The organism is Paraburkholderia sp. RL18-085-BIA-A, assembly GCF_046027075.1.
In the GTDB taxonomy this organism is placed as follows: domain Bacteria; phylum Pseudomonadota; class Gammaproteobacteria; order Burkholderiales; family Burkholderiaceae; genus Paraburkholderia.
This window is the reverse complement of sequence record NZ_JARESU010000051.1, coordinates 1-56,354: the sequence shown is the minus strand read 5'-3', so window position 1 is coordinate 56,354 and position 56,354 is coordinate 1. Positions and strand designations below refer to the sequence as shown.

The following is a 56,354-nucleotide window of genomic DNA, read 5'->3' as shown; positions in this document are numbered from 1 at the left end:
TCGGGCCGCTCGTCGGGCTGATCCTGCTGTGCATCGTCGGCACGCTGCTGAACCGCGATTTCGCGACGCTCGACAACCTGATGAACGTGCTCACGCGTACATCGTTCATCGGCATCATCGCGGTCGGCATGACCTTCGTGATCATTTCGGGCGGCATCGATCTGTCGGTCGGCTCGATGGCGGCGCTGATCGCGGGCAGCATGATCTGGCTGATGAACGGGCTCGCGGCGGGCGCGGCCGGCCATGCGTTCGCGCCGCTCGTGATCGTGACGATCGGCATCGTCGCGGCGCTCCTGCTCGGCGGCCTGTTCGGCTGCGCGCATGGCTTGCTGATCACCAAAGGACGCATCGAGCCGTTCATCGTCACGCTGGGCACGCTGGGGATCTTCCGCGCGGTGCTCACGTGGCTCGCCGACGGCGGCGCGCTAACGCTAGATAATTCGTTATCCGATCTTTATGGACCCGTGTACTACGCGAGCCTGTTCGGCGTGCCGGTGCCGATCTGGGTGTTCCTCGTGGTGGCGGCGGGCGGCGCGCTGATCCTCAATCGCACCACCTTCGGGCGGCACGTGCAGGCGATCGGTTCGAACGAACAGGTCGCGCGCTATGCGGCGATTCGCGTCGACACGGTGAAGATCGTAACGTATGTGCTGCTCGGCATCTGCGTCGGCGTCGCCACCGTGCTGTACGTGCCGCGGCTCGGCTCGGCCACGCCGACCACCGGCCTGTTGTGGGAGCTGGAGGCGATCGCGTCGGTGGTGGTCGGCGGCACCGCGCTCAAGGGCGGCGAAGGGCGCGTGGTCGGCACGGTGATCGGCGCGATCCTGCTGTCGGTGATCGCCAACATTCTGAATCTGACCAGCATCATCAGCGTGTATCTGAACGCGGCGGTGCAGGGCGTGGTGATCATCTTCGTCGCGTTCGTGCAGCGCGGACGGCGATAGGTTCAGCGCTTCAAGTTGCAGCAACCAGCAGCATCAGGCAAGACCAGGCAACAACGAGCAGCACCAGGCAACACCGGCAGGACCAACAATCGGGGCGCCCGAACGCCTCACTTTAGCAACCATCTTGCATGGGATCGAAGTAAGCGCTAAAGCGCCAACTCCGATCGACATACAAGTGCATGGGATTGGAGACACAACTATGAAGCAGGTCATTCGAGCGGTCGGCGCCGGCATGCTGGCGTTGGGGATACTGGGCACGGCAGGGCTCGCGCGTGCCGACGACAAGGTCACGCTGGGCGTCGCGATTCCGACAGCCGATCACGGCTTCACGGGCGGCATCGTCTGGTGGGCGAACAAGGCGAAAGCCGATCTGGAGAAAGCGCATCCCGACCTGAAGGTGATCGTCAAGACCGCCGCCGGCGCGCCCGAACAGGCGAACCAGTTGCAGGACCTGGTGACGGTCAACAAGATCAACGCGCTGGTGATCTTCCCGTTCGAATCGGCTTCGCTCACGCAGCCGGTCGCGCAGGTGAAGAAGAAGGGCGTGTACGTGACGGTGGTCGACCGCGGCCTGACCGACACGAGCGCGCAGGATGCGTACGTGGCGGGCGACAACACCGCGTTCGGCAAGATTCCCGCCGAGTATCTGGCCAAGGCGCTCGACGGCAAGGGCGACATCGTCGCGCTGCGCGGCATTCCGACCACGCTCGACAACGAACGCTGGGCCGCCTTCACCGGCGTGCTGAAGAATTATCCCGGCATCAAGATTCTTGACGCGAAGTACGCGAACTGGAATCGCGACGACGCGTTCAAGGTGATGCAGGACTACCTGACGCGCTTCAAGCACATCGACGCCGTGTGGGCCGCCGACGACGACATGGCGGTCGGCGTGATCAAGGCGATCGACCAGGCCAAGCGCAACGACATCAAGATCGTGTTCGGCGGCGCCGGCTCGAAGGGCATGGTGAAAAACGTAATGGACGGCGCGCCGATGATCAAGGCCGACGTGTCGTACTCGCCGAAATTCATCTACGACGCGATCAAGCTGACCGCCGAGGCGCGTCTGAAGGGCGAGAAGCTGCCGCCGACCACGATCATTCCGTCGGTGCTGATCACGAAGGAAAACGCGCAGCAGTTCTATTTTCCGGACTCGCCGTTCTGAGCGGCGTGTGGAGCGCGCGGGCGGCGTCCTCGCTGCATGGACGTGGCCCGCGCGCGATCGTTCGAGGAACCGTACGATGAAAACCATCAAAGGGCCGGCCATCTTTCTCGCGCAGTTCATGGGCGACGAGGTGCCGTTCGACAATCTGGCGCATCTGGCGCATTGGGCCGCGAGTCTCGGCTTCAAGGGGATTCAGGTGCCGTGCGACGCGCGCCTGATCGATCTGGAACAGGCGGCGGACAGTCAAACCTATTGCGACGAATTGCGCGAGACCGCGGACCACGCGGGCGTGACGATCACCGAACTGTCGACGCATCTGCAAGGCCAGCTGGTCGCCGTGCATCCCGCGTATGACACGCTGTTCGACGGCTTCGCCGCGCCGCAGGTGCGAGGCGACCCCGCCGCGCGCACGCAGTGGGCGGTCGAGCAGATGAAGTTCGCGGCCAAGGCGTCGCGACGTTTGGGCTTGAGCACGCACGTGTCGTTTTCCGGCGCGCTGGCGTGGCCGTATCTGTACCCGTGGCCGCAACGTCCGGCGGGACTCGTCGAAACGGCGTTCGACGAACTCGCGCGCCGCTGGACGCCGATTCTCGATGCGTTCGACGAGGCCGGCGTGGACGTGTGCTACGAATTGCATCCGGGCGAAGACCTGCACGACGGCGTGACCTTCGAGCGCTTTCTGGATGCGGTGAAGCAGCATGCGCGCGCGAACATCCTGTACGACCCGAGCCATTTCGTGTTGCAGCAGCTCGACTATCTTGCGTTCATCGACATCTATCACGAGCGCATCAAGGCGTTTCATGTGAAGGACGCGGAGTTTCGGCCGAGCGGCAAGCAAGGCGTGTATGGCGGGTATAGCGGCTGGGTCGAACGCGCGGGACGCTTCAGATCGCTCGGCGACGGACAGATCGACTTCGGCGCGATCTTCTCGAAGATGGCGCAGTTCGATTTTCCGGGCTGGGCCGTGCTCGAATGGGAGTGTGCGCTCAAGCATCCACACGACGGCGCGCGCGAAGGCGCGGAGTTCATTCGGCGGCACATCATTCGCGTCGCCGAACATGCGTTCGATGATTTCGCGGGCAGCGGTGTCGACGATGCGCAGTTGAAGCGCGTGCTAGGTCTCTGACGACAGTTTTGCGGCGCGGATTGCACGGCAGAGAGGCAGCAGCGATGCGAAGTAGCACGCGACCTGGCAGCGCGGCCTGCCCACGCGAGCTGCGCGGCGGTCAAACGCAAAAGGAGTGAAGGCGATGCGACAAAGAAGGCTCAGGTTGGGCATGGTCGGCGGCGGCCAGGGCGCGTTCATTGGCGCGGTGCACCGGATCGCCGCGCGGCTCGATGATCGTTTCGAAGTGGTGGCGGGCGCGTTGTCGTCCGACCCGCAGCGTGCGCAGGCGAGCGCCGCCGAGGCCGGCATCGCGCGCAGCTACGCGGACTGGCGCGAGATGGCGCGCGCCGAAGCCGCCCGCGACGACGGCATCGACGCGGTCGCGATCGTCACGCCGAATCATCTGCATGCGCCGGTGGCGACGGCGTTTCTCGAAGCGGGCATCCACGTGGTGTGCGACAAACCGCTGGCGATTTCGCTAGCCGAAGGCGAAGCGCTCGCGAAGCTCGCTCGCGAGAAGGGCAAGCTGTTTGCCCTCACGCATACGTATTCCGGCTACCCGCTGGTGCGTCATGCGCGCGAGCTGGTCGAGCGCGGCGAGCTGGGCGAGATCCGCGTGGTGCAGGTCGAATACGCGCAGGACTGGCTGGCCGAACCGGTCGAGACAGGTGGCGCGAACAAGCAGGCCGGCTGGCGCACGGACCCTGCGCTGGCGGGCCCGGCGGGCTGTCTCGGCGATATCGGCACGCACGCGTATCAGCTTGCGGCCTTCGTCACAGGGATGACGCCTCGGGCGCTGTCGGCGGAGCTGCATACCTTCGTACCCGGACGGCGTATCGACGATCACGTGCAGGCGATGCTGCGCTATGCGAACGGCGCGCGCGGCATGTTATGGGCGAGCCAGGTGGCGAGCGGCGCGGAGAATGCGCTGCGGCTGCGGGTCTATGGAACGAAGGCGAGCCTCGCTTTCGATCAGGAGCAGCCGAACGAATTGTGGTTCACGCCGTTGGGCGGGTTGACCGAGCGGCTGACGCGAGGGCGGGTGAAAAGCGCGCTCGCCGCGCACGCGACGCGTGTGCCGCCAGGGCATCCCGAAGGGTATCTGGAAGCGTTCGCGCAGTTGTACAAGGACGCGGCGTTGCAGATCGAAGCATTGAACGAAGGTCACGCGTTGCCGGCGGAAAGTCTTCTGCTTACGACAGTGGACGACGGTGTGGCCGGCCTGCGCTTCATTGATGCGGTGCTCGCGAGCAGCGCGGCGGACGGGCAGTGGCGTGAGGTTGACGGGGCTTGAAGCAATACAACGTTCAAGCCCGCGTCACCCGCCCTTGCTCTTCTTGATCTGCTCTTCGAACGCGATATCGAGCTTGCTCGCCTTGCGGGGTTTTTGCGGACCGAACGCATCGACGAACTTGACGAAGTCGTCGAGCGTCAATGGATCGGAGACTTTCTTGTCGGTGCCGCTCGATTTGTCGACCAGATAGAACAGGCCGCCGGACAGGCTGATTGCGGCGAACTGCGGGTTGCCGCTGCGCGTTTTCAGCCGTTCGACAGCGTGGATGGCTCGGGTGGTGCGCATGGTGTGGGACTGCTGATCGGGAGAGACTGCTACTTTAACAATTTCGCCGCCGCCACGTCGCGCCCGGTGCGCGGCGTGGCGGCCTTCGGCCTCGGCGGCTTATTGACTCAGATAGACGAACTTGCCATTCCTGATCGTGCCCATCACGCTCGCGCGCTGGTCCAGACCGACGTGGTCCTTCGGGCTCGTGGTGACCACGCCGTTCGGCACGACCAGTTCGTGCGCGTGCTCCAGTTCGTCGCGTAACGCGACGCGGAACGCCAGCGTGCCCGGCTGCGCAGTCTTCAATGCGCGCGCCACTGCGTCCTGCAAACGCGGATACACGCCCGCCGCATCGCCCGCGAACTGCGTCACGCTGCCCGCGCCGTACTTCGCCTCATACTCGTTGGTGAACGCGAGCGCCGCCTTCTTCGCCGGATGATCGGCCGGCAGCGTGCGCGCGACCACGACCGGCTGGGTCGGGAACAGCGTGCCTTCCACGTCCTTGCCGCCCAGCTTGATGAACTCCGGCGTGGCGATGCCGTGGGTCTGATAGATCGGCCCTTTGTAGCCGCGTTCGATCAGCGTGCGCTGCGGCAGCACGGTCGGCGTGCCGGCGCCGGCGATCAGGATCGCGTCGGGCCTGGCGGCCATCAGCTTCAGGATCTGACCGGTCACGCTCGCATCCGTGCGGTTATAGCGCTCAGTCGCGACCAGCTGGATATGGCGCAGCGCCGCGAACTTGCTGAACTCGTTGAGCCAGCTCTCGCCGTAGCCGTCCGCGAAACCGATGAAGCCCACCGTCTTCACGTTGTGGTTCGACATGTAGCGCGTCATCACATCGGCCATCGCGCTGTCGGTTTGCGCCATCTTGTAGGCCCACACCTTCTTGCCTTCCTGCGGCTCCACCACGCTGGCCGAGCCGATCAGCGTGATCATCGGCGTCTGGCTTTCGGCGACGGCGTCGAGCGCGGCCATCGCGGCCGGCGTGATGTTCGGGCCGACGATCACGTCGACGTGGTCCTCGTTGATCAGCTTGCGGATGTTGCGCACGGCCGCGCCGGGGTCGGACGCGTCGTCGAGGAAGATGTAGTCGGCTTTCTGGCCGGCGATCGTCGCGGGCCACATCAGCATCGCGTTCTTGCTGGTGATGCCAATCACGGCCGCCGGGCCGGTGCTCGACAGATCGATGCCGACCTTCAGGTCGGCATGGGCAGCGGTGGCGAGCAACAGCGCGCCGAGAGCGGCGACGCCGCGAAGTTTGTTTTTATGCGACTTCATCGAGGAGGGTCTCCGTAGCAGGAAGCGTGGTGATGTCAAAGTTCGTAGGTTTCGTGTTCGCCCTTGAGCGCCTGTTCGATCAGCTTGCGGTTCATGCTCGGCGACAGCAGTTCGACGAGCGTATACACATAGCTGCGCAGATAGGCGCCCTGTTTCAGCGCGACGCGCGTCACGTTGCTGCCGAACAGGTGGCCGACCGGCATCGCGCGCAAATGGCGGTCGCGCTCGGCGTTGAACGCGATATCCGCCATGATGCCCACCCCGAGCCCCAGCTCCACATAGGTCTTGATCACGTCGGCGTCGATTGCTTCCAGCACGATGTCCGGATGCAGCGCGCGCAGGCGGAACGCCTCATTGATCTTGGTGCGGCCCGCGAACGCATTGTCATACGTAATCAGCGGATACTGGGTCAGATCATCCAGCGACAAAAGTTTGCGCTCGAGCAGCGGATGGTCCGGTTGCATCACCGCGATGTGGTGCCACTGGAAGCAGGGCAGCGACACCAGTTCCTTATAGTTGGCGATTGCTTCGGTGGCGATCGCGAGATCGGCCTGGTCGTGCAATACCATTTCGGCGACTTGGGTCGGGCTGCCTTGCAGGATCGAAAGGTGCACCTTGGGGAAGCGTTTCTTGAACTCGGCAATCGCGGCCGGCAGCGAGTAGCGCGCCTGGGTGTGGGTCGCGGCGATCACCAGATTGCCCTGATCCTGCGCCGCGAAATCTTTACCGACGCGCTTGAGGCTCTCGACTTCCTGCAGTATCTTCTCGACCGACTGCAAAATGATGCGTCCCGGTTCGGTCAGCGAACGCACACGCTTGCCGTGGCGCGTGAAGATTTCGACGCCCAGCTCGTCTTCGAGCTCGATGATCGCCTTGGAAACGCCCGGCTGGCTGGTAAACAGCGCCTTGGCAGCCTCGGTGAGGTTGAAGTTTTGCCGCACAGCCTCGCGGACGAAGCGGAATTGATGCAGGTTCATATATAACCTCTCCGCATATAAAAAGAATTTTTTAGTCGTTTGAAATATAAGGCGAGTTTATTACGATCTGTGCATCTTTTTCAATATGGATATCTGTATTTGTCATAAGCAAATGAGAGATGGGTCTAAACGCTCCTTTGCGGTTGCTGACTAAGAGAGATGTTCAAGGCGCGGCGGAACCGGACCGCCGTGTATCAGCCAAAAAAATTGGGGTCCCCGAATGTACCAATACGATCAGTACGACCAGACCATCGTCGATGAACGAGTCGCGCAATACGCCGATCAGGTTCGCCGCCGCTTGTCGGGCGAATTGAGCGAAGAGGAGTTTCGTCCGCTGCGCCTGCAGAATGGCCTGTACTACCAGCGCCACGCGTACATGCACCGCATTGCGATTCCGTACGGCAACCTGCGCAGCGACCAGATGCGCGTGCTCGCGCAGATCGCGCGGGAGCACGACCGCGGCTACGGCCATTTCTCGACGCGCTCGAACATCCAGTACAACTGGATCAAGCTCGAGGAGACGCCGGAAATCCTGCGCAAGCTCGCCGCGGTGCAGATGCACGGCATCCAGACCTCGGGCAACTGCATCCGCAACATCACCGCCGACCAGTTCGCCGGCGTCGCGCCGGACGAAGTGGTCGATCCGCGTCCGTGGGCGGAAATCCTGCGCCAATGGTCGACGTTCCATCCGGAATTCGCGTGGCTGCCGCGCAAGTTCAAGATCGCCGTGTCGGGTTCGAAGGAAGACCGCGCGGCCGTGCAGATTCACGACATGGGCGTGTATCTGAGGAGGAGTGAGCAGGGCGAGCTGGTGGCCGACATCCTGGCCGGCGGCGGCATGGGCCGTACGCCGATTATCGGCGCGATCATCCGCCGCGATCTGCCGTGGCAGCACCTGCTGACGTACTGCGAAGCCGTGCTGCGCGTGTACAACCGCTACGGCCGCCGCGACAACATGTACAAGGCGCGCATCAAGATTCTCGTGAAGGCGTTGAGCCCGGAGAAGTTCTCGGCGCAGGTCGAAGAAGAGTGGCAGCACCTGAAGGACGGCCCGTCGACGCTCACGCAGGCGGAAGTGGACCGCGTGGTCCAGTGCTTCCAGCCGCCGACCTACGAGAAGCTGCCGGACACCGACGCATCGTACGAAAAGCATCTGCTGGAAAGCCGCGCGTTCGCGCGCTGGGTCGAGCGTAACGTGCGGCCGCACAAGGTGTCGGGCTACGCATCGGTGACGTTGTCGCTGAAGCCGACCACCATCGCCCCCGGCGACGCCACCGACACGCAGATGGAAGCAGTCGCCGATTGGGCCGACGAGTACTCGTTCGGTGAAATCCGCGTATCGCACGAACAGAACCTGATCCTTGCCAACGTCATGAAGCGCGACTTGTTCGCGCTGTGGGAAAAGGCCAAGGCGCAAGGTTTCGCGACGCCGAACATCGGTTTGCTGACCGACATCATCGCGTGCCCGGGCGGCGACTTCTGCTCGCTCGCGAATGCGAAGTCGATTCCGATCGCGCTCGCGATCCAGGAACGCTTCAACGATCTCGACTACGTGTACGACCTCGGCGACGTGTCGCTGAACATCTCGGGCTGCATCAACGCGTGCGGTCACCACCACGTCGGCAACATCGGCATTCTCGGCGTCGACAAGGACGGCTCGGAATGGTACCAGGTGACGCTCGGCGGCGAGCAGGGCACGGGCGCCACCGGCGCGCACCTCGGCCGCGTGATCGGCCCGTCGTTCTCGGCGGAAGAAATGCCGGACGTGATGAGCAAGGTGATCGACACCTTCGTGGAGAACCGCCAGGAAGGCGAGCGCTTCATCGAAACGTACAACCGCATCGGCATCACTCCGTTCAAGGAACGCGTGTACGCCTCGCGTCAACCGGCTCACGCGTAACCGCGAAAAGGATACTGAACAGATGGCTTCTATCATCAAGAACCGCGCAATCGTCAACGATGACTGGACCGTTGTGCGTCCGGCGGAAGACGGCGCGCTGCCCGCGGTGAACGAGTTGCCGGCCGGCAAGGTGTTGGTGCCGCTCGCGTTGTGGCAGGCTGAGCGTGAAGCGCTCGCTGCATCGCGCAGTGCCGCTGAGATCGGCGTGTGGCTCGCGCCGGACAGCGAACCGGCTGATATCGTCGCCGACTTCGACAAGATTGCGCTGATCGCCGTGGATTTTCCGGTGTTCCGCGACGGCCGTGGCTACAGCATCGGCCGCCTGCTGCGCGAGCGTTATGGCTACAAGGGCGAACTGCGCGCGATCGGCGACGTGCTGCGCGATCAGATCACGTTCATGTTCCGCTGCGGCTTCGACGCGTATGCGCTGCGCGCGGACAAGGACTTCAACGATGCGCTGAAGGCGTTTGACGAATTCAGCTTCAACTATCAGGGCGCGGTGAATTCGTCGCCGCTGTTCCGTCGCCGCGAGGCGGGTGAACTGCAAAAGGCGTCGGTATGAGCGACGTGCACACGCTCACGCCGGAACTCGCAGCGAAGGTCGAGCGCCTGGACGCGCTGCTCGACTCGATCGCCGCGCGTCACGCGAACGTGAAGCTCGCCAGCAGCCTCGCCGCGGAAGACATGCTGCTTACGCATGCCATCCTGTCGCGCGGCGTGAAGATCGGCATCTTCTCGCTGAACACGGGCCGCTTGCACGCGGAAACGCTCGGCATGCTCGATCGCGTGAAAGAGCGCTATGGCTACGAGATCGAACAGTTCCATCCGCAGGCTGCGGCGGTCGAGGAATACGTCGGCTCGCATGGTCTGAACGCGTTCTACGAAAGCGTCGATCTGCGCAAGCGCTGCTGCGAAATCCGCAAGGTCGAGCCGTTGAACCGCGCGCTGTCGGATGTCGGTGCATGGGTGACGGGCCAGCGCCGCGAGCAGTCGGTGACGCGTGCCGAACTGCACGAGGAAGAGCACGACGCCGCGCGCAACATCGCCAAGTTTAATCCGCTGACGGACTGGACCGAGGCCGAGGTGTGGGATTACCTGAAAGCGTTCGACGTGCCGGTCAATCCGTTGCATGCGCGCGGGTATCCGAGCATCGGCTGCGAGCCGTGCACGCGCGCGATCCGTCCCGGCGAAGACAGCCGCGCGGGGCGCTGGTGGTGGGAGTCGCGCGACACGAAGGAATGCGGACTGCACATCACGACGATTACCCCGATTGCGGTCGAGCGCAGCGAAAACGCTTCGGCCTGAGGTCTCGTACACGGAAGCCTTGGCTTGCAGTCCGAACGCCGCACATACCGCGCACTTACTGATTTGAATACTTTCGCCAAGGCGAGCAACCGCTCGCCGGGCGAATCAACGAAGGACCCAGATATGAGCACCACGCTCGATTCCACTGTCAACGCCCCGCTTGCCAACACGGCGAACCGGATGGATCACCTCGATTGGCTCGAAGCCGAGTCGATTCACATCCTGCGCGAACTGGTCGCCGAATGCAGCAAGCCCGCGCTGCTGTTCTCGGGCGGCAAGGATTCGGTGGTGGTGCTGCACCTCGCGCTGAAGGCCTTCGGCATCGGCGCGAATCGCAAGACCGTGCTGCCGTTCCCGCTCGTGCATATCGACACCGGCCACAACTACGGCGAAGTGATCGACTTCCGCGATCGCCGCGCGCAAGAAATTGGCGCGGAACTGGTGGTGGGTCATGTCGAAGATTCGATCAAGCGGGGCACCGTGCGTCTGCGCCGCGAAACTGATTCGCGCAACGCCGCGCAGGCCGTGACGCTGCTCGAAACCATCGAACAATACGGCTATACCGCGCTGATCGGCGGCGCGCGCCGCGACGAAGAGAAGGCCCGTGCGAAAGAGCGCATCTTCTCGTTTCGCGACGAGTTCGGCCAATGGGACCCGAAGGCGCAACGCCCGGAACTGTGGAGCCTGTACAACGCGCGTCTGCATAACGGCGAACACCTGCGCGTGTTCCCGATCTCGAACTGGACCGAACTCGACGTGTGGCAGTACATCGCCCGCGAAGAACTCGAACTGCCGTCGATCTATTACGCGCATCAACGCGAGATCGTGCGCCGCAACGGTCTGCTGGTGCCGGTCACGCCGATCACGCCGATGCGTGAAGGCGAAGTCAGCGAAAGCGCGCTGGTGCGTTTTCGCACCGTCGGCGACATAAGCTGCACGTGCCCGGTGGAAAGCGATGCGGACGATGTCGAGAAGATCATCGCCGAAACGGCCGTGACCGAAATCACGGAACGCGGCGCGACGCGGATGGACGATCAGGTTTCCGAAGCCGCGATGGAACAGCGTAAGAAGCAAGGTTATTTCTAAGCAAGCATGGGACCGGAGTCAGTGCTTTGCACTAACTCCTGTAGACCGCAACAAGTTGCATGGGACCAGAGTAAGCGCTGAAGCGCTAACTCTGGTCGACACAGGGGTAAGACATTCATGAGTGGTATTCATCAACCAGAAGACCTCGGCGTGCTGCGTTTCATCACCGCGGGCAGCGTCGACGACGGCAAGAGCACGTTGATCGGCCGCCTGCTGTACGACAGCAAGGCTGTGTTGAGCGACCAGCTCTCGGCGTTGTCGCGCGCGAAGAACAAGCGCACCGTCGGCGACGAAATCGATCTGTCGCTCCTGACCGACGGCCTCGAAGCCGAACGCGAGCAGGGCATCACGATCGACGTCGCGTACCGCTATTTCGCCACGGCCAAGCGCAAGTTCATCATTGCCGACACGCCGGGCCACGAGCAGTACACCCGCAACATGGTGACGGGCGCGTCGACCGCGCACGCGGCGATCATCCTGGTCGACGCAACGCGCGTGAGCTTCGTCGACGGCGTCGCGCAACTGCTGCCGCAAACCAAGCGTCATAGCGCGATCGTCAAGCTGCTCGGCTTGCAGCACGTGATCGTCGCGATCAACAAGATGGATCTGGTCAAATACAGCGAAGCGCGTTTCGACGAGATTCGCGAGGCGTATGTCGAACTCGCGCGTCAGCTGGGTCTGACCGACGTGCGTTTCGTGCCGGTGTCGGCGCTCAAGGGCGACAACATCGTGACGGCGAGCGAGAGCATGCCGTGGTATGCGGGCGAGCCGCTGCTGGACCTGCTCGAAGCGCTGCCGGTCGAGATTCCGACCGGTCAGGCGCTGCGTTTCCCGGTGCAATGGGTGGCGCGCCAGGACGGCAGCCAGGCCGACGATTTCCGCGGCTACATGGGCCGCGTCGAAGCCGGGGAAGTGAAGCTCGGCGACACGATCGTCGTGCTGCCGGCCAATCGCGAAGCGACGGTTGCCGAGATCATCGCGCCGGTGGTGGGCGGCACGGCAGCGGTGGACCGCGCGTTTGCAGGTCAGACCGTGACGATCCGTCTCGCGGAAGACGTCGACGTGTCGCGCGGCGACACCTTCGTGCTGCGTGAAGCGGCGCCGGAGCCGGCGAAGAAGCTCGAAGCGGACCTGTGCTGGTTCGACGACACGCCGCTGTCGACGCAGCGCAAGTATCTGCTGAAGCAGACCACCACCACGGTATTCGCGCGGATCGGTGCGATCAAGGAAGTGCTCGACGTGCATACGCTGTCACAGGCGACCGATCGCAAGGAACTCGCGATGAACGACATCGGCCGCGTCGCGTTGACGTTGCAAAAGCCGCTGGTGTGCGACGTGTACGACTCGCATCAGGGCACGGGCGCATTCGTGCTGATCGACGAAGCGACGCACCACACCGTCGCGGCCGGGATGATCCGGGCGTTTTCGGCGTAAGCGGGCGATAGGCGCGCGGCGAGGTATTACGGCGCGCCGCGTCATTGCTGCGCTATGCTGGCGCCCTAACCAAACGGGTTGATGCAAATGGGTAAGGTTTATTTGATCGGCGCAGGGCCAGGTGCCGCGGATCTGATTACGGTGCGTGGCGCGCGGCTCCTCGCCGCCGCCGCCGTCGTGCTGCACGACGCGCTGGTCGAGCCCGCCATGCTCGACTATGCGCCGGCACGCGCGCGGCGCATTGCGGTGGGCAAGCGCTGCGGCCAACTGTCGACCGCGCAGCAGTTCATCAACAAGCAGATCGTGGATGCCGCTCTGGAACACGATGTGGTGGTGCGTCTGAAGGGCGGCGACCCGATGCTGTTCGGCCGCGCCGATGAAGAAATGCGGGCGCTGGAAGCGGCGGGCATCGAGTATGAGGTGGTGCCCGGGATTACCGCGGCGCTAGCGAGCGCGGCTTCGCTGAAGCGTTCGTTGACGCTACGGGGCGTGTCGCGCAGCGTCGCGCTAGCTACGTTCAGCCGTGCGCCCGGGTCTGAGGAGATTCGCGAGCAGGTGAACGCGGATTCACTGGTGTTTTATATGGGCCGCGATAGTGGCGTTGAGATTGCGCAACAGTTGATCGACGCCGGCAAGCCCGTTTCCACACCGGTGGCGATTGTCGAGGCTTGCAGCACGGAACGCGAGCGCATGCTCACGCTCACGCTCGAGGAGCTTGCCGCGGGCGACGCGCTGCGCTGGGTCGATGCTTCGCAGCCTAGCTTGCTGATGATCGGTGAGGCGTTCGCTGCCCGGCAACTCAAGGTGGTTCGTTCGGCGGATGGGATGTTGGTGGCTGCCTGAGTTTTTGTTGTTGCCTGCGCGGCGGTTGAGGTTGTGATTCTGCCGCGCCGGTTTCCTATTCCGTACGTGTTCCTGCGTCCCTGAATGATCGCAATTGGGATCGCGCCGGATCGAACGGTCATCCACTGAATGCATCGACCGCCGAAGTCCATTCACGGTCGTGCTGTCATATTTTTCAGCGTAGAATCCGGCTGCCGCCGTTATATATCTATCGGCGTAGAGCCCTTACGCCAGCAATGCACGTCGACCTTCTCACCCTTTACTTCCTCTCTATCGGAACTCTTCTTGCCAGCGCCGGAATGACGTTCTGGGAGCATCGCGCTCATCCCAAGCGCAGCAGGGAGTTGAGAATACTGGCAGCGGGATACACGACGCTTGCGATCGGCTGTGCGGCAGCGACATTGCGTAGCGTGCTGCCCGGTGCGTCAGGCGCTGCCATTAGTAATCTCATCATCGTCGGCGGATATCTTCTGGTCCTGCACGGCGTCGCATCCTTGAGCGGCCGGCAATACCGCGCGGTTTCGACAGGTCTGCTGGTCCTGCTGGCGCTGACGTGGGTGGTGGGCGCGCGCTGGCAGGATACCGTGTGGAACTATGTCAGCGCGATACCCATCGCAGTGGCTTCCGGCATGACGTCTCGCGAGCTGCTGCGCAGCGACGGGATGAAATGGGTGCAATCCCGGCACATCGTCGTGTGGGTGACGGCCATCCATGCGCTTTTTTATGCGTTCCGGGCATTCATCCTGCCTTGGTTGGTGAGCATGTATGGGCCGGACATGCTGTCGATCGCCGGCAAGGTCACGATGTACGAGGGCGTCCTGTATTCGGTCATTCTGCCGATGACGTTGCTGCGGCTAATCCGCGAGGAAACTCACGGCCAGCTTTTGCGGGAATCCCAAACGGATTATCTGACCCATCTCGGCAATCGCAGGTGGTTCTTTGAAGAGGGCGCGCAGGTCATCCGCGATGCGGGAGCGCGCCGGCCACTTTCACTGCTCGCGTTCGACCTCGATCAATTCAAAACGATCAATGATCGCTACGGTCACAAGGCCGGGGACGAGGTTCTGAAGTCGTTTGCGGAAGTTGTGCGGAGCGTGGTGGGGCCGGAGGCGATTCTCGCCCGCATTGGGGGAGAAGAGTTCGTGGCTTTGTTGCCCGATCATGATGGTCCGCGCGCCAAAGTGGTGGGCGAAGCCGTTGTCACGCGTTTCGCCCGGACCATCGCTCACAGGGTTGACGGCGTCGCGGTACAGGCCACGGTTAGCGTTGGCCTTGCCCAGTCCGAAAGCGAAACGCCTGCTCTGGCCGACCTGCTGGCAGCCGCCGACCAGGCGTTATATCGCGCGAAATCGCTTGGTGGTAACCGGCTTGAATGGGCGCAGACCGCCACTCGCTCCGCGGCCGTCTGGTGATAACGTGGCAGACCACGTCTGCCAGAGCCACAGCCTAAGCAAAGACGACAGGAATCAAACCTGCCGCAAGCAATACTGCGCGACCGCATCGAGAACCGCTTCGTCCTCTCCGACCGCCACCGCGCACCTGATCTCGACGCCCGCGTGCAGCGCGCGACACCGCTCGATCGCCTCAGGCAAATCCTTCCTGACATGGCCGCCTTGCCCAAAGAACACCGGCACGACGGTAATCACATCGCAGCCTTGGGTAACAAGCCCACCCACGGCGGTGGGCAGATCCGGTTCCATCAACTCGAGAAACGCCAGCGTCACCGGCCCGGCCGCATCGCCCGTCGCACGCACCGCTTTAAGCTTCTGCGCGAGCCGCTCGAAAGGCTCGCGCCAGCGCACATCCCTCGCGCCATGCCCAAACAGAACCAGCCCGTGCGTCGCCATGACATGCGCTCCTAATGGCGGTCAACCCACTTCAGCCCGACCAGCCCGAGCACCAGGTACACCAACCCCGGCGTCGCCGCGGTCAACGGCGCGGGCCACGTATTCAACGTGCCGATATGCGAGAACAGCGTGTTGAACAGCTGGAAACTCATCCCAAGCATGATGCCGCCGAACACCTTCACGCCGACCACGCCAGCCCGCGTATGCAGATACGCGAACGGCAGCGACAACACCAGCATCACGAACACCGCGAACGGATACAGCAGCTTGCGCCACAGCGCGATTTCATAGCGCTGCGTGTCCTGGTGATTCTCGGTCAAATGCTGGATGTAGCGGAACAGGTTGAACATCGACATCCGGTCCGGCGACACCAGCAGCACCGACAGAATCTGCGGCGTCAGTTCCGAGCGCAGCGAATACTCCGGCAACGACACCTGCTTCGCGCGATACACCGGATTCAGTGCATCGGCCGGCGTGCCGGAAGGAGGGGCGACGTCGATCAGTTGCGTATCGGTCACGCCCGTCAGTTGCCAATGGCCCGGCGGCTGAAACCGGCCGCTTTGCGCGATGCGCACGTTCGACAGACGGAACTTCGAATCGAATTCGTAAATCCGCACGTTGGCGATCGTCGCGTCGGGCCTCAACTCGCCGACGTTCACGAAACGCGTCACCTGCTGGCCGTCCGCGCGCGCGGTCAGCGTGTCTTTCACCCACACGCCTGACTGAAAGTTGCTCGACACCGACGAGCCCAGCGCCTCGAGCCGCACGCGCTCCGATAGCTGATCCGTGTACGGACCCACCACTTCGCCGATCAGATACGTGAGGAACACGAGCGGAATGCCGATCTTCATCAGCGAGCGCAACGCCTGATTGGTGGCGAGGCCCGAGACGCGGAAGATCGTGTACTCGGAGTTCGCCGCCATCTGCGCGAACACATAGATCGCGCTGATCAACGCGGCGACCGGAATGATTTCGTAGAAGCGCGACGGCGTCTGCAACGCGACGCGCAGCACCGCGTACTGGAACTTGTAGTTGCCGTGGCCGACCGAATTCAGTTCGTTGATCAGGTCGAAGAAGAAGAACAGACCCGAAAACGCAAACAGAATGAAGATGAACGTTAGATAGATCTGACGCGCGAAATACCTTTCATAGATGCGCATCGGTCAGGCTCCCTGCGAACGGCTGAACATTGCCCGCGTGAAGAGCGGACGGTTGCGCACGCGCATCCAGAAGATGAACGCGACGATCGCCGCCACGATGACGTGCAGGATCACGAGCCCCACCCCGAACGACAACTTGCCCTGCTCGATCCACGACTGCACCACGTTCAGCAGATTCGAATACGTCAGATAGATGAGCACGGCCATCACCAGATTGATGGTGCGGCTGCGGCGCGGATTCTGGTGCGCGAGCGGAATGGCGAGCAGCATCAGGTTGATCGCGATCAGCGGCAGCCCCGCGCGCCATGCGAATTCGGCGAGGTTTTCGTTGGTGGGGTAGCGCAGCAAGGTGAGCGTGGGCGTGCCGGTGGTGGTCGGCGTATTCACGACCGGCTGGCTCTGGATCTTCACGCCGTAACGCTCGAACTCCATGATGCGGAAGTCGGGGTGCCCAGGCTCGCCGTCATAGCGGCGGCCGTTTTCCAGCACGACGAAGCGGTCGCCGTTCTTGTGCGTCTCGGTATGCCCGTACTTGGACACCACCACGTTGACCTTGCCGCCTTCCGTGCTGGTCACGAACACGTTCTCCACGCGCCCCTGGTCGGGCGACATCTTCTCGATGAAGAACACCCGGTGGCTGGTGGCCGACTCGCGGAACTGGCCCGGCGCGAGCAGCGAAACCTCATCGCGCTGCTGGAAGCGCGCGCGGATCAGCTTGCTCTGCTGGTTCGACCACGGCCAGCCGACGAAGACGAAGAACATGATGAGGATGATGATCGGCGTGGCAAAAATACCGATCGGCTTGATGAACTGCGTCAGGCTGACACCCGAGGACAGCCACACGACCATCTCGGAGTCTTTGTACCAGCGCGTGAGCACGAACAGGATCGACACGAACAGCGTCGCGACGAGCATGATCGCCAGATAGCCGATCACGGTGAGGCCGATCAGGACCAGCACGTCGCGCGGGTCGATCTCGCCCGAGGCCGCGAAGCCGACGATACGGATCATCATCGTCGTCAGCACGAGCGTGAGGAGAACCATGAACACGGCACCAGCCGTATACGCGAGTTCGCGCTGGAGGGAGCGTTCGAAGATCATTATTGATGACGAGAGGGGGCGCTCTCGGCGATGTGCGGGTTGCTTCCCATCACGCCTCCGGTGCAGCCGCCGCGGGAAAAATAGCGGATAATTGCGGCTTTCATCCTAAGCCCAGATTTTATCCGAGGACAAGCGCGATGGACTTTAGCATAAAAGCCTGTGATTGGACCAAAGGCTCGTCAAACGGTTTCCTGACCGGAAAATCCGATTGCATCGTTATCGGTGTGTTCGAGTCGCAAACGCTCTCGGGCGCCGCGCTTGAGATCGACGCCGCCACCAAGGGGCTGCTGACACGCATCATCAAGGCCGGCGACATGGACGGCAAGGCCGGCACCACGCTGTCCCTGCATGAAGTGTCGGGCATCGGCGCGTCGCGCGTGCTGCTGGTCGGTCTCGGCAAGCAGGACGCCTTCAACCAGAAAGCTTACGGCGACGCCGTGCGGGCCGCCTGGCGCGCGCTGCTCGGCACCAAGATCGTCCAGGTCACGTTCACGCTGGCCCAGTTGCCGGTGCTCGAACGCTCGACCGATTGGGGCGTGCGCGCCGCGATCCTCGCGCTGCGCGAACTGACCTACAAGTTCACGCAGATGAAGAGCAAGCCGGACAACCCGGCGCGCGCGTTGAAACGCATCGTCTTCAGCGTGAACACCGGCGACGAAAAGGCCGCCAAGCTGGCCGCGAAGCAGGGCGCCGCGCTCGCCAGCGGCATGGACCTGACGCGCGATCTCGGCAACCTGCCGAGCAACGTCTGCACGCCGACCTACCTCGCGAACACCGCGAAGAAGCTCGCCAAAGACTGGAAGCTGAAGATCGAAGTGCTGGGCGAGAAGCAGTGCGAGGCGCTCAAGATGGGCTCGTTCCTGTCGGTCACGGCGGGCTCGGTCGAACCGGCGCAGTTCATCGTGCTGCAGTACCAGGGCGCCGCCGCGAAGGCCGCGCCGGTGGTGCTGGTCGGCAAGGGCGTCACGTTCGACACGGGCGGCATATCGCTGAAGCCGGGCGAAGGCATGGACGAGATGAAGTACGACATGTGCGGCGCCGGGTCGGTGCTTGGCACGTTGCGTGCGGTCGCCGAAATGGGCCTGAAGATCAACGTGGTCGGCATCATTCCGGCGGTCGAGAACATGCCGTCGGCGACCGCCACCAAGCCGGGCGACATCGTCACCAGCATGAAGGGGCTGACGATCGAAGTGCTGAACACGGACGCCGAAGGCCGCCTGATCCTGTGCGACGCGCTTACTTATGCCGAGCGCTTCAAGCCGGCCGCGGTGATCGACATCGCCACGCTCACGGGCGCGTGCATCATCGCGCTCGGTCATCACAACAGCGGGCTGTTCTCGAAAGACGACGCGCTGGCGGGCGAGTTGCTCGATGCGTCGCGTGAAGCGTCCGACCCGGCCTGGCGCCTGCCGCTCGACGACGAGTACCAGGACCAGCTGAAGTCGAACTTCGCGGATATCGCGAACATCGGCGGCCGTCCGGCGGGCAGCGTGACGGCGGCATGCTTCCTGTCGCGCTTCACCGACTCGTACCCGTGGGCGCATCTGGATATCGCCGGCACCGCGTGGAAGAGCGGCGCGGCGAAGGGCGCCACCGGCCGTCCGGTGCCGTTGCTCGCGCAGTTCCTGATCGACAGGGCCGCTGACGGTCGGGCCGCGGACGGTCGCGCCGCACAATGACGCATTGCAGTAAGCCCGCGGGCGCAGTGACGAAAGCAGGTCGGAGCCGCCGATGACGAGAATCGATTTTCACTCGAACGTCGGTGACTCGCTGCTGTATGCGTGCCGCCTGATCCGCAAGGCGTATCAGGCGGACCAGCCGACCATCGTGCTGGCCGAGCCCGCGCGCCTGCGGACCTTCGACGAGCAGCTGTGGACCTTCTCGCCGCTCGACTTCGTGCCGCACTGCATGGCGGGTACGCCGCTCGCCGCGCAAACGCCGATCGTGCTGGCCACGAACCTCGACGACGTGCCGCATCATCAGGTGCTGCTCAATCTCGGCGCGTCGGTGCCCGCGCAATTCGCGCGTTTCGAAAGGTTGCTGGAAGTAGTCGGTAACACACACGACGAGCTGATTGCAGGGCGCGAGCGTTATCGCTTCTATCGCGATCGCGGCTATGCTTTGAACAACTACAAGCAAGGCAGCTAGGCTTCATTCGGCCTGGAGCGGGCCGTGTGCACCGGGTTCGTTGGCTGACTGACGGATGCGGCGTGCAGGCGGCCTGCTTAGCCTTCCACTCACACACGGAGAGTGCACGTGTCCGATCCCAACGATAACTCGATCCCGGTTCTGCACGAGATTCTCGTCCCCGGCCGCGCGGCCCCGGCGCATCCGGCGCCGGAGGGCCAAACGGCAGCAGGACCCGATGCGCTGCGGGAACCTGGATTCAAGACGGAACCGGTGTTCTCGCCGCAGCCGGCCCATGCGGACGAACCTCGTCCGCCAGCGGAAGCGGAGCCCGTGCTGGCACCGCAGCCGGTGCTTGCGCCGGAAGAGACGCGCTCGCCTGAACCCGTTCTGTCGCCAAAGCCCGCTCACGAAGCCGCTCGCGGAACCGAGCCCGGACCCGCACACGCATTCGCGCCGGAACCGCTGACGGCGCTGGAAGCCGCGCCTGTCTCGGCGGGCGTCTTCGATCGCACCGAACCGGCCCCGCCGCTCGAAGCGGGCGCAACCGTGCCGCCGGATATCGGTCGCGACACGGAATCCTCGGCGTTGTTGCAGGCGGATCTCGACGCCGATGCGATCGCGGAACGTCTGCGCAGACGCTTCGCGGGTTTCCTCACGGGCGATGGGCGCGGCGTCATCGAGGCGCGTTGCCGCGATGCGTTGCAGGAGCACACCACCGTGCTCGTCAGCCAGATCACGCGCGAAGTGGCGCTGACGCTCGAAAGCGAAATGGCCGGTTGGGTTCGCGAAGCAGTGGAAGAGGAGCTTGCGCGGCGTTCGGGCCGCGGCTGATCGTGTGAAGCGGCGTCCTGATGGACGTTTGCGGCGGGCGCCTTCAGCGAGGCGCCCGTTTCATTTGAGCGTCAACACCCAGGCCGCCAGCGTGGCCGCCTGATCGGGTGTGAGTTGCGTATTCGCGGGCATCGGCACCGGACCCCATACACCCGTGCTGCCGTCCAGAATCTTGTGCTTCAGATAAAGCGCGGCGTCTTCGCGTCCGGCATATTTCGCCGCGACCTCGTGCAGCGCCGGTCCCATGAAGGAGCGCGTGACCGAATGGCAACTCATGCAGTTCTGCTGCTGGGCGAGCGCGAGGCCGGCGGAGGCCTCGGCATGCGCAGCCCGACTGCCGGCGCTCAATATGGCGCCCAGCATCACGGCCGCGAGCGCCACATACGACATTGATTTCATTATGGTCTCCGTCGGTGCAGGGGCCCGACTCGTGGTGCGAGCATTATAGAAGGAAAGGGGCGCACGGTTTCCCGTGCGCCCCTTTGTGCTCCTTCGTGTTCCGATACGCTTTTACGTAGCTTACCGGGCGCGCTCAGCCCGTCACCGCGCCTTTGTTGGCCGGCAGCGCCAGCGCGAAGTACTTCGCCAGCACGCCGCGCGTGTAGCGCGGCTTCGGTTGCTGCCAGGCGGCGCGGCGGCGCTGCAGTTCGGCGTCGTCGACGTTCAGTTGCAGCAGCAGCTTGTGCGCGTCGATCGTGATCGAATCGCCTTCCTGCACGAGCGCGATCGTGCCACCCGCGAACGCTTCCGGCGCGACATGGCCGACCACCATGCCCCACGTGCCGCCCGAGAAGCGGCCGTCGGTGATCAGGCCGACGCTTTCGCCGAGGCCCTTGCCGATGATCGCGGAAGTCGGCGCGAGCATTTCCGGCATGCCGGGCCCGCCCTTCGGGCCGAGGTAGCGCAGCACCACCACGTCGCCGGCGACGATCCTGTCGGCCAGAATCGCTTCCATTGCGCTTTGCTCGTCGTCGAACACACGGGCCGGGCCGGTGATCACCGGGTTCTTCAGGCCGGTGATCTTGGCGACCGCGCCGTCCTCGGCCAGGTTGCCCTTCAGGATCGCGAGGTGGCCTTCGTCGTACAGCGCCTTATCGATCGGGAAGATCACCTTCTGATCGGCGCGCGGCTTGCCCGGCACGTCCTTCAGTTCTTCGGCGAGTGTCTTGCCGGTGATGGTAATGCAGTCGCCGTGCAACATCCCCGCATCGAGCAGGATTTTCATCACCTGCGGAATGCCGCCCGCTTTGTGCAGATCGGTTGCCACGTACTGGCCCGACGGCTTCAGGTCGCAGATCACCGGCACTTTCTTGCGCATGCGCTCGAAGTCCTCGATGGTCCACTCCACTTCGGCCGCGTGCGCGATCGCCAGATAGTGCAGCACGGCATTGGTTGAGCCGCCGGTCGCCATGATCAGCGCCACGGCGTTCTCGATCGACTTCTTCGTGATGATGTCGCGCGGCTTGAGGTCCTGCTTGACCGCTTCGACCAGCACGCGCGCCGATTCAGCCGCCGAGTCGACCTTCTCCTCGTCCGGATTGGCCATCGTCGACGAATACAGCAGCGACATGCCGAGCGCCTCGAACGACGAACTCATCGTGTTGGCGGTGTACATGCCGCCGCACGAACCGGTGGACGGGCAGGCGTTTCTTTCGATCCCTTCGAAATCTTCCTGCGACATCCGGCCCGCCGTGAATTCGCCGACCGCCTCGAACGACGACACGATCGTCAGGTCGGCGCCTTTCCAGTTGCCCGGCCGGATCGTGCCGCCGTACACGTAGATGCCCGGCACGTTCATGCGCGCGAGGCCGATCATGCCGCCCGGCATGTTCTTGTCGCAGCCGCCGATCACGACCGCGCCGTCCATCCATTGGCCTTGCACGCAGGTCTCGATACAGTCGGCGATCACTTCGCGCGACACGAGCGAGTATTTCATCCCTTCGGTGCCCATCGACATGCCGTCCGAGATGGTCGGCGTACCGAAGATCTGCGGATTGGCGTCGGCGCGCTTGACCGCGACCACGGCCGCGTCGGCCAGCCGTTGCAGGCCGGCGTTGCACGGCGTGATGGTTGAGTGGCCGTTGGCGATGCCGATCATCGGCTTGTCGAAATCGTCCTTCTGGTAGCCGAGCGCGTAGTACATCGAGCGGTTCGGCGAACGCGCCACGCCTTGCGTGATGTTCTTCGAACGACGGTTGTATGCCATGGGGATCTCCAATCTGTCTTGTTTTGAGCCGGGCTGCGGGCTGGCCGTCATGCAGGGGCTGCGCGGACTCGTCAGCGCGTCAGTTCAGTGTAGTTCCGGCTCGCTGGGCAAGGATGGAGTTTTGCGAAGCGTGTGTCCAATATATTATTCAGCCGAGATTAGGTCGTAAAATGTATTAATGATGCTGCCTGCCACCCCTGACCTGCGCCAGTTGCGCTATTTCGTCACCGTCGCCGAAGAGAAGCATTTCGGGCGGGCGGCCGCGCGTCTTTCGATGACGCAGCCGCCGTTGTCGCAAGCCATCCGCGCGCTCGAAGAGACGCTCGGTGTCGCGCTATTCGCGCGCACCAAGCGCTCGGTCGAGTTGACGCCGGTCGGCGCCGATCTGCTGCCGGAGGTCGAGCGCCTGCTGGCGAGCGCCGAGGGCCTGCGGCCGCTCGCGCAGAGCCTCGCGCGCGGCGAGGCGGGGGTGTTGTCGCTGGCGTTCGTTTCCACCGCGGACTATGGCTTGTTGCCGGCGCTGCTGCGCGATTTCGGCACACGCCATCCGCGTGTGCGGCTCGAACTGACCGAGGCCACCAGCGACGTGCAGGTGGACGAGCTGATAGCCGGGCGCATCGACGCCGGCCTCGCGATCGCGCCGCTGCCGTCGCGCTACAGCGCGCGGCTGTCGTGGCTGCCGATCGCGCGCGAGCCGCTGGTGATCGCGATGTCGACGGAGATGGCGGCGCGCGTGGCCAGCGCCGCCGGGGCCGACGTTGGCTCCGACCCGCGCGCCGAGTGGCTGGATACGCCGGTCAGCCTGCGCGATGTCGCCGACGCGCCGCTCGTGATCTTCCCCAGACGATTGGCGCCGGGCTTTTATGACATCATTATGGATTGCTACGGCGTGGCGGGCGTCGCACCCCGGATCGGCCAGGAGGCGATCCAGATGCAAACCATCGTGAGCCTCGTATCAGCCGGCATGGGCGTCGCACTGGTGCCGCAATCGTTGCGTAATCTGCGCCGCACTGGCGTCGTGTACCGGCCGCTGTCCGAGTCGGTGCCCGCGATCGAAACGGGGCTGGTGTGGCGCACGGACGAGGTGAGTCCGGTGCTGGCCGGTTTCATCGACATCGTGCGTTCGCACGCCGCCACCGGCGACGCGCAGTCCGTCGCGCCGCGTGTCTAGCGGCGACGCCGCGAACGGATCGCGGGCCGCACCGTCAAATGCATGGACCGAACGGGCGCGAGCCACAGGCCGTCCCTGAAAATTCGTTGGACAACTCCGCTTCTGAACCTGAACTGCCCATAACAACACGATGCTCATTCACCCCAATTTCGACCCCGTTGCCATTCATCTGGGGCCGCTCGCCGTGCGCTGGTATGGACTGATGTACCTCGTCGCGTTCGTCGCGGCGATCGTCGTCGGCCGGCTGCGGCTGCGTTTGCCGTACGTCGCCGCGCAAGGCTGGACCGTCAAGGACATCGACGACATGCTGTTCTACGGCGTGCTCGGCACCATACTCGGCGGCCGGCTCGGCTATGTGCTGTTCTACAAGGCGAGCTTTTATTTCACGCATCCGCTCGACATCTTCAAGGTGTGGGAGGGCGGCATGTCGTTTCATGGCGGCTTCCTCGGCGTGACGCTCGCGATGGTGCTGTTCGCGTATCAGCGCAAACGCTCGTGGCTGCAGGTCACCGACTTTGTCGCGCCGATGGTGCCCACCGGGCTCGCGGCGGGGCGCCTCGGCAATTTCATCAACGGCGAGTTGTGGGGCCGTGTGACCGATCCGTCCGCGCCGTGGGCGATGCTGTTTCCCGGCGCCGCGCCCGACGACGCCACCTGGCTCGCCGCGCATCCGCAACTGGCCGCGCAATGGCATCTGAATGACGTGTTCGCGCAATATCACATGCTTCCGCGGCATCCGTCGGAGCTGTATGAGATCGCGCTCGAAGGCGTTGCGCTGTTTTTCGTGCTGTTCTTCTTCTCGCGCAAACCCAAGCCGATGGGCGCGATCTCCGCGGTGTTTCTGATCGGCTATGGTCTCGCGCGCTTCACGGTCGAATTCGCGCGCGAGCCGGATGACTTCCTCGGCCTGCTGGCGATGGGCCTTTCCATGGGCCAATGGCTGTCGCTGCCGATGATTCTCGCGGGCATCGGCATGCTGGTGTGGTCGTATCGCCGTGCGCGCCGCGAACCGGCGCAAGCGGTTAGCGCGAGCTAAGGACTGGGCTTTACGGATTATCGTAGCCAGTGCTCGACGAAAAACGCCACGGCATGCCGTGGCGTTGTCTTTTACAGCAGCACAGCGGCGCGCGGATCCCGCCGCAAAACCACGCGCGTCACTTCATCTGCACCGAGCCCGATACGTTGACCGTCACCGTCGACGTGCCGCCTTCGAGCGACATCGGCGCCATCCCCTTGGCGTCGGCGCTCATCGCGCGCGCGCTCATCATCATCATGGGACGCGGCATCACGCCGCTGTGATTGACGTTGACCTCGCGAATCGAATAGCCGCTGAAGCCGAACGCCTGCGCCGATGACGCAGCCTGGTCGCGGAACGATTTGATCGCTTCGCCGGTGAGCTTCTGTTCGGCGGCGCGCTGCGCTTCGGGCGACAGCGAGAACTGCACGTTGCCGACCTGCATGATCGAGGCCATCTGGCCGGCGAGCTTCGACGCCGCGCCGAAGTCGCGTGATTCGAGCACGACTTCCGTGCGGCCGCGCCACGCGGAGATGCGCCCGTCGCGATCGGTGGACGGGAAGATCGAGAACGAACCCGTGCGAGCCGTCACGCCGCTCACGCCACGCGCTTTCTGCAGCGCCGAATCGGCGCGCTGATTCAGCGTGGCGGTGAGCGTGGAAGGGTCGCTGGCTTCCTGCTCGTAAAACAGCGTGATATTGACGACGTCTTGCGGCACTTCCGCGCTGGCCTGCGCGTTCAGCGACAGCACGCCCGAGGGTTGCGACTGCATCACGCCTTGCGCGCGCGCCATGGCCGGGGTCAGTGCGAGCGCGACAGGCGTGGTGCACGCGAGAGCGAGTGCGAGTGCCCGTGCGGTTGTTTTCGTCATGGCTGAACTCCTTGCTTGAACGGGGTTGTACCCGAGGGACGCGGACACCGTGCCGTGGCACGACGTTTGCGGTTCGCTTCGTTAGGCGCGTGCGATCCGGGCTGGGTTCCTTTAAGGCGGCGTCGCTCGTGACATTGCGGCTGCTACGATTGCGGGTGCTAGTGGATTCATTGCCGCGCACTGCGATCATTCGCGACACCCCAGCCGATAGCCGTAACGGCTCGCTCGCCAAAATGTTCAACGTTGTAGAACGTCAAACGAGCCGCTTGGTAATGAAGCGCCATTCGGCTTCGGTCACGGGTGTGATCGACAGTCGGTTGCCTTTGGCGAGCACGCGCATGTCGCGCAATTCTTCATGCTCGCGCAGCGCGGCAAGCGGAATCAGCGGAATCTTCTTCTTGAACACCACGTCGACTAGCAACCAGCGCGGTGTTTCCTGCGACGACTTCGCGTCGTAGTACGGGCTCTTCTTGTCGAACTGGGTCGGGTCCGGATAAGCGGTGGACGAGACTTCCGCCAGCCCCGCAATGCCGGGTTCAGGACAGCTCGAATGATAGAACAGCACGCCGTCGCCGACCTGCATCACGTCGCGCATGAAGTTGCGCGCCTGATAATTGCGCACGCCGGTCCACGGCAATGTGCGATGCGGTGCATTGGCAAGATGGTCGATGCTTGCTTCGTCCGGTTCGGACTTCATTAGCCAGTAGCGCATGAATCGAATTGAACGTTAGAGGTTAGACGATGCGGAAGAAAATCGCAGCCTAATGAATCGCCAATGAGACGCCCAGGAAAACCGACGCCCAAAGAAAAACGGCACCGGACCGAAGTCCGATGCCGTTCCAGATAAGGTCCCCGCCTTAGCCGCTAGGCCGGCATCCTGAACCGGGGGTTCAGAATTGGTCGCAGTTAGCAACACTTCGGGTACATCAGACAGAGTGACGCGCACACCCGTGCTACAAATTTCCGCAACCGTGCACATGGCATTGGTTCAAGGAATATATGACCTTGGCGAACCAGGCAGGGAAGCTAAACCGATGAAGCTTAAACGATTGAACTCAAACGTTTGCCGAGGCTTGCTCGCGTACTTCGTTTGAATCCGCAGCCGATCTCGGGACCGGCCGGCAGATAGTTACTGCATGCTGTACTGCTCGATCACAGTACCCAGTTGTTCGTTCATTTGCTGCATTGTACGCCGGATTTCTTCAGCGGGAAATGCTTCTCCGTGTCGAACGCTGGATTGCAGCCTAAGCAGTTCCGATGCCAGCGACAGCGCAGCCATGACAGCAATGCGATCCGTGCCGCGCACGTTGCTGTTATTGCGGATCTTCGACATTTCGGCGTCGACGCGGGCGACCGCTTCGAGCAGCGCGCCTTCCGTTTCCGGCGAGCACGCGAGACGATAGGGCACGTCGAGAATCGAGACTTCGATCTGCTTGCTGGTCATGCGTTTTCTCCGTGGCGGGTAACGTCGCTCTCCGCTTCGACTGCGTGCTGAGCGGGCTCGAGCAGATCGAGCTGGTTATCCGGCTCGCTGCTCGCACGTGCGCGCGGCAGTTTTTCGAGAATCGCATTCAGGCGCACCTGAGCGTCGTCGATCTTGGCGGACAGCGTGTCGCGTTCCGCTTGCAGTGCATCGCGCTCTTCGCGCAACTGGGCAAGTTCGGCACGGGTGGTTTCCGCTTCGGCACGCGACTGGGCGAGTTGCTCTTCGAGCGCGAGCCGCGCTTCATGATGGCGCTGGCTGATCGCAATCAGCTTGCCGATATTTTGTGAGAGTGATTCGAGTTCGGTGAGCATGTGCTGCGTCCTCTAAAGACATCGCATTTTAGCGCGGAATATTGCAGGTTCCGACAATTGTCTCGTTTCGAGACGTAACAACATCGCTTTGTGCAGGCTTTTGCCGACCATATGATGAAAAAGTACTCGCCCATCGGACAATAACCTGCACTTTACAGAAACAGATGGCGCGTGGATTAACCTTTCTTGACGCATTTCGAGCCCGCTCATAAACTGCGCGCACTCTGGTGCCCGCGCGCGCTTGTCAACAGTGCGCGCAGTTAAACGGGAAGCAGAACGCGCCGTTCATCTGAACTGAACTCGCGAAACTGCGCTGCCCCCGCAACGGTAAGCGACCGCATTCGTCATGCAAGTCGATCCCGACGCGTGTTCGAAGTTCAACATGCGAGTGTGCCACTGCGCGTTACGCGTGGGAAGGCGGGATCGATGTGTCGCCAGCCCGGATACCGGCCAGAGGGAGAGGTACGCCCCCCGCAAAAATGTTAATGGCGTGGGTTGCCTCGTTATGCATCGGCCTGCGGGGAAGCGGGCCGCGCCCGCTATTCACAGGAATGCCATCCCATGCTGTGCCCCATCGCCCGCGCGACATTGGTCGCTTTTGCGGGCTTGCCGCTCCTCGTGCATGCTCAGGCTGCTGCGTCGTCCGCTGAGTCGTCCTCCGAATCGTCCGCTGCTGCGTCCACATCTCCGGCTGCACCTGTCACGCCGTCTTCGTCCGCGTCCGCAAACGACGCGGATGCCGACTTCGTGAATGCATCGTCCATCGTGTTGTCGCCAGTCGTGGTAACCGCGGAACGCGGGCCGCAAGCGCTCGCGGATGCGATTCCGCAGACCTCGCTATTCGACCAGCAGGATATCGCCGACACCACAGCCACCGACTTGCCCGGCTTGCTGCAACTCGCACCCGGTGCGCAAATCTCGCGCACAGGCGGCCCTGGATCGACGGCGAGCGTCTATTTGCGCGGTGCGTCGTCAACCCAAACGCTGTTGCTGATCGACGGCGTGCGGGTCGATTCGGTGAGTCTCGGCGCGCCGCAACTCGGGCAGATTCCGCTCGACCAGATCGATCACGTCGAAGTGGTGAACGGCAACGTGTCCGCGTTATACGGGTCGGGCGCAATCGGCGGCGTGGTCCAGGTGTTCACGAAAGAGGGCGGCGACCATCCGCCGCGTTTCAACTTTTCGGTCGGCTACGGCAGCTATCACACGCAGACGCAGCAGGCGGGCATGAACGGCGCCTTGGATAAAGACGGCCGCACGACCTTCAGCATCTCGCTTGCGCGCACGAAGGACGACGGCTTTTCGTCGCTCGATCCACAGCAGGCGCCCAACGCCAATCCGAACGCGAACGGCTATCTGAACGAGAGCATCTCGGCTTCGTTGCGTCACCAGTTCAACGACCGATGGGACGCCGGCGTCAACTACTTCCAGTCGAACGGCAACGACAGCTACGACAACGCATACGGCGTGCCGACCGATCTGAATAACCTGTACAGCAAGGTGCGCCAGGCGTCGGTGTTCGCAAACGGCAAACTCACCGACTGGTGGACCACGCGCTTCATCGTCGCCGAAGGCGACGACCGCAGCGTGTCGAACACTAACGGCGTATACAACGGCCGCTTCGATACCGACAATCGCCAGTACACGTGGCAGAACGATTTCGCGTTCGCCGCGCAGCAGAAGCTGCAGGTCGGCTACGAGCATCTCGACCAGAGCCTCGACTCCGATACGTTCGCCGCGCCGGGCCGTCACGTGGATTCGGCCTTCGTCGGCTATACGGGACGCTTCGGGCGCAACCAGATTCAGGCCAACATGCGCCACGATCAGTATTCCGATTTCGGCGGGGCGAACAGTTACTATCTCGGCTACGGTTTCGACATCACCGGGCACTGGAAGGCAACCGCAAGCTACGCGGATTCGTTTCGCGCGCCGAGCTTCGACGATCTGTACTATCCGATCAGCGGCAATCCGTCGATCCAGCCGGAGCGCAGCCACTCGATCGAAGCGGCGTTGCAGTACGCGTCGAGCGCGCTCGGCGTGATGCGTGTGAGCGTATACCAGACACGCTATTCGAATCTGATCGACTACGCGCAGGTGACGCCCGGCATCTACCTGGCCGAAAACGTCGGCCATGCGAAGGTGCAGGGGCTCGAAGGATCGTGGAGCGGGCATGTCGGCAAGACGGACGTGCGCGCGTCGCTGACGCTGCAAAATCCCGTCGACCTCGACAACGATGTCGACCTCTTGCGGCGCGCGCGGCGTTTCGGTTCGCTGGCGGTGAATCGCAGCATCGCGGGATGGCGCGTCGGCGGCGAGTGGATCGTGAGCGGCCCGCGCGAGGACAGCAGCGGCGAGCTGGGCGGCTACGGCATCGTGAACCTGTCGGCGCGCTACAACATCACGAAAGCGTGGTACGTGGTGGCGCAAATCCAGAATCTGTTCAACAAGGACTATGAAACGGCCTACTCGTATAACTCGCCGGGACGCGGTGCGTATGTCACGGTTGGTTGGCAACAGCAGTGATGGCTGCGCCGTGTTGAGGTCGCGCGAATGAGCCATCATGCGGACTCGTTGCCCGCGACCCTGCGTGTGATGAGCGCGAAGCGCGCGGCCGCGATCTGGCTCGCGCTCGCGGTTATCGCGCTGGCCGTGCTGATGGCGTCGCTCGCGCTGGGCAGCGTGTCGCTCGCGCCTGGGCGCGTGCTGGCGGCGCTGCTGCCGTCGCACGTGTTGCCGCCCGGGTCGGCCGCATCGTCCGATCTTGCCGGCGAGATCGTGCGCACGCTGCGTTTGCCGCGCGCGGTGGCGGGCTTCGCGTGCGGCGCGTTGCTCGCGTTGGCCGGCGCGTTGTTGCAGGTGCTGTTGCGCAACCCGCTCGCCGAACCCTATGTGCTGGGCGTGTCGGGCGGTGCGGCGACGTTCGCGCTGGTCGCGATGATCGCCGGCTGCGCGTGGTGGATCGTCGACGCCAGCGCATTTGCCGGCGCCTTCGTGTCGATCCTGCTGGTGCTCGGCCTCGCGCGCCGCGAGTTGTGGCGCGGCGAGCCGCAGGACACGTCGCCGCGTTTGCTGCTGACCGGCGCGGTGATCGCGGCGGGGTGGGGCGCGCTCATCACGCTGCTGCTCAACGTCGCGCCCGACAGCCGTCTGCGCGGCATGCTGTTCTGGCTGACCGGCGATCTGAACGGCGGCGCGATGCCGTGGACGGCGCTCGCCGCGCTCGTCGTTGCATTGCTGGCAATCGTGCCGGCAGCGCCGCGTCTGAATGTGCTGCTGCGTGGCGATGCAGCAGCGCAGGCGCTGGGCGTCGCGGTGCTGTCGCTGCGCTTGCGCGTGTATCTGGTGGCGTCGCTCGCGGCGGCCGCTGCCGTGACGACGGCAGGTACCATCGGCTTTGTCGGCCTGGTGGTGCCGCACATGTTGCGGCTCGCGTTCGGCAACGATCAGCGCATGCTGCTGCCGGCCGCGGCGCTCGGCGGCGGCGTCGCCGTGATGGGCGCGGACCTGATCGCGCGGACCGTGATCGCGCCGGCGCAATTGCCGGTCGGCGTGATCACGTCGATAGTCGGCGTGCCGGTGTTCCTCTGGATGCTGTTGCGCAGGCGCCGATGATGCAATCACCAGCCACCGTGTCCCATCCTGCTCTCAGCGCGCAACATCTGACCTTGCGCGCCGGCGCGCGCACCTTGCTCGACGCGTTCACGCACACCTTCTACGCGGGCGAGATCTGGTGCGTCGCCGGGCCGAACGGCGCGGGCAAGACCACGCTGCTGTCCACGCTCGCGGGTCTGTTGCGGCCGGCGGCGGGTCATGTCGAACTGGATGGCGTGCGCGTGTCCGACTGGCGTGCGCTGCCGCTCGCGCAGCGCCGCGCGCTGATGCCGCAAAGCGCGCCCGACGCCTTCAGCGCGAGCGTGCTCGATATCGTGCTGCTGAATCGGTTTCCGCATCTGAGCGGCTGGGGCTGGGAGCGCACTGCTGATCGCGCCGCCGCACACGCCGCGCTGGACCTGTTGGGCCTCGCCGCATTCGCCGCGCGCGACGTGCTGTCGTTGTCGGGCGGCGAGCGCCAACGCGTGGCGCTGGCGGCGGTACTGTGCCAGGACACGCCGCTTTTGCTGCTCGACGAACCGTTGTCGCATCTCGATCTGCATCATCAGATCGATTGTCTCGAAGCGCTCGCCGCGTGGACACGCGAGCCGGGCCGCACTGTGATGTTTTCGTGCCACGACCTGAATCTCGCGCGCCGCTTCGCGACGCACGCGCTGCTGCTCGACGGCGAGGGCGGCGCGTATGCCGGAGCGGTGCACGATGTGCTCACACCCACGTTGACGAGCCGCGCGTTCGGTTATCCATTGATCCTGATTCGCGACGGCGAACACGAGGCGCTGATTCCCGCGCCGCGCGCGCGTCACGAATCGCCTGCCGGCAATGACTTGCCGGCAGGCTAGCCATTTCATCCAATCACTCCCTTTCCAGACCACGTCCATGACTTCTTTGCCACTCCCGGCCGGTTTGCCCGAAGTAGCTGCGCTCGATCAAACGCTGCGCGCCGAGCTGCAGCACATCATCGATACCAAGACCAAGCCGCCCGGCAGTCTTGGCCGGCTCGAAACGCTCGCGCGTCAGATGGGCCTGATCCAGCGCACCACGCGGCCTACGGTGCAGCGCCCGGCGATGATCGTGTTCGCCGGCGACCACGGCATTGCCGCCGAGGGCGTGAGCCCGTATCCGCAAGCGGTGACCGCGCAGATGGTCGCCAATTTTCTCGCGGGCGGCGCGGCGATCAACGCGTTGAGCCAGGTCGCGGGCCTCGAACTCGAAGTGGTCAACTCGGGCATCGCGACGGCGCTTGCGTCGACGGAAGGACTCGTCGACATTCCGGTGGCGAGCGGCACGCGCAACTTCGCGCGTGAGCCCGCAATGACGCCCGAGCAGGCGCTTGCAGCGATGCACGCGGGCGCGGCGCGCGTGCGTCATCACGCGGCGCTCGGCACGAACGTGATCGGTTTCGGCGAGATGGGGATCGCCAACACGTCGTCGGCCGCGTGCCTGATGAGCCGCTTGTGCGGCGTGCCGATCGACGAATGCGTCGGCCGTGGCACCGGTCTCGACAACGCGGGGCTTGCGAAAAAGCGCAACGTGCTCGCGTCGGCGCTCGCGCATCACGCCGCAGTGATCCGTCCGCTCGACGTGCTCGCCACCTTCGGCGGCTTCGAGATCGCGATGATGACCGGCGCGTATCTCGCGGCCGCCGAAGCGCGGATGACGATCCTCGTCGACGGCTTCATCGCGACCTCGGCGCTGCTGGTCGCCGATGCGCTCGCGCCGAACATCCGTGAGTACTGCGTGTTCGCGCATGCGTCGAATGAGGCGGGGCACCGCCGCATGCTCGATCATTTTGGCGCGCTACCGTTGCTGTCGCTCGACATGCGGCTCGGCGAAGGCACCGGCGCGGCGCTCGCCGTGCCGCTGCTGCGCGCGGCGGTGGCATTCGTCAACGAGATGGCGAGCTTCGATTCGGCCGGCGTCGCGAATCGCGAAGCTTGAGGCGCTTTATCACAACGAACCAGCATTCGGCCCGCTCATGAACCCGCTCGCGGAACTGCGCTACTTCTTCACGGCGCTCGGTTATTTCACGCGCGTGCCCGTGCCGCGCTGGGTCGGCTTCGAGCCGCATTATCTGAACGCGGCGGCGCGTTATTTTCCGTTGGTCGGCGGCCTGGTCGGCGCGTTCAGCGCGCTCGTCTATCTGGCGGCGCTGCATGTGTTTCCGGCAGGCGTGGCGGTGCTGCTGTCGATGGCCGCGTCGCTGCTGGTGACAGGCGCCTTTCACGAGGACGGTCTCGCCGATTGCGTCGATGCGTTCGGTGGCGCATATAAGCGCGACGATGCGTTGCGCATCATGCATGACTCACGCATCGGCGCTTTCGGCGCCATCGCGCTGGTGATTGCGCTCGCGTTGAAGTGGCAGACGCTCGCAGCGTTGCCGCCGCTGCGCGCCGCAAGTCTGATGATTGCCGCGCATGCGGCGAGCCGCGCGTGCGCGATCAGTTATCTGGCCACGCTCGACTACGTGCGCGCCGAAGGCAAAGCCAAGCCGGTCGCGCAGCGCCTGAGCGGTCCGGCATTGCTGTGCGCGGCGCTGTTCGGTCTGCCGTGGCTGTTGTGGCCGAACGGACCAGGCGCGCCGGATTGGCGCTTCGCGGGCTCGGTGTTCGCGGTGCTGATCGTGCTTCGACTTGTGATGGGCCGTTACTTCGTTAGACGCATTGGCGGTTACACCGGCGACTGCCTCGGCTTCGCGCAGCAGATTTTCGAATTGAGCATCTACCTGGTGGGGCTAGCATGGATATCGTCCTGATTCGTCATCCCGCCGTCGCACTCGATGCGGGCGTGTGCTACGGCCACAGTGATGTCCCGCTCGCCGACGCCGCCGAGATATCGGCGAGCGCGCTCGCGCTGAAGCTCGCCAAACTGCAGGTGCCGGCGCCACGCGTGTTGATGTCGAGTCCATTGACACGCTGCTCGGCGCTCGCCGCCGAGATGGCGAACGACTTCGGCTGCGTGCTCAGTCACGACGACCGGCTGAAGGAAATGAATTTCGGCGATTGGGAGGCGCAGCGCTGGGACGCGATTGATCGCACGCTGCTCGACCAATGGGCCGCCAACTTCGAGCACGCGCGCGTGCATGGCGGCGAGAGCGTCGCGCAATTCGTCGAACGGGTGCGCGCGTGGCTCGATGCGTTCGCGCAAACGCGCGAGCTGTCACCCGCGTATGTGGTCACGCATGCCGGCGTGATGCGCGTGATCGCGTCGCTGGTGCTCGATATGCCGCTGGAGCGCTGCCTGAAATGGTCGCTCGATATGGCCGGGATGGTCTGGTTGCGCCGCGACGACGAATCGCTGCAGTGGTCGTTGGCGCGCTGGAACGCGTGAGCCGCGTCACTGCGCGGCGGGCTTTCTGCGCGAGCGCGCCGTTTCGAGGTCTTCGCACAGCTGCTGCGCGCCCTGCGCGAGGCGCGGCGCCGGGCGGTTGATGAGATCGCCGTCGATCGCAAACAGGTTGTGGCGCGCGACCGCGATCAGGCCCGGCCACGCGCGCCATGTGTCGAGCTGCGGCAAGCTGGTGTCGGGCCGGGTCGCGCCGGGCGCTGCGGTGACGATCGCTTCGGGGTTGGCGGCGAGCACCGCTTCCGTCGAGACGGTCGGCACCAGCGGCTGAAGTCCTGCGAACACGTTGCGCCCGCCGCACAGCGTGATGACGTCGCTGACCATATGCTCGCCGTTGAGCGTCATCAACGGCTTGTCCCACACCTGATAGAACACGCTGACGGGCGGCCGGCTCGCGTACTGCGCGCGCAAGCGCGCGATGTCGCGGCGATATGCGGCCGCCGCCGTATCGGCGGTAGGCGACGTGCCGAGCAATTGTCCGAGCTTCGTCAGCGACACGGCCACGTCGTCCAGATGATGCGGCTCGCTGAAGAACAGCGGCACGTGCAGTTCGCGCAGACGATCGAGTTGCCGCTGCGCATTGCCGTGCCGCCACACGACGATCAGGTCGGGCTGCAAGGCGACGATGCGCTCGAGATCGAGCGCCTTGTTGTCGCCGACCCGCGGCAGTTGCTGCGCTTCGGGCGGGTAGTCGCTATACGACACGGCGCCGACTATTTTTGCGCCGCCGCCCGCCGCATACAGCAGTTCGGTGACGTGCGGCGCGAGGCTGATCACGCGTTGCGCCGGTGCGGGCAGCGTGACGGTTGCGCCGGTGTCGTCGGTGACGGTGATCGCGGCGTGCGCGTGCGGCGCGGTGGTGTAGAGCGCAGCGGCGATGAGGATCGGAACGAAGCGGGCGAAACGGGTCATCGGGCGAGGATGTTGAAATCGCGTTGGTTGTGTGGCGTGCGTGATGACCGCGAGGGTGTCGGGCGACGCCACGTGTGCTGCATCATCTCAAGCGGCTCGCGTGGGGTCGATGGCCTGCACCGCTGCGCGCAAGCTTTTGTCGAAGCGCGCCCATTCGTCATCGCTCGCGGGCAAGCCGAAACGCACGCTGCCCGACGACGCGAAAAGCCGCGTCCACACGCCACGTTGCGCCAACGCTTCATGCAAAGCGGCGGCGCGCGCGTCGTCGGTCCACGCGAAGAGCGGGGTGCTGTGCGTAGCGAAACCTTGAACCTGAAGGAGGCCGGCCAGTCGCGCGCTTTCGCCGTCGAGCCGCGCACGCATTTGCCGTTGCCATGCTTCGTCGGCGAACGCGGCTTTGACCGCATGGCGCGCCGGACCGCTAACGGTCCATGCGCCCAGCGAACGGCGCAAGGTGTCGAGCAACGCGGGCGCACCGAGCACGAACCCCGCGCGCACACCGGCGAGTCCGAAGAATTTGCCCGGCGAGCGCAACACGATCAGCCCGTCGAGATGGGTGCTCGCCGCGAGCGACGCCGCCGGCATCGTATCGGCGAAGGCTTCGTCCACCAGCAGCGTGCCGCCGCGCGCGCGCAACTGGGCATGCCAGTGCAACAGCTTCGCGGCGCTCAGATGGGCGGCCGTCGGATTGTTAGGATTCACGACGACCGCGTGAGTGAGCGCGTCGGGCAAGCTGTCCCAACGCACGTCGAGCGGCGCGACGCGATGCCCGGCCCGTGCGAACGCGGGTGCATATTCGCTGTACGTGAGCGGCGCGATGCCGACCGTCGCGCGCGGCAGCAGCGCTGGCAGCGCCCGAATCGCCGCCTGGCTGCCAGCGACTGGCAGCACGTGTGCCGCATCCGGCGCGCCGTAGTAGCGCGCGGCGCAGGCGGCGAAGCCGTCGCCTTCGTCGGGCAGGCGGCGCCAGGCATCGGCGGGAACCGGCGGCACTGGATAGCCGTGCGGATTGATGCCGGTCGACAGGTCGAGCCACTGCGCGTATGGAATGCGGTAGCGCTCGGCCGCTTCGTGCAGATTGCCGCCATGAACCACTACGTCGTTTGCCGCGCTACTACTCATCGGGTCTGCCATGCGATCAGCCATGAAAGGGCACACTCAACAACGCCAGCACGATCAGCACCGCCAGCCAGAGAATGATCGTCCGCTCGACCAGCGCCAGCGCGGCCGTCACGTGACTCGCCTTCGCGGGATGTCCGAAGCCCAGCGTCGGCCGGTGTTCGAGCGTGCCGTGATACACCGCCGGGCCGCCGACCAGCACGTTCAGACTACCGGCGCCGGCCGCCATCACCGGGCCCGCATTCGGACTGTCCCAGCGCGGGGCCTGCTCGCGCCAGCAGCGCCAGGCGGTGTGCGTGTCGCCGAGCAGCGCGTAGCTGGTGGCGGTCAGACGCGCGGGAATCCAGTTGAGCACGTCGTCGAGGCGCGCCGCGGCCCAGCCGAAGCGCAAATAGCGTGGAGTGCGGTAGCCCCACATCGCGTCGAGCGTGTTGGCGAGGCGAAAGCCGAGGGCGCCGGGCCCGCCCGCGATCGCGAACCAGAACAGCGCGCCGAAGATCGCGTCGTTACCGTTTTCGAGCGCCGATTCGACCGCTGCGCGCGACAGTGCGGCTTCATCGGCTTGCTCGGTGTCGCGCGACACGATCTGCGCGGTCAACTGGCGCGCTTGCGCGAGGTCGTGTTGGGTGAGAGCCTTTGCGATCGGCGCGATGTGATCGTGCAGACTGCGCGCGCCGAGCGCGAACCACAGCAACGCGACATGCACCGCGCAGGCCGCGAAAAACGGCAGCACCGCGACCAGCCACCACGCGATCAGCACCGGCGGCAGCACCGCCAGCGCCCACGCGGCCAGCCCCTTGAGCCGCAAGCGCCGGCCGGCGTTGAAGCGCTTCTCGAGACGCGTCGCCCAGCGGCCGAAGCCTACCAGCGGATGGGCGGCGCGCGGTTCGCCGAACCAGCGGTCGATGGCCACGCCCGCGGTTGCCAGCGTCGCTATCAGAGGAAGTGACAGCATCACGCGTGGCCCGCTGTTTTCAACGCGAGCGGCAAGCCCGCGACCATCAGCGTGGCTGTCGTGCTTAATGCGGCGATGCGCTGATTGAGGCGGCCGAGTTCGTCGACGTAAAGACGCGTGGCCGCGCCAAGCGGTACCACGCCCAGGCCGATTTCATTGCTGACCACGATCACTTTGCCGCGCGCGCCGGTGAGCGCCGCTTCGAACTCGTCGACCCGCGCGTGATAGTGAGCGAGCGGCAGCGCTTCGCCTTCGGCCGGGCACAGCAGGTTGGCGAGCCACAGCGTCAGGCAGTCGATCAGCAGGCAATGGCCGGGCGCGTCGCTTTGCGTGACGGCGCCGGCTAGGTCGACGCCCGCTTCGACGAGGCGCCAATGCGCGGGACGCCGCGCGCGATGATGCGCGATGCGCGCGCTGAATTCGGCGTCGTCGACGACGCGGGCGGTGGCGATGTAGGTGACGGGGAGGGCGCTGTTGCTGGCGAGCTGCTCGGCGTGCACGCTCTTGCCCGAACGGGCGCCGCCGAGAACGAAGGTGAGGTCGCGGGGAGTCATCGTGTGATTGTACCGGCGTGCAGCGCGGGCCGGCGCGATGGGATAATGCGGCGGGCTTGATGTTTTGTTGCTGCGTGATGCGCGGCTGTTGGGTTGCACGGGGCTGTTTTTTTGCGGGCTCGTTGACCCAACCCGTTGCCGCATCTGCCGCATTCAGTCGACCAGCGGCGCGGTGATTCGCGACGCCGGCATACATGCTGCACTTCGGCGCCTTGCGCAGTTGACCTTCCGCTGCGGCTGGGTTGTTGCTTCGTTGTGGCTGCATTGCCGCTCGCCACTTCGCCCTCGTTCACTGTTACTTGCCGCATCGTCTTTTCACCGCCGAACCCCGAACCCCGACAACCGTGACCACCACTCCGACTCCGGCTTCCACCCCGCACGCCGCCATCCCCGTGCCGCGCGGCACGCTGATGATCCAGGGCACCACGTCCGACGCCGGCAAGAGCACGCTGGTAGCCGGCCTGTGCCGTCTCGCACGCCGCGCGGGCGTGCGAGTCGCGCCGTTCAAGCCGCAGAACATGGCGCTCAATAGCGCGGTGACGGTCGACGGCGGCGAGATCGGCCGCGCCCAGGCGTTGCAGGCGGTGGCCGCCGGGATCGCCGCGCACACCGATCTGAACCCGGTGCTGCTCAAGCCGACCAGCGATCGCGGCGCGCAGGTGATCATCCACGGCAAGGCGCGCATGAATCTCGACGCACGCGCATATCACGACTACAAACCCGTCGCGTTCGAGGCCGTGCTGGAATCGTATGCGCGCCTGCAAGCGGCCTACGACACGATCTTCGTCGAAGGCGCGGGCAGTCCGGCCGAGATCAATCTGCGCGAGCGCGACATCGCCAACATGGGTTTCGCGGAAGCCGTCGATTGCCCGGTAGTGCTGGTGGCCGATATCGACCGCGGTGGCGTGTTCGCGCATCTGACCGGCACGCTGGCGTGTCTGTCGGCGAGCGAGCAGGCGCGGGTGCGCGGTTTCATCATCAACCGTTTTCGCGGCGACATCGGTTTGCTGCAGCCGGGACTGGACTGGCTCGAAGCGAAAACCGGCAAGCCGGTGCTCGGCGTCGTGCCTTATCTGCACGGGCTCACGCTCGACGCGGAAGACATGTTGCCGCCCGAGTTGCGCGCGGCGCACAGCGGCGGCGCGGGACGGACGTTGCGGGTGGTCGTGCCGGTGCTGCCGCATATCAGCAATCACACGGATTTCGACGCGTTGCGCGCGCATCCTCAGGTCGATTTTCACTATGTGCGAAGCGGTACCCCACCGCCGCCGGCCGATCTGATCATTCTGCCGGGATCGAAAAACGTGCCCGGCGATCTGGCGTTTCTGCGTGCGCAAGGCTGGGATGCGGTGTTGGAAAGGCATCTGCGCTACGGCGGACGTGTGATCGGCATTTGCGGCGGCATGCAGATGCTCGGCCGCGAAGTGGCTGATCCGTATGGCGTGGAGGGCGCGCCGGGGACATCGGCGGGGCTTGGCTGGCTCGACTACTCGACGGTGCTTACGCCCGAGAAGACACTGAAGAACGTGACCGGGCGCCTCGCGTTGCCCGGTTCGCCCGAGGTGGCCGGCTACGAGATTCACATGGGCGAGACACGCGGCCCGGCGCTCGACACGCCCGCGTTGCAACTTGAAAACGCGCAGGGGGCGCGCGATGCGCATCCGGACGGCGCGATCTCCGTCGACGGTCAGATTCTTGCCACCTACGTGCACGGCCTGTTCGACACGCCGGCCGCGTGCGCCGCGTTGCTCGCGTGGGCGGGGCTGCGTGATGCCGAGAAAATCGACTATCCGGCGTTGCGTGAGGCGTCGCTGGATCGGCTGGCCGATACGCTTGCCGAGCATCTCGATCTCGCGAAGTTTTTTGCGGCGATTGGTTGACTGGGGGCAGTCGAAATGTGGCGATTAAATCTTTCTGGGAAATAATCAAACTATCGGTGGGGGTTTTTACATCCAAATGGTTCGAATAGAGTTCATCCCATCGACGGCTGTCGGCCGTTCTCTCCATCAAGGACTCTTCATGAACTCGAACCGCTTGCCCGATCTGGCCGCGTTACTGCTCCGCGTTGCCCTGGGTGTGCTGTATCTCGCCCACAGTCTGCAAAAGATTCTCGTCTTCACGCTGCCCGGCACGGCGCAGTTCTTCGTTTCGCTCGGCTTGCCGGGGTGGCTGGGCTACCTGACGGCATTCGTCGAACTGCTCGGCGGCATTGCACTGCTGCTCGGGGTGCAGGTGCGCTGGGTCGCGCTGGTGCTGCTGCCGTTCATGCTCGGCGCGATGTCGGCGCATCTGCACAACGGCTGGGGTTTCGCGTCACCGAACGGCGGCTGGGAATATCCTGCGTTCTGGGCGGTGACCTTGGTGGTGCAGGCGCTGCTCGGCGGCGGTGTGCTGGCGATGAGCAGTGTGAAGGCGCCGCGCGCGGCGGTTGTTTGACAGCAGCAGTGGTGGGGGCTGGGGCTGGTGCTCGGAGCGAGCGGGTAAGTTGGCAAGGCCCCTGATCGTTGCCCCGTCCAGCCGCTGACCGCCGGCTGAACGCCGACCGCGAAGCCGCCCAACGGCCCAGCAGCTAGACGGCCAGTGGCTCAATCCCGCCAAAAATCCCCTGTGGCCTGATCCCATCGCGCGAACAAAAAAGCACGCGCCATCACGCCGCGTGCTTTTCTAAACTGAACGCTTCGTCTCGCCACCGGAGGACAGCGTACGCCGTCCCCCATCCACTCAATACAACACCATCTGCGTGCAGCGAAACAAGGCCATCGTCTTGCCGTTCGGATCGGTCACCGTGGCGTCCCACACCTGCGTACTGCGCCCCAAGTGCACGCCCTTGGCAACGGCGCGAATCGTCCCTTCGGTCGCCGTACCAAGAAAATTGCTCTTCAGCTCGATGGTCGTGAAATTGCGCGCCGTCTCCGGCAGATGCGCAAGGCACGCGTAGCCGCAGGCGGTGTCGGCGAGACCGATCACGGTGGCCGCGTGCAGGAAGCCGTTCGGCGCGAGCAATTCGTCGCGCACGGTCAACTCCGCGCTCAGCATGCCTTCTTCCAGCGACAGCACACGCAGGCCCAGCAAGCCAGGCAGCCTGCCTTGCTGGCGTTCGTGCAGGCGTTCGATGGTGTATTCCGGGCGGAGCTTGGTCATGAGCTTGAGGTCCTTGATGAAAAAACCGGCAGGGTAACGCGGTCGATTCGCCGTCGGGGGCTTCGCCGCGTCGCATTTGTCGATATTATCAACGGCTGGATCGGCGGGTGAACCTGAAAAGGTACGGATCGGAACCCGCCGGCGCAAGTCATAGTAATAGCGCGGCAAACCGGCTGGCTGCGCCCAGCCTTCTTTCCGGGAGAATTCATGACGGTGATTGTGGTGGCGAATCCGAAGGGCGGCGTGGGCAAAAGCACGCTATCGACCAATCTGGCCGGCTATTTCGCCGCGGCCGGCGAATGGGTCGCGCTGGCCGACCTCGACAAGCAGCAGTCCGCGCACGCGTGGCTGGCGTTGCGGCCCGCCACGCTGCCGGCCATCGAAAACTGGGAAGTCAATCAGGACGCGCCGGCCAAACCGCCCAAGGGTCTGGAGCATGCAGTCGTCGACACGCCGGCCGGCTTGCACGGCAATCGCCTGACCATCGCGCTGGATCTCGCCGACAAGGTGATCGTGCCGCTACAGCCATCCATGTTCGATATTCTCGCCACCCAGGACTTTCTCGAGCGGCTGGCAAAGGAAAAAGCGGTGAGGAAAGGCGCGATCGAAATCGGCGTGGTCGGCATGCGCGTCGATGCGCGCACGCGCTCGGCGGAGCAACTGCATCGCTTTGTCGAGGGGTTGAAGCTGCCGGTGCTGGGCTTTTTGCGCGACACGCAGAACTACGTGCAGCTCGCGGCCCACGGCCTGACGTTGTGGGACGTCGCGAAAAGCCGCGTCGAGAAGGATCTGGAGCAATGGCAGCCGATCCTCGACTGGACGAACGGCGGCGGCAAGAAGGGTTGAAGCGGGGAAGCAGGCGGCGGTGGCTGTCCCGGCCAGCCGCAAGTCGTGCAGTGCGCTCGCGCGGCGAACCTGGCGAACGCGCGCAGAGCGCGCTCCAGTGAACGCGCAGAGCCGGCGTGTAAAACAAACGTGCAGAGCGAATGCGTAGTGCGGTCCTGAGACGACGGGCTCCCGCCCCCCGCTTCAGGTCCAGTTCTGCGTCGGCACGTGATCGCGGCTGCCCTTGATCTTGTTGTTCTCGTCGACGAACACCAGGTCCGGCTTCCAGCCCGCCTTCAATTCGGCTTCATCGACCACCGCGAACGCCGCGATGATCACCAGATCGCCCAGTTGCGCGCGCCGCGCGGCCGAGCCGTTCAATGAAATCATGCCGCTGCCGCGTTCGCCCTTGATCGCATAGGTCGAGAAGCGCTCGCCGTTGTTGATGTTCCAGATGTCGATCCGTTCGTTTTCGACGATGTTCGCTGCTTCCAGCAAGTCTTCGTCGATCGCGCACGAGCCTTCGTAGTGCAGCTCGCAGTGCGTGACCGCGACGCGGTGGATCTTCGACTTCAGCATGTTGCGTTGCATGACCAATCCTGTGTGGCTTCGATTACGGCCTCAGTGACCGCTTCAGATTTCGAGGTTGTCGATCAGACGGGTCGCGCCGAGCTTGGCCGCCGCCAGCACGACCAGTTGTGCGTCGGCGTCCTGCGCGCCGGGCGGCAGCAGGTCCGAGCGCTTGCGCACCGCGACGTAGTCGGGCTGCCAGCCGCGCGCGGCCAGCGCGGCCATCGCCGCCTGTTCGACCTTGGCGAAGTCGCGCTCGCCGGACAACACCGCGTCGCGCACGCGATTGAGTTCGGCGGCCAGCATCGGCGCCTCGGCGCGCTCGGCGGCCTGCAGGTAGCGGTTGCGCGAGCTGAGCGCGAGGCCATCGGCGTCGCGCACGGTTTCGGCGGCGATGATGTCGGTCGGCAGCGCGAACTGGTGGCACATGCTGCGCACGATCATCAACTGCTGGTAGTCCTTCTTGCCGAACACGGCGACGCGCGGCTGCACGCACGACATCAGCTTCATTACCACCGTGCACACGCCCTGGAAGAAGCCGGGGCGAAATTCGCCTTCGAGGATGTCGCCCAGATCATGCGGCGGATGCACCCGGTACTCCTGCGGCTCCGGATACAGATCCCTTTCGGTCGGCGCGAACAGCACGTAGACGTTTTCTTTCTGCAGCTTGTCGATGTCGGCTTCGAGCGTGCGCGGGTACTTGTCGAAATCCTCGTTCGGGCCGAACTGCAGGCGGTTCACGAAGATGCTGGCGACCACCGGGTCGCCGTGCTGGCGCGCGAGGCGCATCAGCGACAGATGGCCCTCGTGCAGATTGCCCATGGTCGGCACGAAGGCCGTGCGATTCTGGCCGCGCAACTGGTCGCGCAATTCATGGATCGAGCTGATGACTTTCATGATCGGACTGGGATTTCCTCGCGCGGCGCGCGACTCGGTTGGCGCAAGACTTCAGGGAATCGCGCGGGCCGCCGCCTCGTGACGGATGACGGGTTTGGAGCGCGGGATTGTAGTGGATTTGTGCATGCGGCGCACCGAATCGAGGCAAACCGGGGCGGCGCGTGCCGCCGCGCCGGTGCCCGATGCGGCGGCGCCGGTGTCAGGCCGGCAGATAAGCGAGGCGCACATAGATCGGCGCGAACGGCTCGGCCTGGGTGATTTCGACGAGCGACTCGCGGCACAGTTCGAGCACGGCGATGAAATTCACCACCACGACCGGCACGCCCCTGGTGGTGTCGAACAGGTCGGAGAACTCGATGAAGCGCGCGTTCTGCAACTGCCGCAGGATCGAGCTCATGTGCTCGCGCACCGACAACTCCTCGCGCGAAATCTTGTGATGCTGAACCAGCTTCGCGCGCTTGATCACGTCGGCCCACGCGGCGCGCAGATCTTCGCTGTTCACGTCGGGAAAGCGCGGCGTGATGCTTTGCTCGATGTAGACCTCGGCGCGCAGGAAGTCGCGCCCGAGTTGCGGCAGCTGGTCGATGCGCTGCGCAGCGAGTTTCATCTGCTCGTATTCGAGCAGGCGGCGCACCAGTTCCGCGCGCGGATCTTCGGCCTCTTCGCCGCTGTCGGCCTTCTTCACGGGCAGCAGCATGCGCGACTTGATCTCGATCAGCATCGCGGCCATCAGCAGATACTCGGATGCGAGTTCGAGGTTGGTCTGGCGTAACTGGTCGACGTAACCGAGGTATTGCACCGTGACGTCCGCCATCGGGATGTCGAGCACGTTGAAGTTCTGCTTGCGGATCAGATACAGCAGCAGATCCAGCGGTCCTTCGAACGTTTCGAGAAACACCTCGAGCGCGTCCGGCGGGATGTACAGGTCCGTCGGCAGCTTGAAGAGCGGCTCGCCGTACAGGCGTGCAAAGGCGATGCCGTCGACGATGTCGGGCGTCGAATCGGTGGCGGGCGCGGCCAGCGCAGCGTCGGCGGGGGCCGCCGGCGCGCCGTGTGCCTCGTCGGCGTGGCTCACGCGCTTAGAAGTTTTGATAGTACGAGTAAGGCGTCTGTTCTACGCGCGACGCTTTCTGCTCGGCGCGTTCTTCCAGATCGATCGGCTGCTTGTCCCACAGCAGCGCACGGCCGCGGCGTTGCTCGGCTTCCAGATTGGGCTTTTGTTGCTTGAGCTGGTTCAGGAACTGGGTGATGTCCGATTGATACATGGCTCGACGTCCGTGGGTGGGTGAGGTGGCCGCTGCCCGGCGGAAACCCGGGGCGCGGCGCCGTTATTCTGGAATTTTACCGCATGCGCCGCGTGCGGTCGAAAAACGGCGACAGCGGCTCGTTTAGAGGGCTCGCGGCCGCTCCGATGTGGTCAAATAGCATGCCTTGCCCGCCGCCGCGCGGCCGGGCGAAAGCAAGAATTCATCAACCAAGGCCGGAGGTCCTGCTTGGCGGGGTGTGCGATCGACAAGCCGCATCTGCGGCGCGGCAACGCCGGTGCGGGGCGCGGGCGTGCTGCGCCCCCAGCGCTCGTATTGCGCTGGCTGCGCGCGTGGCTGGCCTTTGGCATCGTCGTGCTGACGCTGACCGCCGGCACCGCACAGGCCGCGCGCGCGCCGGCCAGCTACAAGGTCGACGTGGTGGCCACGCCGCGCTCGCTGCGCAAACTGCTCGAGCAGCATCTGGATATTGCCCGCTTCGCCAAACGCCCCGACATCAGCGAAGACCAGTTCGCGTTCCTGATTACCGCCACGCCGCAGCAGGTGCGCGATCTGGCCGCGACGCAGGGCTATTTCACGCCGGTCGTGCGCACCGACGTGCGCACCGTCGACAACACGCGCCGCGTGACGGTGAATGTCGAGCCGGGCCCGCAAACCATCGTCAAGTCGGTTGAGCTAACGTTTCGCGGCGCGGTGCTCACCGAGGACCAGGCGCAGGAAGACGCCACGCGCTTCGCGTTTTCGCTGCACGAAGGCCAGCCGTTCACGCAGGGCGACTGGGACGACGCGAAGAACGCGTCGCTGCGGGTCCTGCAGTCGCGCCGGTATCTCGCCGCGAAGATCTATCACTCCGAGGCGCTGATCGATCCGCGCACGCGCGAGGCCAGGCTGTCGGTCGTCTACGATAGCGGACCGACCTTCACCATGGGCCAGCTGGACGTGTCGGGCACGCGACGCTATCCGGAATGGATCGTCCACAACGTCAATCCGATTTCCCCCGGCGATGTCTACGACACGCGCCGCGTGGCCGAATTGCAACGGCAGTTGCAGAACACGCCGTACTTCGCTAGCGTCGCGATCGACCTCGACAACGACCCGGCCAAGCCGGTCAACACGCCGGTCCACGTCAAGGTGTCCGAATTTCCGTTCCACAGCTTTCGCGGCGGCGTAGGCTATTCGACCGACAACGGCCCGCTGGTGCAGGGCGCGTACTCGTATCTGAACACGTTCGGCAAGGCGTGGCCGTTCACGGTCGAAGGCCGCGCCGACAAGACCCAGCAGTACGGGCAAATCCAGTTGTCGATGCCGCCGGGGCCGCGCGCGTGGACCAATAGCGTGCTGGCGTCCTACACCACCACCGACGTGTCCGACACGCGCATCTACAGCATCCGGGGCGGCGTGCAGCGCTCCCGCACCTCGCAGTTCCTCGACTACAACTACTCGCTCCTGTACTACCAGGACCGGCTCGACCAGAACACGGCGCCGCCCACCACGGCCCACGCGCTGGTGCCGGGCTGGTCGTGGACCCGCCGCGACACCGACGACCCGCTGTTCCCGCGCCGGGGCAACCTGATCCACGTCGAGGCGGGCTTCGCGGTGAAGGGTGTGCTGACCGACCAGACGTTCATCCGCGGCTACGCGCGCGGTCAGCAGTACCTGCCGATCGGCCACGACGACATCGTGCTGATCCGCGCCGAGTTGGGCGGCGTGTTCACGAGCGGCGGTTCGAGCGGAATTCCGGCTTCGCTGCTGTTCCGCGCGGGCGGATCGAACTCGGTGCGCGGCTACGGTTTTCAGAGCATCGGCAATAACGTCGGCGGTTCGGTGCTACCGACCAAATATCTGGTCACGACGTCGGCCGAGTATCAGCACTGGTTCTCGCACAATTGGGGCGCGGCCGCCTTCTTCGACATCGGCACCGCCACCGACACCTGGGGCGAAAAAGTTTTTTACCCCGGCGCCGGCGTCGGGGCGCGCTGGCGCAGCCCGGTCGGTCCGGTCAATGTCGACCTTGCCTACGGGATCCGCAACCACAGCGTGCGGCCCTATCTGACGCTGGGCATCGCTTTCTGATGAAAAACCGCTTCGACATGAATCACGCATGACCACGGACGCAGCCGACCCACCTTCCGCGCAGCCGCCCGGCGCCAATCCGCCCGGCCAGCCGCCGCCCCCCGAGCCGCCGCCCAGGCACAGGCTCGGCCGCGTGCTGCTGAAAACGTTCGCGTCGACGGTGGCCATGCTGGTGCTGCTGCTCGCGCTGGTGGCCGGCCTGCTGTACGGCGCGCTGACCACCGAACGCGGCACCGCCTATGCGTGGCGGGCGGCGGTCAAGCTGCTGGACGGCAAGCTCGGCGGCACGTTGGAAGGCGGCACGCTGGCCAATGGCGTGCAACTGCGGCAAGTGCGCTGGCGCAGTCTCGACGGCAGCGGCACCGATATCCAGATCGACCGTGTGGCGGGCCGTTGGGCACTCGCCCGCGAGCCGTGGCGCTTCACCGTCGACTATCTGCACGTCGGCACGATCGACGCGCGGATCGGCGCGTCGTCGTCGACCAGCAGCGAGCCGCTGAAGCTGCCGCAGGACCTGCGCTTGCCGATGCAGCTCGAGATTCGCGACGTGCAGGTCGACACGCTGCTGCTGCATCAGGGCGCGTCGACGACCGAGCTGTCGCGCTTCGCGTTTCATGGACGCAGCGACGGGCGCCATCACGAGGCCGCGATCGAGCGGCTCGACACGCCGTTCGGAGCGGTGACGGCGTCGGCGAAACTCGACGGCGTGCGGCCGTTTCCGCTGACCGGCGAGGTCGGCTATTCGGGCAAGGTCAACAACGAGGCGGTGGCGGTGGGCGGCCATCTGAGCGGCTCGCTCGAACAGCTGGTCGCCGAACTCGACGCCACCGGCATGAAGCTCGCCGGCCATGCGCGGGTCGAGGCCACTCCGTTCGGCGCCGTGCCCCTGCAACGCGCGACGCTGATCTTCGATCACGTCAATCCGCAAGCCTTCGCGCCCGGCGCTCCGCTGGCCGATCTGGCCGTGCGCGCGGATTTGCAGCCGGTGGAGCAGGGCGGGGCGGGGGCGGTTGTGCTGGGCGCGAGCGGGGTCGGGGCGGCGAGCGCGGCTAGCGGTGCGGTGATGGGCGGCGCGACGGGTGCAGCGAGTGCTACTAATGGGACGGTTGCGGGCCGCACGGCCAGCGGCGCAAGGGCGCTGGCAAGCGCCGGCAAACCCGCCAGTGCTCCCGCTAGCGCTGCCGCCCAAAGCGGCGCCGCCACCACGGACAATGCTGCCAGCCTCGCGCAGCCTCCTGCCACCCGCCACGGCCGGCACGGCGCCGCGTCCCAGGCCGACGGCCAACGCGCGGCGGCCTTCGCGGTCGCCGGGCACGTGTCGATCGTCAACGCCAAGCCCGGCGCGATCGACCAGAACCTGCTGCCGCTGATCGACGCCAACGCCGATGTGCGGCTCGACGCCCACGCGCAGCATCTGTCGAACCTGAATGTGCGGATCGTGAGAAACGCGAAGATCACCGGCGGCGGCACGTTGACGGGCCGGCGCGGGCAATTCGATCTGCGCGTCGCCGGACTCGACCTGAACGCGCTGCAAGCGACAGTGCGGCCCACGCAGCTGTCCGGGTCGGTCGGCATCCGCCTGAACGACGACATCCAGAGCCTCACGCTCGATCTCGCCGACCCGCGCGCCGCGTTGCGCGCCCAGGGCAAGGTGACGTTCGACCCCGCCCGGATGAGTTTCAACGACGTGCGCATCACGTCGGGTCGCGGTCGCATCGACCTGTCCGGCGCGCTCAAGCACGACGCGAATTCCACCTACAACCTGAAGGCGCAGCTGACCGATTTCGACCCGCTGACGCTGACTTCGCAGTTGCCGGCGCGCACGCCGGTGACGGCGCCGTCACCGGCGACGGGCAGCGCCCCGCGTGCGCGGACCGCGCAGACCGTGGCCGAGGCGGGCAGCACCGCCGGCGCGAAAAGCGCGGCGCCCGGCGACCAGGCCGCCGCGATGGCGAAAAACACCGCCAAAGCCGCAGTGCAGACCGAAGTGATCGAGCGCAAAACGCCGCCGCCCGCTCGCGGCGCGGCGCGCGGCGCACCGCCCGCACCGCCCGCACCGCCCGCGCGCAAGATCGAAGCGCGCGTGAACGGCACGCTGACCGCGGCCGGCATGCTCGGCCCGGTCTTTACCACCAAGGCCGAATTCAAGCTCGGCCCGAGCGTCTACGACAACCTGCCGCTGACCGGCGGCGGCACGATCCAACTGGCCGGCTCGCGGATCTTGCCGAGCCGCGCGAATCTGTCTGTGGCGGGCAACCAGGTCGATCTGCAGGGGAGCTTCGGAGCGAGCGGCGACCGGCTGCGGTTTCGCGTCGATGCACCGCAGCTCGAGCGGCTCGGCTTCGGCCTCGCGGGCCTCGTCGCCGCCGATGGCGATATCACCGGTTCGTTCGCGCATCCGAACGTCGTGCTGCACTACATGGCCGACAGCGTGGTGTTCGGCAGCAATCGCCTCGGCCATGCGCAAGGCCTCGCCGAGTTGCGCGACGGCGCGAACGGCGCGCTCGCCTTCACCACCGAGGCGCGCAATCTCAGCGCGGGCGGCGTCGATCTGGCTACACTCACGGCGCGCCTGTCCGGCACGCGCGCGAATCACACGCTCGAAGCCGCCGCGACCGGCAAGCTGCAGGACCGTCCGCTGGATCTGACGCTCGCCGCCAACGGCAAGCTGACCGAAGCGCGCGACGGCACGCGCTGGGACGGCACGGTCACGCGTCTGCAAAACAAAGGCACCCCGGCGCTGAATCTCGAATCGCCGCTCGCCGTGAGCGCCGCGCCGAGCCGGCTGACGCTCGGCGCAACCCGCCTGAGCATCGAAGGCGCGGTGCTGAGCCTGAAGTCGTTCGCGTTCGATCACGGCAAGATCCAGTCAGCGGGCAGTTTGACGGACGTTTCGCTCGCGCACTTGCAGGAGCTGCGCCGCGAACTCACGGGGGAGCCGCCGCACGTCAGGACCGATCTGGTATTCGACGGCGACTGGGACTTCTCGCTCGGCGCCACCGCGACCGGCCACATCCAGTTGCGGCGGCGCAGCGGCGACGTGACGGTCGAAATCGGCCGCGGCCTCGCGTCGATGGGGATTGCCGACATCAGCACGCGCGCCGAATTCACCGGCGGCAACCGGCTCAACGCGACATTGCACGCGCAGGCGAGCCGGCTCGGCGTGATCGACGCCGACGCGCACACCACGCTGGTCATGCGCGACGGCCTGTTGACCTTCAACGAGGAAGGCGCGCTGTCGGGCAACGTGAAAGCCGATGTGCCGTCGCTGCAAACGACCGGCGGCCTGTTCGGCCCCAGCTATCTGCTCGACGGGCACCTCGCGCTCAGACTCGCGCTCGGCGGCACCGTCGCCAAGCCGAGTCTGACCGGCTCGCTGATCGGCGACGGGCTGTCCGCGACGATGGTCGACCAGGGCGTGCAGTTGAAGGACGGCGTGGTGCGCATCGCGCTGTCGCAAAATCTGGTGGACTTCCAGCAGGTCGAGTTCCGCGGCGCGAGCGGCACGCTGCGCGCCAGCGGCCGCGTGCGCCTGGACGGCGCGGAGCCGGACCTGACCGCAAGCATCGTCGCGGACAAGCTCGAACTGTTCGCGGCGCCGGACCGCAATCTGTCACTGTCGGGCAGCGCGAGCATTGCGAATGGCGGCGCGGAGCGTGGCATGGCGATCAACGGCAAATTCGTCGTCGATCACGCGTTGTTCGATCTGCCCGAGCAGGCCGCGCCGCGCCTGGGCGACGACGTGGCGGTGATCCGTCCGGACGGCACCCTATCAGGCGGCCGGCCGCGTCCGGTGGAGGGCGGCACTCAGCCGGTCAGCCCGTTCGCGCCGCGCGCCAATATCGACCTGAGTCTCGGCAATGATTTCCACTTCCGCGGGCAGGGCGCCGATCTCCGCCTGACCGGTACGATCACCGCGATGAGCGCGCCGAACACGCCGCTGCGCGCGGTCGGCAACGTGCGCGTCACGCAGGGTTCGACCTACACCGCGTTCGGCCGCAAGCTGACCATCGAGAACGGCTTCTTCACGTTCAACGGCCCGGTGACGAACCCCGGCGTCAACATTCTCGCGATGCGCCGCAATCAGCAGGTCGAAGCGGGCGTGCAGGTGACGGGCACGGTGCAGTCGCCGGTGGCGCGGCTGGTGTCGGAGCCTAGCGTGCCGGATAACGAAAAGCTCTCGTGGCTGCTGTTCGGCCACGGCACCGATCAGGGCAATAACCTCGGCCAGCAAAGCACGATGACGACGGCGCTCGCGCTGCTCGGCAGCACGACCGGCCAGCGGATCGCGCAGACCGTCGGGCTCGACGAGTTTTCGATTGGGCGCAGCGACGTCGGGCTGACCGATCCGCAAGTGGTGATGGTGTCGAAGGCGATCAACGAGTGGCTCGTGATCGGTTATGAGCAAGGGTTGCAGTCGGCGAGCAACGCGATCAAGGCGACTATCAACCTGACGCGCTACTGGTCGGTGGTGGCTTACGGCGGCACGTTCTATGGGGCCGACGTGCTGTACACGCGGCGGTTCGACCGGTTCAAGTCTCTGTGGTGATGCTGCCGCAGGATGCGGCGGCTCGCCCGGCAATAGCACGCGCCCAAAAAAACGGCACGCTTTTCAAAGCGTGCCGTTTTTTCATGCGGGGTTCGCGGCGCAAAAGCCCGCGACCGACGCCCGCGCGCGTTACTTCACGCGCATGCCCGGCTTCGCGCCGCTATCGGGTTCGAGCACGTACAGGCCCGGTTCGGCTTTCTCGTCGGTGGCCGAGGCCGCCAGCACCATCCCTTCGGACAGGCCGAACTTCATCTTGCGCGGCGCGAGGTTCGCAACCATCACCGTCAGCTTGCCGACCAGTTGCTCCGGCTGATACGCCGACTTGATGCCGGAGAACACGTTGCGGGTTTTCTCCTCGCCGACGTCGAGCGTGAGTTGCAGCAGCTTGTCCGAGCCTTCCACCGCCTTGCAGTCGACGATCTTCGCAATGCGCAGATCGATTTTCGCGAAGTCGTCGATCGAGATCACGCCGGGCGTTTCGTCGTTGCTGGCAGCCGTGGCCGCGGCTTTGGCCTTCGCCTTGGTCTTCGCGTCGGCGGGCGCCGCCGCTTCCGGCGTAGCTTGCAGCGAATCGCGATTGGCCGCGAGCAGCGCTTCGATCTGCTTCGGATCGACGCGCGTCATCAGATGCTTGTACGCGTTGATCGGGCGCGCTGAACTGAGCGGCACGTTGGCGTCGGCCCACGCGAGCGGCTCGATGCCGAGGAAAGCCTCGACCGCTTCGGCCAGCTTCGGCAGCACCGGCTTCAGCGCGAGCGACAGCAGGCGGAACGCCTCGACGCTCACGCTGCAGGTTTCATGTAGCGCGACCCCGTTCGCCGGGTCTTTCGCCTGATCCCACGGCTTGGCGGTGTCCACGTACGCGTTGACCGCGTCGGCCAGGTCCATGGTGTGGCGCAGCGCGCGGTTGTACTCGCGCGCCTCGTAGTTCGCGGCGATCTGCGGCACGGCGGCGCGCAGCGTGGCGAGCAGCGGGTGCTGCATCGCGCTGTCCTGTACGCGGCCGTCGAAGCGCTTGATCAGGAACCCGGCCGCGCGGCTCGCGATGTTCACGTATTTGCCGACCAGATCGCTGTTCACGCGTGCCTGGAAGTCGTCGAGGTTCAGGTCGAGGTCTTCCATCGTGCTGTTGAGCTTGGCCGCGAAGTAGTAGCGCAGCCATTCCGGATTCAGGCCCGTGTCGATCACGCTTTGCGCCGTGATGAAGGTGCCGCGCGACTTCGACATCTTCGCGCCGTCCACGGTCAGGAAGCCGTGCGCGAACACGTTGGTCGGCGTGCGGTGGCCCGAGAACTCCAGCATGGCCGGCCAGAACAGCGTATGGAAATACAGGATGTCCTTGCCGATGAAGTGGTACTGCTCGGCCTTCGAACCCTGGCGAACCCACGCGTCGAAGTCGAGCCCGCGCTTTTCGGCAAGGTTCTTGAAGCTCGCGTAGTAGCCGACCGGCGCGTCCAGCCACACGTAGAAATACTTGCCCGGCGCACCCGGGATTTCGAAGCCGAAGTAGGGCGCGTCGCGCGAGATGTCCCAGTCGGCGAGCCTGGCCTCCCCGGCGTGGCCGAGCCATTCGCGCATCTTGTTGGTAGCTTCCGGCTGCGCCAGGCCGCCGACCCACGCGCGCAGGAAATTCTCGCAGCGCGGATCCGACAAGCGGAAGAAGTAGTGCGTCGAGGTCTTGCGGATCGGCGTGGCGCCCGAGACGACCGAGTACGGATTGACCAGTTCGGTGGGCAGGTAGGTCGAGCCGCATACTTCGCAGCTGTCGCCGTACTGGTCTTTCGCGCCGCATTTCGGGCATTCGCCCTTGATGAAGCGGTCCGGCAGGAACATTTCCTTGACCGGGTCATACGCCTGTTCGATCTCGCGCGCCTCGATCAGGCCCGCTTCCTTGAGCGCCAGATAGACGTTTTCACTGAGAACGCGGTTCTCTTCGGAATCGGTCGAGTAGTAGTTGTCGAACGAAATTCCGAAGCTGTCGAAATCGCGCTTGTGTTCCTGCCACACGCGGTCGATCAGCTGCTTCGGCGTGACCCCTTCTTTTTCCGCGCGCAGCATGACCGGCGTGCCGTGCGTGTCGTCGGCGCCCACGTAATAGACCTCGTGACCGTGCATTCGCAACGTCCGGACCCAGATGTCCGTCTGGATATATTCGACCAGGTGGCCGATATGGATTTGCCCATTCGCATACGGAAGGGCGGACGTGACGAGAATCTGGCGACGGCTCGACGGCGCGCCTGCGGAGAGATCGGTTGGGGGTGCTGACATAAGGATGGCGGGAGCCTGCGGTGGGACGAAAGGTTGATTCTAGCAGGGCGGGCGCCCGACGCGGGATGGGCTGCGCGGGCGCGCAGCGGGGCTGTCGCGGCGTGAACGGGGGTGACACCCGGGTGCGGAAAGTGCGAAAACAGGGTTCGAAAGCCGAGGTGCGAAAACCGAGCGCCCAAAAAAAACCGGGGTGATTAAACCCCGGAGCAACAACGACAAGAGGAGAATGGTGACGCGGCGGCTTCGCCAGCCACGTACCGTAAAGACAGACCGCGGATTTTCGGCAGAGTTCGAAATTTTTTTCGTCCGCGTGCGAGATTTCCTTTCCGGCGCTTTTTACGGCCGCGCCGGGCGGCGGAGGCGAGCTTCGGCGCCCGGCTTCGTCACGCTCCTGAAGCCTTGTCCTTATTGCGTTGCGTGTTGCGCGGTGGCGCGCAGATAGATTTCCACGCGACGGTTCGTCGCGCGACCGGCTTCGGTGTTGTTGTCGGCGATCGGCTGGTTCGGGCCCATACCGGTCGCGGACAGGCGCTGCGGCGCGATGCCGCGTTGCGCGAGGTAGCCCGTCACGCTTTGCGCTCGGTTGACCGACAGCGTCTGGTTATACTGCAGCGAGCCGGTGCTGTCCGTGTGGCCGACCACCGCGGCGACAACTTCCGGATTCTGCTGCAAGGTTTGCGCGAGCTGGTCCAGCACAGGTGCGAACGACGGCTTGATCGCGTAGCTGCTGGTGTCGAACGTAACCGAGCTCGGGATGTTCAGCTTGAGCGAGCCGTCCGGCTGCTCGGTGATTTCCGTGCCGGTGCCCTTGGTGGCGCCCGACAGGCGGTTGTGAATGTTTTGCCAGTTGTAGCCGGTAATGCCGCCGACCGCCGCGCCGACGCCCGCACCGATCGCCGCGCCCTTGCCGCCGCCGAAGATGGCGCCGAGCGCCGCGCCCGTGCCGGCGCCTACGCCCGTGCCGACGGCGGTGTTGGTGCCCTGTTGAGTGGCGCAGCCAGCCAGCAGGGAGCCGGCGACGGTGAACACAGCCACGCGAGTCATGATTTTTGCATTCATTTTGAATTCCTCTTGAGTGAAGCGAACAATCCAGCGGGTAACGAGTTACCAACTACATAAATCCTACGCCTTTCTTCGGCCCGGTCCGACAGCGAAGAAGGGTCTTCCGGCAGGGCTTGGCGTCAGCCACTACAATAGGGCTTGAAGTACCGAGTGATGCGACCCCCATGGCGTCCAGCCTGCCCGAAGGGTGCCCGGCACGCCTGGTTTTCGCAATGCCGTCTAACAATTTCTTTCAAATTCCGGCGCGGGGCTGATGCATCGATTCCACCGCGCCTCTACGTGCCCCCACGGAGTGTCAATGAGTATCGATCGGGCTTTGGTCGACGCTGCCCTCGCAGCCGTCACTGACCCCAACACCGGCTTGCCGTACGCGGCCGCCAAAAATATCAGGAACGTGGCCGTGGAAGGCGACACCGTCAGCCTTCAGGTGGTGCTCGGCTATCCGGCGAGAAGCCAGTTCGAGGCGATCCGCACACAGTTCGCCGACGCGCTGCGCGCCGTGCCGGGCGTGGCGAACGCGCGCGTCGAGGTGTCCCAGCAAATCGCCGCGCATACCGTGCAGCGCGGCGTGAAGCTGCTGCCGGGCGTGAAGAATATCGTCGCGGTGGCGTCCGGCAAGGGCGGCGTCGGCAAGAGCACGACGGCCGTGAATCTGGCGCTGGCGCTGGCGAGCGAAGGCGCATCGGTGGGCGTGCTCGACGCCGACATCTACGGCCCGTCGCTGCCGATGATGCTCGGCATCACCGGCCGTCCCGAGTCGCCCGACGAAAAGTCGATGAACCCGATGGCCGGCCACGGCCTGCAGGCCAACTCGATCGGCTTCCTGATCGAGCAGGACAATCCGATGGTGTGGCGCGGCCCGATGGCCACGTCGGCGCTCGAACAGCTATTGCGTCAGACAAACTGGCAGGACCTCGACTACCTGATCGTCGATATGCCGCCGGGCACCGGCGACATCCAGCTGACCCTGTCGCAGCGCGTGCCGGTGACGGGCGCGGTGATCGTCACGACGCCGCAGGACATCGCGCTGCTCGACGCGAAGAAGGGTCTCAAGATGTTCGAGAAGGTCGGTATTCCGATCCTCGGCATCGTCGAGAACATGGGCATGCATATCTGCTCGAACTGCGGCCACGAAGAGCACATTTTCGGCGCCGGCGGCGGCGAGCGGATGGGCAAGGAATACGGCGTCGACGTGCTCGGCAGCCTGCCGCTCGACATCCGCATCCGCGAGCAGGCCGACTCGGGCAAACCCACTGTCGTGGCGGACCCGAACGGGCGGATTGCGGAGATCTACCGTTCGATCGCGCGCAAGGTGGCGATCCATATCGCCGAGCGGGCTCGCGACATGACGTCCAAGTTTCCCAACATCGTTGTGCAGAACACCTGAGCAGCCGTTCGGACAAGGGGCCGAGGCGTCTATTTGCGCCTGGTCTCGCGGTATCATGTCGACTTCACAGGTTCGGCCCGTGGGCGGCCCCGGCGG

51 protein-coding genes, 1 other RNA gene and 1 riboswitch (1 of these 53 running past the window's edge) are annotated in these 56,354 nt (G+C 65.0%); of the genes, 28 read left to right on the top strand and 24 right to left on the bottom strand.

What is annotated here, in order from left to right:
- From P0D89_RS28395 to P0D89_RS28380, 4 genes are all read left to right on the top strand, one after another.
- On the top strand, nt 1–944 hold the 3' portion of the coding sequence (locus P0D89_RS28395; RefSeq protein ID WP_408354726.1) for an ABC transporter permease. 70 nt of this gene lie to the left of the window's left edge; 944 of the gene's 1,014 nt are visible here — the last part of the coding sequence; its start codon lies beyond the left edge, outside the window; it ends in the stop codon at nt 942–944.
- Nucleotides 945–1,143: 199 nt separating this feature from the next.
- A complete protein-coding gene (locus tag P0D89_RS28390) occupies nt 1,144–2,106 on the top strand; it encodes a substrate-binding domain-containing protein (RefSeq protein WP_408354723.1) in 963 nt (320 codons plus the stop codon).
- A gap of 76 nt (nt 2,107–2,182) precedes the next feature.
- A complete protein-coding gene (locus P0D89_RS28385; protein ID WP_408354720.1) occupies nt 2,183–3,232 on the top strand; it encodes a sugar phosphate isomerase/epimerase family protein in 1,050 nt (349 codons plus the stop codon).
- 124 nt (nt 3,233–3,356) lie between these two features.
- Entirely contained in the window at nt 3,357–4,508 is a 1,152-nt protein-coding gene (locus tag P0D89_RS28380) for a Gfo/Idh/MocA family protein (RefSeq protein ID WP_408354717.1), read from the top strand.
- Nucleotides 4,509–4,532: 24 nt separating this feature from the next.
- Here P0D89_RS28380 and P0D89_RS28375 read toward each other — a convergent pair whose 3' ends face one another.
- From P0D89_RS28375 to P0D89_RS28365, 3 genes are all read right to left on the bottom strand, one after another.
- Nucleotides 4,533–4,793, bottom strand: coding sequence for a hypothetical protein (locus P0D89_RS28375; protein WP_149671581.1), 261 nt, complete (start codon nt 4,791–4,793; stop codon nt 4,533–4,535).
- 99 nt (nt 4,794–4,892) lie between these two features.
- Nucleotides 4,893–6,053, bottom strand: coding sequence for an ABC transporter substrate-binding protein (locus P0D89_RS28370; RefSeq protein ID WP_408354714.1), 1,161 nt, complete (start codon nt 6,051–6,053; stop codon nt 4,893–4,895).
- A gap of 35 nt (nt 6,054–6,088) precedes the next feature.
- Nucleotides 6,089–7,030 (bottom strand): CysB family HTH-type transcriptional regulator, encoded by a 942-nt coding sequence (locus P0D89_RS28365; RefSeq protein ID WP_408354711.1) that lies wholly within the window; start codon nt 7,028–7,030, stop codon nt 6,089–6,091.
- 220 nt (nt 7,031–7,250) lie between these two features.
- On the opposite strand from P0D89_RS28365, the gene P0D89_RS28360 reads away from it, so the two are divergent.
- From P0D89_RS28360 to P0D89_RS28330, 7 genes are all read left to right on the top strand, one after another.
- Nucleotides 7,251–8,930, top strand: coding sequence for a nitrite/sulfite reductase (locus tag P0D89_RS28360; RefSeq protein WP_408354708.1), 1,680 nt, complete (start codon nt 7,251–7,253; stop codon nt 8,928–8,930).
- 22 nt (nt 8,931–8,952) lie between these two features.
- A complete protein-coding gene (locus P0D89_RS28355) occupies nt 8,953–9,492 on the top strand; it encodes a DUF934 domain-containing protein (protein WP_408354705.1) in 540 nt (179 codons plus the stop codon).
- Nucleotides 9,489–10,235, top strand: coding sequence for a phosphoadenylyl-sulfate reductase (locus P0D89_RS28350; RefSeq protein WP_408354702.1), 747 nt, complete (start codon nt 9,489–9,491; stop codon nt 10,233–10,235). Before P0D89_RS28355 ends, P0D89_RS28350 begins: the two co-directional genes overlap by 4 nt.
- A 123-nt stretch (nt 10,236–10,358) precedes the next feature.
- Nucleotides 10,359–11,321, top strand: coding sequence for a sulfate adenylyltransferase subunit CysD (gene cysD / locus P0D89_RS28345; RefSeq protein ID WP_408354699.1), 963 nt, complete (start codon nt 10,359–10,361; stop codon nt 11,319–11,321).
- A gap of 117 nt (nt 11,322–11,438) precedes the next feature.
- Nucleotides 11,439–12,755 carry a sulfate adenylyltransferase subunit 1 gene (locus tag P0D89_RS28340; RefSeq protein ID WP_408354696.1) on the top strand — a complete coding sequence of 439 codons (1,317 nt, stop codon included), beginning with the start codon at nt 11,439–11,441 and terminating at the stop codon, nt 12,753–12,755.
- Between the two features lie 87 nt (nt 12,756–12,842).
- Nucleotides 12,843–13,598 carry a uroporphyrinogen-III C-methyltransferase gene (cobA, locus tag P0D89_RS28335; RefSeq protein WP_408354693.1) on the top strand — a complete coding sequence of 252 codons (756 nt, stop codon included), beginning with the start codon at nt 12,843–12,845 and terminating at the stop codon, nt 13,596–13,598.
- A gap of 236 nt (nt 13,599–13,834) precedes the next feature.
- Entirely contained in the window at nt 13,835–15,010 is a 1,176-nt protein-coding gene (locus P0D89_RS28330) for a GGDEF domain-containing protein (RefSeq protein WP_408354690.1), read from the top strand.
- Between the two features lie 54 nt (nt 15,011–15,064).
- Here the strand turns inward: P0D89_RS28330 and P0D89_RS28325 are convergent, their stop codons facing one another.
- From P0D89_RS28325 to lptF, 3 genes are read right to left on the bottom strand one after another with little or no spacing between them, the layout of a single operon-like run.
- Nucleotides 15,065–15,445, bottom strand: a complete 381-nt coding sequence (locus P0D89_RS28325) for a sirohydrochlorin chelatase (protein ID WP_408354687.1) — start codon at nt 15,443–15,445, stop codon at nt 15,065–15,067.
- Nucleotides 15,446–15,456: 11 nt separating this feature from the next.
- Nucleotides 15,457–16,605, bottom strand: a complete 1,149-nt coding sequence (gene lptG, locus P0D89_RS28320; protein WP_408354684.1) for an LPS export ABC transporter permease LptG — start codon at nt 16,603–16,605, stop codon at nt 15,457–15,459.
- A 3-nt stretch (nt 16,606–16,608) separates the two neighbouring features.
- Entirely contained in the window at nt 16,609–17,706 is a 1,098-nt protein-coding gene (gene lptF, locus P0D89_RS28315; RefSeq protein ID WP_408354681.1) for an LPS export ABC transporter permease LptF, read from the bottom strand.
- A gap of 137 nt (nt 17,707–17,843) precedes the next feature.
- Here lptF and P0D89_RS28310 point away from each other — a divergent pair, with 137 nt between their 5' ends.
- The 3 genes from P0D89_RS28310 (at nt 17,844) to P0D89_RS28300 (ending at nt 20,667) form a co-directional block, all read left to right on the top strand.
- A complete protein-coding gene (locus tag P0D89_RS28310) occupies nt 17,844–19,385 on the top strand; it encodes a leucyl aminopeptidase (protein ID WP_408377550.1) in 1,542 nt (513 codons plus the stop codon).
- Between the two features lie 52 nt (nt 19,386–19,437).
- A complete protein-coding gene (locus tag P0D89_RS28305) occupies nt 19,438–19,854 on the top strand; it encodes a DNA polymerase III subunit chi (RefSeq protein WP_408354675.1) in 417 nt (138 codons plus the stop codon).
- 108 nt (nt 19,855–19,962) lie between these two features.
- Nucleotides 19,963–20,667, top strand: coding sequence for a DUF2486 family protein (locus tag P0D89_RS28300; protein ID WP_408354672.1), 705 nt, complete (start codon nt 19,963–19,965; stop codon nt 20,665–20,667).
- Nucleotides 20,668–20,727: 60 nt separating this feature from the next.
- Here the strand turns inward: P0D89_RS28300 and P0D89_RS28295 are convergent, their stop codons facing one another.
- Together P0D89_RS28295 and ilvD are read right to left on the bottom strand one after the other, a co-directional pair.
- Entirely contained in the window at nt 20,728–21,066 is a 339-nt protein-coding gene (locus P0D89_RS28295) for a c-type cytochrome (protein ID WP_408354669.1), read from the bottom strand.
- A 133-nt stretch (nt 21,067–21,199) separates the two neighbouring features.
- The gene (ilvD, locus tag P0D89_RS28290) at nt 21,200–22,873 is read right to left on the bottom strand and encodes a dihydroxy-acid dehydratase (protein ID WP_408354666.1); all 1,674 of its coding nucleotides are present in this window, start codon (nt 22,871–22,873) and stop codon (nt 21,200–21,202) included.
- A 181-nt stretch (nt 22,874–23,054) separates the two neighbouring features.
- On the opposite strand from ilvD, the gene P0D89_RS28285 reads away from it, so the two are divergent.
- Nucleotides 23,055–24,044 carry a LysR family transcriptional regulator gene (locus P0D89_RS28285; RefSeq protein ID WP_408354663.1) on the top strand — a complete coding sequence of 330 codons (990 nt, stop codon included), beginning with the start codon at nt 23,055–23,057 and terminating at the stop codon, nt 24,042–24,044.
- Between the two features lie 130 nt (nt 24,045–24,174).
- Nucleotides 24,175–25,080 (top strand): prolipoprotein diacylglyceryl transferase, encoded by a 906-nt coding sequence (gene lgt / locus P0D89_RS28280; protein WP_408377548.1) that lies wholly within the window; start codon nt 24,175–24,177, stop codon nt 25,078–25,080.
- Between the two features lie 118 nt (nt 25,081–25,198).
- On the opposite strand, the gene P0D89_RS28275 is transcribed toward lgt, so the two are convergent.
- From P0D89_RS28275 to P0D89_RS28255, 5 genes are all read right to left on the bottom strand, one after another.
- Nucleotides 25,199–25,930 (bottom strand): SIMPL domain-containing protein, encoded by a 732-nt coding sequence (locus P0D89_RS28275; protein ID WP_408354658.1) that lies wholly within the window; start codon nt 25,928–25,930, stop codon nt 25,199–25,201.
- A 253-nt stretch (nt 25,931–26,183) separates the two neighbouring features.
- Nucleotides 26,184–26,642, bottom strand: a complete 459-nt coding sequence (locus tag P0D89_RS28270; protein WP_408354656.1) for an EVE domain-containing protein — start codon at nt 26,640–26,642, stop codon at nt 26,184–26,186.
- A gap of 133 nt (nt 26,643–26,775) precedes the next feature.
- A non-coding RNA gene (gene ssrS, locus P0D89_RS28265) (6S RNA) lies at nt 26,776–26,957 on the bottom strand.
- 102 nt (nt 26,958–27,059) lie between these two features.
- On the bottom strand, nt 27,060–27,374 hold the full coding sequence (locus P0D89_RS28260; protein ID WP_408354653.1) for a cell division protein ZapA: 315 nt from the start codon (nt 27,372–27,374) through the stop codon (nt 27,060–27,062).
- A complete protein-coding gene (locus P0D89_RS28255; RefSeq protein ID WP_408354650.1) occupies nt 27,371–27,727 on the bottom strand; it encodes an ATPase in 357 nt (118 codons plus the stop codon). The genes P0D89_RS28260 and P0D89_RS28255 overlap by 4 nt, the downstream gene beginning before the upstream one ends.
- Nucleotides 27,728–27,935: 208 nt before the next feature.
- Nucleotides 27,936–28,196: riboswitch (cobalamin riboswitch) on the top strand.
- Between the two features lie 92 nt (nt 28,197–28,288).
- On the opposite strand from P0D89_RS28255, the gene P0D89_RS28250 reads away from it, so the two are divergent.
- From P0D89_RS28250 to cobC, 6 genes are read left to right on the top strand one after another with little or no spacing between them, the layout of a single operon-like run.
- Nucleotides 28,289–30,250 carry a TonB-dependent receptor domain-containing protein gene (locus P0D89_RS28250; protein WP_408354647.1) on the top strand — a complete coding sequence of 654 codons (1,962 nt, stop codon included), beginning with the start codon at nt 28,289–28,291 and terminating at the stop codon, nt 30,248–30,250.
- 27 nt (nt 30,251–30,277) lie between these two features.
- Nucleotides 30,278–31,339 carry a FecCD family ABC transporter permease gene (locus tag P0D89_RS28245; protein ID WP_408354644.1) on the top strand — a complete coding sequence of 354 codons (1,062 nt, stop codon included), beginning with the start codon at nt 30,278–30,280 and terminating at the stop codon, nt 31,337–31,339.
- Nucleotides 31,339–32,178 (top strand): ABC transporter ATP-binding protein, encoded by an 840-nt coding sequence (locus tag P0D89_RS28240; protein WP_408354641.1) that lies wholly within the window; start codon nt 31,339–31,341, stop codon nt 32,176–32,178. The genes P0D89_RS28245 and P0D89_RS28240 overlap by 1 nt, the downstream gene beginning before the upstream one ends.
- A gap of 37 nt (nt 32,179–32,215) precedes the next feature.
- Nucleotides 32,216–33,277, top strand: coding sequence for a nicotinate-nucleotide--dimethylbenzimidazole phosphoribosyltransferase (gene cobT, locus P0D89_RS28235; protein WP_408354638.1), 1,062 nt, complete (start codon nt 32,216–32,218; stop codon nt 33,275–33,277).
- A 37-nt stretch (nt 33,278–33,314) separates the two neighbouring features.
- A complete protein-coding gene (locus tag P0D89_RS28230) occupies nt 33,315–34,091 on the top strand; it encodes an adenosylcobinamide-GDP ribazoletransferase (RefSeq protein ID WP_408354635.1) in 777 nt (258 codons plus the stop codon).
- Nucleotides 34,076–34,666, top strand: a complete 591-nt coding sequence (cobC, locus tag P0D89_RS28225; RefSeq protein WP_408354633.1) for an alpha-ribazole phosphatase — start codon at nt 34,076–34,078, stop codon at nt 34,664–34,666. The genes P0D89_RS28230 and cobC overlap by 16 nt, the downstream gene beginning before the upstream one ends.
- Before the next feature lie 6 nt (nt 34,667–34,672).
- On the opposite strand, the gene P0D89_RS28220 is transcribed toward cobC, so the two are convergent.
- The 4 genes from P0D89_RS28220 to cobU all read right to left on the bottom strand — a co-directional run bounded on the left by P0D89_RS28220 (nt 34,673) and on the right by cobU (nt 38,221).
- On the bottom strand, nt 34,673–35,593 hold the full coding sequence (locus P0D89_RS28220; RefSeq protein WP_408354630.1) for a cobalamin-binding protein: 921 nt from the start codon (nt 35,591–35,593) through the stop codon (nt 34,673–34,675).
- Nucleotides 35,594–35,680: 87 nt separating this feature from the next.
- The gene (cobD, locus tag P0D89_RS28215) at nt 35,681–36,715 is read right to left on the bottom strand and encodes a threonine-phosphate decarboxylase CobD (RefSeq protein ID WP_408354627.1); all 1,035 of its coding nucleotides are present in this window, start codon (nt 36,713–36,715) and stop codon (nt 35,681–35,683) included.
- 16 nt (nt 36,716–36,731) lie between these two features.
- Nucleotides 36,732–37,667, bottom strand: a complete 936-nt coding sequence (cbiB, locus tag P0D89_RS28210) for an adenosylcobinamide-phosphate synthase CbiB (protein WP_408354624.1) — start codon at nt 37,665–37,667, stop codon at nt 36,732–36,734.
- Nucleotides 37,667–38,221 (bottom strand): bifunctional adenosylcobinamide kinase/adenosylcobinamide-phosphate guanylyltransferase, encoded by a 555-nt coding sequence (gene cobU / locus P0D89_RS28205; RefSeq protein ID WP_408354621.1) that lies wholly within the window; start codon nt 38,219–38,221, stop codon nt 37,667–37,669. The genes cbiB and cobU overlap by 1 nt, the downstream gene beginning before the upstream one ends.
- Before the next feature lie 410 nt (nt 38,222–38,631).
- On the opposite strand from cobU, the gene P0D89_RS28200 reads away from it, so the two are divergent.
- A complete protein-coding gene (locus P0D89_RS28200; RefSeq protein ID WP_408355067.1) occupies nt 38,632–40,101 on the top strand; it encodes a cobyric acid synthase in 1,470 nt (489 codons plus the stop codon).
- 139 nt (nt 40,102–40,240) lie between these two features.
- A complete protein-coding gene (locus P0D89_RS28195; protein ID WP_408354618.1) occupies nt 40,241–40,657 on the top strand; it encodes a DoxX family protein in 417 nt (138 codons plus the stop codon).
- Between the two features lie 285 nt (nt 40,658–40,942).
- Here P0D89_RS28195 and P0D89_RS28190 read toward each other — a convergent pair whose 3' ends face one another.
- A complete protein-coding gene (locus P0D89_RS28190) occupies nt 40,943–41,362 on the bottom strand; it encodes a PaaI family thioesterase (RefSeq protein ID WP_408354615.1) in 420 nt (139 codons plus the stop codon).
- 207 nt (nt 41,363–41,569) lie between these two features.
- On the opposite strand from P0D89_RS28190, the gene P0D89_RS28185 reads away from it, so the two are divergent.
- On the top strand, nt 41,570–42,208 hold the full coding sequence (locus P0D89_RS28185; RefSeq protein ID WP_408354612.1) for a ParA family protein: 639 nt from the start codon (nt 41,570–41,572) through the stop codon (nt 42,206–42,208).
- A gap of 183 nt (nt 42,209–42,391) precedes the next feature.
- Here P0D89_RS28185 and panD read toward each other — a convergent pair whose 3' ends face one another.
- The 4 genes from panD to P0D89_RS28165 form a co-directional block, all read right to left on the bottom strand.
- Nucleotides 42,392–42,778, bottom strand: a complete 387-nt coding sequence (gene panD, locus P0D89_RS28180; protein WP_006048527.1) for an aspartate 1-decarboxylase — start codon at nt 42,776–42,778, stop codon at nt 42,392–42,394.
- A 42-nt stretch (nt 42,779–42,820) separates the two neighbouring features.
- Nucleotides 42,821–43,654, bottom strand: a complete 834-nt coding sequence (panC, locus tag P0D89_RS28175; protein ID WP_408354607.1) for a pantoate--beta-alanine ligase — start codon at nt 43,652–43,654, stop codon at nt 42,821–42,823.
- Nucleotides 43,655–43,853: 199 nt separating this feature from the next.
- Nucleotides 43,854–44,729, bottom strand: a complete 876-nt coding sequence (locus P0D89_RS28170; protein ID WP_408354604.1) for a segregation and condensation protein A — start codon at nt 44,727–44,729, stop codon at nt 43,854–43,856.
- 4 nt (nt 44,730–44,733) lie between these two features.
- Entirely contained in the window at nt 44,734–44,919 is a 186-nt protein-coding gene (locus P0D89_RS28165) for a DUF3460 family protein (RefSeq protein WP_007175923.1), read from the bottom strand.
- A 228-nt stretch (nt 44,920–45,147) separates the two neighbouring features.
- On the opposite strand from P0D89_RS28165, the gene P0D89_RS28160 reads away from it, so the two are divergent.
- Nucleotides 45,148–46,992 (top strand): autotransporter assembly complex protein TamA, encoded by a 1,845-nt coding sequence (locus P0D89_RS28160; protein WP_408354601.1) that lies wholly within the window; start codon nt 45,148–45,150, stop codon nt 46,990–46,992.
- Between the two features lie 28 nt (nt 46,993–47,020).
- On the top strand, nt 47,021–51,541 hold the full coding sequence (locus P0D89_RS28155) for a translocation/assembly module TamB domain-containing protein (protein WP_408377546.1): 4,521 nt from the start codon (nt 47,021–47,023) through the stop codon (nt 51,539–51,541).
- A 129-nt stretch (nt 51,542–51,670) separates the two neighbouring features.
- On the opposite strand, the gene metG is transcribed toward P0D89_RS28155, so the two are convergent.
- Together metG and P0D89_RS28145 are read right to left on the bottom strand one after the other, a co-directional pair.
- The gene (gene metG / locus P0D89_RS28150) at nt 51,671–53,809 is read right to left on the bottom strand and encodes a methionine--tRNA ligase (protein WP_408370178.1); all 2,139 of its coding nucleotides are present in this window, start codon (nt 53,807–53,809) and stop codon (nt 51,671–51,673) included.
- A gap of 405 nt (nt 53,810–54,214) precedes the next feature.
- Nucleotides 54,215–54,868: a YiaD family glycine zipper/OmpA-like lipoprotein gene (locus P0D89_RS28145; RefSeq protein ID WP_408370181.1), complete on the bottom strand. Its 654-nt coding sequence runs from the start codon at nt 54,866–54,868 to the stop codon at nt 54,215–54,217.
- A 301-nt stretch (nt 54,869–55,169) separates the two neighbouring features.
- Here P0D89_RS28145 and apbC point away from each other — a divergent pair, with 301 nt between their 5' ends.
- Nucleotides 55,170–56,258 (top strand): iron-sulfur cluster carrier protein ApbC, encoded by a 1,089-nt coding sequence (gene apbC / locus P0D89_RS28140; RefSeq protein WP_408370184.1) that lies wholly within the window; start codon nt 55,170–55,172, stop codon nt 56,256–56,258.
- The last annotated feature ends 96 nt before the right edge of the window (nt 56,259–56,354 follow it).

Coding starts and splice junctions, on each gene's coding strand:
- P0D89_RS28390 (WP_408354723.1), top strand. CDS start 1,144: ATGAAGCAGGTCATTCGAGCGGTCGGCGCCGGCATGCTGGCGTTGGGG.
- P0D89_RS28385 (WP_408354720.1), top strand. CDS start 2,183: ATGAAAACCATCAAAGGGCCGGCCATCTTTCTCGCGCAGTTCATGGGC.
- P0D89_RS28380 (WP_408354717.1), top strand. CDS start 3,357: ATGCGACAAAGAAGGCTCAGGTTGGGCATGGTCGGCGGCGGCCAGGGC.
- P0D89_RS28375 (WP_149671581.1), bottom strand. CDS start 4,793: ATGCGCACCACCCGAGCCATCCACGCTGTCGAACGGCTGAAAACGCGC.
- P0D89_RS28370 (WP_408354714.1), bottom strand. CDS start 6,053: ATGAAGTCGCATAAAAACAAACTTCGCGGCGTCGCCGCTCTCGGCGCG.
- P0D89_RS28365 (WP_408354711.1), bottom strand. CDS start 7,030: ATGAACCTGCATCAATTCCGCTTCGTCCGCGAGGCTGTGCGGCAAAAC.
- P0D89_RS28360 (WP_408354708.1), top strand. CDS start 7,251: ATGTACCAATACGATCAGTACGACCAGACCATCGTCGATGAACGAGTC.
- P0D89_RS28355 (WP_408354705.1), top strand. CDS start 8,953: ATGGCTTCTATCATCAAGAACCGCGCAATCGTCAACGATGACTGGACC.
- P0D89_RS28350 (WP_408354702.1), top strand. CDS start 9,489: ATGAGCGACGTGCACACGCTCACGCCGGAACTCGCAGCGAAGGTCGAG.
- cysD (WP_408354699.1), top strand. CDS start 10,359: ATGAGCACCACGCTCGATTCCACTGTCAACGCCCCGCTTGCCAACACG.
- P0D89_RS28340 (WP_408354696.1), top strand. CDS start 11,439: ATGAGTGGTATTCATCAACCAGAAGACCTCGGCGTGCTGCGTTTCATC.
- cobA (WP_408354693.1), top strand. CDS start 12,843: ATGGGTAAGGTTTATTTGATCGGCGCAGGGCCAGGTGCCGCGGATCTG.
- P0D89_RS28330 (WP_408354690.1), top strand. CDS start 13,835: ATGCACGTCGACCTTCTCACCCTTTACTTCCTCTCTATCGGAACTCTT.
- P0D89_RS28325 (WP_408354687.1), bottom strand. CDS start 15,445: ATGGCGACGCACGGGCTGGTTCTGTTTGGGCATGGCGCGAGGGATGTG.
- lptG (WP_408354684.1), bottom strand. CDS start 16,605: ATGCGCATCTATGAAAGGTATTTCGCGCGTCAGATCTATCTAACGTTC.
- lptF (WP_408354681.1), bottom strand. CDS start 17,706: ATGATCTTCGAACGCTCCCTCCAGCGCGAACTCGCGTATACGGCTGGT.
- P0D89_RS28310 (WP_408377550.1), top strand. CDS start 17,844: ATGGACTTTAGCATAAAAGCCTGTGATTGGACCAAAGGCTCGTCAAAC.
- P0D89_RS28305 (WP_408354675.1), top strand. CDS start 19,438: ATGACGAGAATCGATTTTCACTCGAACGTCGGTGACTCGCTGCTGTAT.
- P0D89_RS28295 (WP_408354669.1), bottom strand. CDS start 21,066: ATGAAATCAATGTCGTATGTGGCGCTCGCGGCCGTGATGCTGGGCGCC.
- ilvD (WP_408354666.1), bottom strand. CDS start 22,873: ATGGCATACAACCGTCGTTCGAAGAACATCACGCAAGGCGTGGCGCGT.
- P0D89_RS28285 (WP_408354663.1), top strand. CDS start 23,055: ATGCTGCCTGCCACCCCTGACCTGCGCCAGTTGCGCTATTTCGTCACC.
- lgt (WP_408377548.1), top strand. CDS start 24,175: ATGCTCATTCACCCCAATTTCGACCCCGTTGCCATTCATCTGGGGCCG.
- P0D89_RS28275 (WP_408354658.1), bottom strand. CDS start 25,930: ATGACGAAAACAACCGCACGGGCACTCGCACTCGCTCTCGCGTGCACC.
- P0D89_RS28270 (WP_408354656.1), bottom strand. CDS start 26,642: ATGCGCTACTGGCTAATGAAGTCCGAACCGGACGAAGCAAGCATCGAC.
- P0D89_RS28260 (WP_408354653.1), bottom strand. CDS start 27,374: ATGACCAGCAAGCAGATCGAAGTCTCGATTCTCGACGTGCCCTATCGT.
- P0D89_RS28255 (WP_408354650.1), bottom strand. CDS start 27,727: ATGCTCACCGAACTCGAATCACTCTCACAAAATATCGGCAAGCTGATT.
- P0D89_RS28250 (WP_408354647.1), top strand. CDS start 28,289: ATGCTGTGCCCCATCGCCCGCGCGACATTGGTCGCTTTTGCGGGCTTG.
- P0D89_RS28245 (WP_408354644.1), top strand. CDS start 30,278: ATGAGCCATCATGCGGACTCGTTGCCCGCGACCCTGCGTGTGATGAGC.
- P0D89_RS28240 (WP_408354641.1), top strand. CDS start 31,339: ATGCAATCACCAGCCACCGTGTCCCATCCTGCTCTCAGCGCGCAACAT.
- cobT (WP_408354638.1), top strand. CDS start 32,216: ATGACTTCTTTGCCACTCCCGGCCGGTTTGCCCGAAGTAGCTGCGCTC.
- P0D89_RS28230 (WP_408354635.1), top strand. CDS start 33,315: ATGAACCCGCTCGCGGAACTGCGCTACTTCTTCACGGCGCTCGGTTAT.
- cobC (WP_408354633.1), top strand. CDS start 34,076: ATGGATATCGTCCTGATTCGTCATCCCGCCGTCGCACTCGATGCGGGC.
- P0D89_RS28220 (WP_408354630.1), bottom strand. CDS start 35,593: ATGACCCGTTTCGCCCGCTTCGTTCCGATCCTCATCGCCGCTGCGCTC.
- cobD (WP_408354627.1), bottom strand. CDS start 36,715: ATGAGTAGTAGCGCGGCAAACGACGTAGTGGTTCATGGCGGCAATCTG.
- cbiB (WP_408354624.1), bottom strand. CDS start 37,667: ATGCTGTCACTTCCTCTGATAGCGACGCTGGCAACCGCGGGCGTGGCC.
- cobU (WP_408354621.1), bottom strand. CDS start 38,221: ATGACTCCCCGCGACCTCACCTTCGTTCTCGGCGGCGCCCGTTCGGGC.
- P0D89_RS28200 (WP_408355067.1), top strand. CDS start 38,632: ATGATCCAGGGCACCACGTCCGACGCCGGCAAGAGCACGCTGGTAGCC.
- P0D89_RS28195 (WP_408354618.1), top strand. CDS start 40,241: ATGAACTCGAACCGCTTGCCCGATCTGGCCGCGTTACTGCTCCGCGTT.
- P0D89_RS28190 (WP_408354615.1), bottom strand. CDS start 41,362: ATGACCAAGCTCCGCCCGGAATACACCATCGAACGCCTGCACGAACGC.
- P0D89_RS28185 (WP_408354612.1), top strand. CDS start 41,570: ATGACGGTGATTGTGGTGGCGAATCCGAAGGGCGGCGTGGGCAAAAGC.
- panD (WP_006048527.1), bottom strand. CDS start 42,778: ATGCAACGCAACATGCTGAAGTCGAAGATCCACCGCGTCGCGGTCACG.
- panC (WP_408354607.1), bottom strand. CDS start 43,654: ATGAAAGTCATCAGCTCGATCCATGAATTGCGCGACCAGTTGCGCGGC.
- P0D89_RS28165 (WP_007175923.1), bottom strand. CDS start 44,919: ATGTATCAATCGGACATCACCCAGTTCCTGAACCAGCTCAAGCAACAA.
- P0D89_RS28155 (WP_408377546.1), top strand. CDS start 47,021: ATGACCACGGACGCAGCCGACCCACCTTCCGCGCAGCCGCCCGGCGCC.
- metG (WP_408370178.1), bottom strand. CDS start 53,809: ATGTCAGCACCCCCAACCGATCTCTCCGCAGGCGCGCCGTCGAGCCGT.
- P0D89_RS28145 (WP_408370181.1), bottom strand. CDS start 54,868: ATGAATGCAAAAATCATGACTCGCGTGGCTGTGTTCACCGTCGCCGGC.
- apbC (WP_408370184.1), top strand. CDS start 55,170: ATGAGTATCGATCGGGCTTTGGTCGACGCTGCCCTCGCAGCCGTCACT.